This window comes from Shewanella sp. Isolate11, from assembly GCF_022398315.1.
In the GTDB taxonomy this organism is placed as follows: domain Bacteria; phylum Pseudomonadota; class Gammaproteobacteria; order Enterobacterales; family Shewanellaceae; genus Shewanella.
In genome coordinates this window covers 114,810-172,480 of the sequence record NZ_JAKEVF010000002.1, presented here as the reverse complement: position 1 = coordinate 172,480, position 57,671 = coordinate 114,810, and the positions used below count along the sequence as shown (strand labels likewise).

Genomic DNA, 57,671 nt, shown 5'->3' with positions numbered 1-57,671 from the left:
GCTTCGCGGATCACCGCGCGACTAACACCATAAGTTGTCGACAATTCGGTTTCGCTCAACTTTGAGCCAGCTGCTACAACACCTTCGACAATGTCTTGCCTAAGCTTATAAAAGGTTTTATCTGCTGCCGTTACTGCGGTTTGAAGCTGTAAGACCATCGAATGTTTAAACTCTTCACTAACAAGGTTGTCGACAATATAGCGATAAAATTGCTCATCATCAATAAAACAACTTAATTTTGTCGACAATTTATAAAAATAATCACTAGCGCTAAAACTAAAGTTGAATTGAAATCTAGTGACTTTCTCAATAGGTAAACTAAATAAGTGCTAACCAGCCACAAGGGTCAGTGCAACACGAAACTTGATAGGGGCTTATGGAAATTGTGCTAACATCGGACAATGTTTAAATAAAGCTCGCAAATATGAACGCCAATTCAATCTCAACTGCTTTACTGACACCGAATTTTTCGATCCCTTCGATCACTGACATTAGCGCCGATATTCAATCGAGACTGCTAGGACAAACGAGAACGCTAGATGCTTTTACTCTTTTAACTATCGCTCAGGGACAGAATATGTTTCTGGCCGATCAGCATGGTATCGAACGCGGGCCTTTGCTTGAAGCTTTAGTCCAGAGCCAAGCTGAGCAGCCAAAATGCTACCTCAATAAACATCAAGCAGGTGAACAGATTCAGTATATTTGGCAATCCCAGTTAAATGACACTTGCATTGCACAAAAGCAGCACAAGTATCGTTACTTAAGCGGCCAGATAACCAAGCGTGACCTTATTGGTTATGTCGACAATGAAAATCAATACCACAGTGGCGCATTGGCCGATAGCCAATACCTGTTTATCTGCGCCGAATCCTTATGGAAACGAGAACCATTATGGGAACTCTTGTTTCACATTATCGATCAAACTCAATATCGAGTGCACTCCAACTGGCCGACACTGCCACTGCAGTGCAAAATTATCCTAGTAGGTAGCAGTGGCCTTTATAGCGTTTGCTATTTAGAAGAGCGTTTATTTGCACGCCATTTTCCGTTATTAGGTGAATTAGTCACTGAAATTCCCCTGAGTCAAAGTAGTGAACAAGCCTATGCTGTCTGGTTGTTAACGCTCGCTAAGCAACGTCATATACAGCTTGAGCAGTCTGCGATTGCACCGCTATTTAATTACAGTTCTCGATTGGCCGATCATCAAAAGCATCTTTCGTTACTTTCGGTACCATTAACTCAGCTTATCGAGCAAGCCAGCGTGTATAACAAGGGGGTTGCCGTTGACGCTCAGGCTATCAAACAAGCACTTAAACTACAGACACAACGCCATAACGCATCACAAGAATTGTCTGCACAAAGTTTTGATGACAACTTTATAAACCTCCCAACCCAAGGCACCATGGTCGGTCAAATTAATGGTCTTACCGTATTAGATACCGCAGAATACACTTATGGGGAACCCGCACGGATCACTGCTTCCGTTCATTATGGTGATGGCGAAGTGGCCGATATCGAACGTAAATCAGAGTTGGGCGGTAATATTCACGCCAAAGGATTAATGATCCTCTCCTCTTGCTTGTACCGTATCTTCGGTAAAGATGCCCCACTTCACCTTAACGCAAACATTGTATTTGAACAGTCATATCAAGAGATTGACGGCGATAGCGCCTCATTAGCTGAGTATTGCGCTTTAGTGTCAGCCATTGCAGAACAAGCTATCGACCAAGGCATTGCTGCCACAGGAGCCATTGATCAGTTTGGTCAAGTTCAGGCCATTGGCGGCGTTAATGAGAAAATCGAAGGCTTCTTCCAGTTATGTCAACGCCGTGGACTTACTGGTGAACAAGGGGTGATTTTACCTAAATCGAATGTACAGCAACTCAATCTACATCCAGATGTTATTCAAGCCGTTGCCGATAAAAAGTTTCACCTGTACCAAGTAGAACACATGGATCAAGCGGTAGAAATTTTGATGAAACAGCCTGCGGGTGTACGCAATGAACAAGGTCAATTTGGAGAAAATAGCTTATATGGCTTAGTACAAGCTAGACTTGAAGGGTTGGCTGGCTATCCTGACGAAGAAAGTTCTTTTTTTGCCAAGTTGCTCGCTAAATTTAAACTTTCTAGCTGATCGGAGTTGTTTAGCGTACACGTGTTCGCTAATCTTGGCGGCTCTTATTGCAGAGTGAAGTAGATAATGAATAAAGCAAACAGTTTCAGCAAAGAAGAATTAGTCGCATGTGGCCATGGCAAGCTATTTGGACCAAACTCACCTCGCCTTCCTATCGACAATATGTTGATGATCGACCGCATCGTTAAAATTAACGACGATGGTGGAGAATTTGGTAAAGGGGAAATTGTCGCCGAATTGGATATCGACCCTTCACTATGGTTCTTTGATTGTCACTTCGAAACTGATCCGGTTATGCCTGGTTGCTTAGGTTTAGATGCCATGTGGCAACTAGTGGGCTTCTTCCTCGGTTGGGAAGGCGCTGAGGGAAAAGGACGCGCGTTAGGCGTAGGTGAAGTTAAATTTACCGGTCAAGTATTACCCGATGCAAAAAAAGTAACCTACAAGCTTACCATTAAACGTAAAGTATACCGTAAGCTGGTTATGGGTATTGCTGATGCCGTAATGGAAGTGGATGGTAGAGAGATCTATTCAGCAACCGATCTTAAAGTGGGTATTTTCACTGATACTTCGACTTTCTAACTAACCTGAACTCGTGATACGAGTGTCGGAAAATCTAAATTTAACAAGCTAATTCAATGCTATAAAGGATTAGTTCGAAAAGGAAAGTCTATTTCCTGACTGAATGCGCAGATTTTTGAGCATATCAAGGCGCTCTGTCGTACACCATAGCGAGCTATGGTTAGGCTGAGCAACGCAGAAAGGCACGCAAAGATGCCTATTCAGCGGCTCTGCTTATCCAGAGCTCAGGTTAACTAAAACCTCAGCGGTAAAATAACCAAAATTAAAGTTAGCAACAACCCTGAATTTCAGACCTAAAAATGCCCTCATAAAAGAGGGCTTTTTTATATCATTTATTGAACAATCCGCTGAGGCGACCTTCTACGCCTTCCCGCCAGCCCCCTAACCAATGTGACTTAGAGTCTAATGTTGAATAAGGACAAATCTCCTTAGATCGGCCACCTATCCCGGCCTGAAAACCTTTCGAAAAAGCTCTATCTAAACGATCTCTTTTTTGTCTTTTCATGCACGCAATCCTCTGTTCAAAAGTTCAAGAGGCCAAAGCCCCATCAATAGGAATAGAACTTTTTTTCACCGAGATCAATCTCAAAATGACGTTTTTAGGGTGACTGTTTTTTAAGCTGCTGAGTTCGTTATTTAAAAAAAATCGAGGACATTGCCTCGATTTTTATTTCTATTTGTTCTAACAAAAATTAACCCTGACGACGTCTTAACCAGACTAATGGTAAGAGAAATAACCATGCAAAACTGGCGGCGCCTTTGCGAACATAGTCTGCATCAACAGTATTATTATCATCCGTTGTCACAGAACAAGCTGCACCAGAAGTTGTTGGTTTAAGCACGACCATACGTGGTACATATGCAGTTACTGGTTGCCCGTTCGCATTTAGCGAGAATAATGGGCTACCGTTACTGCCTAAAACTAACTCACCGTCATCGTCATATTGATAGGAAGGCTTACGAATAAAGGCGGTCCCCACAATGGTGCCAGCATCATTAATCGCATTGGCTTCTACGATACGGATATCGGTCTCATAAGACAGTACATCTCCATTACCGTCGGTCACTTGTACTTCATTACGATTCCAGTCACCATTAGCATCTTGTACATAGCCTTTTGACTCACAGACTAACAGGTCGTTGATATCGTTAAACTCATCGGCACTCTTATCAAACAGGAAGCCGGCTTTAATACGCGGTTTTTCTTTTTCACTAGACACTTCAACATAACCTACAACTTGGCCATTGTTATTAATGTCTCTTGGGCGAGAACTACGATCGGATAACTCATCGTAAAAGTCGTTTGGAGTAACTACAGTCGGTTCTGCAGCCTTAGTATCGTAATAGAAGAACTTATCGCGTAGATAACCTTCAATATAACGTCTGTAGCTACCGACTAAGATACCATTATCGTTAATATCATAGGCGATCGAAGAGAGTTCATCATTAGTCATCTCAATCCAGTGATATTGATAATCGCCAGCGGTATCTTTTTCCCAATAAGCGGCGTCATAAGCAAACTTATCTTTATTATCTTTACGGTTAATATGTGAACGACCAACGACGGTTCCGTCACTGTTAACCCCTAAACCTTGAGCGGTATATACACGCGTACCCGTGGTATCTAGATTATCTGGCAATGCAAGTTCTGTGGCAACAACCTGATCGGTCGCAGCATCAAGTTGCCAAACCATGGCGCGCGTTTGATATAAGATACGACGATAGCCATTACTATTAGGGTATTGATCGGCCTGCACGCAAACATCGACTGGTACCGAAGTATCCGCTTCATCTTCGATACAGTTATCGATTCGGTCAGCACTAGAACTAGCAATATCTGTTGTAGCGTAACCTGCAACGAGGTTAGTGGCATTAATCGCGGTAGCAACAGACACACCACCCACAGTTACATTGTTACTACCTTCGGTATAAACCGTATAAGGGGGTACTAAGGCGACGTCGGTACCGTCTGCTTTCTTAACAAAACCACGTTGTTCGAACTCACGGTAATACCAAAAATCATAATCATCGCTATCACCTGTGTAAGCGACTTTTAACTCAGGCGCACTATAAGACCCCACAGCCAAACCAGCATCGTTGATACTGTAAAAATAGGCATTGATCGAATTGACTGTGCTTGGCACATTTTCATCGGTGTCTTTTGGATCTGTGGTACCAAAAACGGAAGAAAAAGTCGGTAACCAGCTACCAGTGGCACCATTTCCGTCGGATGTGAAAGTAAAGTTGTTGGCTAGGATCGGGCTTAAAATCGAATAGGTCACCAGCTGCTCAGGTGGAATACCATCTTCAATATCGATAACACCGCCGGTATCTTCATCAACTTCGAGTTTCTTTTTACCCTTTGAAATGCCGACAGCCTGATCGTTTTGGTTAACCCCCATACCATAACCGTTGATAGTCGATTCAATGGTGCCATTAAGCTCATAATTTTCAATATTTTGAATTTCATATACTGGCGCTGCATAAGCAGTTTGTAACGCACCGATGACCCCTACAGCCACTAACGACAAGGCTCTATCAAACTTCAACTTCATTAATTCATTCCTATTATTTTTATCGCCTACTTAAGGGCTTCTAGCTCTTCCCAACGTTCGAAGCAAACTTCTAGTTGTTGTTCTAACTCGGCAAGTTCACTTAAACGATGACTCACTTCTTGTTGCTCTTGAGCATAAAAATCGGGTTCACTGATCACTTTTTGCAAGGTTTCAATGTCCGCTTCGAGTTGCTCCATTTTTGCTGGGAGCCCATCTAGTTCTCGTTGTAATTTATAAGATAATTTCTTTTCTGGCTTAGCTGCAGCCTTAGTGAGCGGTTTAGATTCAGCCTTAACCTGCTGCTCAACTTTGGGTTGGACAGCACTAGTGGCTACTGGTTCCTCAGAATAAAATTTTGCACCTTGTGACACCGCATCTTGATAGCCACCGACGTATTCACTCCAGCCACCATTACCGGTAAACCACCATGAACTCGTCACGGTATTATCGATAAACGCCCTGTCATGACTAACCAATAACAAGGTTCCCTGATAATCGGTCAACAGGGACTCTAACAACTCTAAGGTCTCAATATCAAGATCGTTTGTTGGCTCATCGAGAATAATTAGGTTTGCCGGACGCAGCAGCAACCTAGCTAACAGCAATCGGTTCTTTTCCCCCCCCGAAAGCGCCTTCACCGGAGTGCGCGCACGCATAGGAGAGAACAAGAAATCTTGTAGATAACTTAAAATATGACGATCCTGACCATTAATGGTGACGGTTTTCTTACCTTCACCGACGTTATCTTCAACAGTTTTCTCAGGATCTAAAGCTTCACGGTACTGGTCAAAATAAGCCACTTCAAGTTTAGTACCCACTTTCACTTCACCCGATTGTGGTTGCAGTTGATCGATCAACAACTTAATCAGGGTTGATTTACCACAGCCATTAGGACCGATAAGAGCAATACGATCACCGCGCATTACGGTACTGGTGAAGTTTTTAACTAAATTCTTATCGGACAAGTTATAGTTCAATTGTTTAATATCAAACACCAACTTACCTGAGCGCTCAGTATCGGCCACCGCCATTTTGGCGCCGCCTTGACGATTAATGCGCTCCATACGCTCCATGCGTAATGCTTTTAATGCGCGCACTCGGCCTTCATTACGGGTACGACGCGCCTTAATACCTTGTCGAATCCATACTTCTTCTTCGGCAAGCTTCTTATCAAACTGGGCATTTTTTTCGGTTTCGACGCGCAGCCACTCTGCTTTGCCATCGAGATATGTCTGATAATCACCAGGCCAAGAAGTTACAACACCACGGTCTAAATCAACAATGCGCGTGGCCATCCGTTGAATAAAGCCACGGTCATGACTGATAAATACAATGGCGCCGCGATAGCTCAATAGAAACTCTTCTAGCCATTCAATGGTATCGATATCGAGATGGTTAGTTGGTTCATCGAGCAGTAATAAATCAGGCTCACTCACCAAAGCTCTTGCCAGTGCCACCTTACGCTGCCAACCGCCAGAAAGGGTCGTCAAACTAGCATCGGCATCTAGGCCAAGTAGATCGCAGGTTTGATTAATACGTGTATCTAATTGCCAACCATTGAGATGATCGATATCTTCTTGCAAACGCTCCATCTGCTTGAGCATTTTTTCCATCTGCTCAGGCGAAGCACTACCGACATCGTGTGACAGCTGATGATAGCGTTCTAATTTCTCACCGACTTCTTGTAAGCCCGCAGAAATATAAGCATAAACACTCCCCTGCTCGGCCTTTGGTGGATCTTGCTGCAAACGGCTAACCTTGATATCGGTGGCGATATTAAACTCGCCATCGTCGAGTAGGACTTCACCACACAACACCTTCATTAAACTCGATTTACCAGCGCCATTGCGGCCGACGATACAGACGCGTTCGCCAGGTTCAATCGTGAAATCGGCATGCTGTAATAGCGGAGTATAGCCGTAGGCTAACGAGCCATTGTTTATCCGAACCAGACTCAAGTTAAGCTCCCATAAATTGTGTTAATTGCTCGATATCGAACGGCCAGCCAAGTTCACTGTTATCTTGCTGGCGAAGTAAAACCGGAATACGAATACCGTACTGCTCGGCTAAAGATTCAATATCGCAAATATCTTGTGTTGTATATTCCATGGCCAAACTATCGATTAAGGCTTGTGCCTGTTCACACAAATGACAGCCCTCGGTGTGAAACAAGATAAACGCCTTATCGTGCTGAGTACTTAGCTTAGGCATGAGTGATTAGCCAAGTATTATGGATCTGTGGATTACGCTTGTAATCCAGCGGCAAAGTTTGATCATCAATGTTAGTCACTTTAAAGCCTAACGCCGTGATCGCCTCGCTATCCATCTTAAACTTACGCTTATTGTTAGAGAAAATGATTTCACCATTAGGGTTAAGCAGTTTAACTAATCCCGTTAGCAGGTCGACATGATCACGCTGAACATCAAACGAATCTTCCATGCGCTTAGAGTTAGAAAAAGTCGGTGGATCGATAAAAATCAGATCGTATTTTTCTTGGCAATCGGCAATCCACTGTAAACAGTCACTCTGAATAAACTGATATTGACGTCCAGATAAGCCATTTAGGGCAAAGTTATCTTGTGCCCAATTAAGATAGGTATTGGACATATCAACCGTCGTCACCGATTTAGCCCCACCCAATGCCGCATGAACTGACGCCGTACCAGTATAAGCAAACAAGTTAAGAACCGAACGGCCCTTAGCTTTTTCACCAACCAGTTTGCGAGTTAAACGGTGATCGAGGAACAAGCCTGTATCGAGGTAATCTTGCAAATTCAGTTTAAACTTAGCGCCATATTCTATGGTGTTAAGTTCAAGTTTTTTTGCATCTAACTTCTGATATTGATTACTGCCCTTTTGACGCTCTCGCGTCTTAAGAATAATTTTATCTGGCTCGACACCAATGGCATTAGGCAATACCAATAAAATATCGGTTAAACGGCGTTTAGTGACAGCTTCAGGAATGGCTTTAGGTGCCGAATACTCTTGAATAACCAAGTAATCAAGATACTTATCTACCGCGACATTGTATTCAGGGATATCCGCATCATAAAGACGATAGCTATCAATGCCTTCACGTTTTGCCCATTTACTTAGCTGCTTGTAGTTCTTTTTAATTCGGTTAGCAAAAGACGCCGCAACCTCGCTGATCTCACCACCTTGAGCCAATACTTGGCTTGGTTCAATACGACGGGTACTCTGGGCATGCAAAGTATAAAGATTAAAAGCACACTCAAGTGCACCATTAAACATCTTCATCTGCTTATCGGCTTTTAGTTTTAATGCAGACAATAATTCGATATCACTGTTGAGCACAGCAATTTTCCAGCCACCAAACTCACTCTTAAACTTATCACCCAATTGATAATAAAGCTGCAGCAGTTCAGTCACAGTCCCCAAACGCTCACCATAAGGTGGGTTGGTGATTAAGACCCCTTGCTCCACGGGTGGATTAACATTTAGTGCATTTGAAACAGAAAACTCAATCAGCTCAGCAACGCCGGCATTTTGTGCATTACGTTTGGCCAAAGCCACTAAACGTGAATCGATATCTGAGCCAAAGAACTTAACTTCACAGCGTTTTACGCCTAATGAAGCCCGCGCTTTTGCTTCTGCCAGCAACTCTTGCCACACACTTTCTTGATGACGTAACCACTTTTGGAAACCAAATTTTGTACGATAAAGTGCAGGAGCGATATCACAGGCCATCATAGCCGCTTCAATCAAAATAGTTCCGCTACCACAAAATGGGTCGAGCAGATCTTGCGGCTCTTGTTTCCAACCGCTGCGTACCAGCATATTGGCCGCTAAATTTTCTTTGAGCGGCGCTTCACCGGTTGTGGCGCGATAGCCACGTTGATGTAATGCAGGGCCAGAGAAATTAACCCCTAAAGTGATTTGTCCGCGACGATAATGCGCATCAATTTTAAAATCTGCGTCGACGCGAGCTACATTGGGACGTTCGCAGCCATCGTCACGAAAACGGTCTACGACGGCATCTTTAACTTTTAACGCACCAAATTGAGAATTTTTAATAAAGCCACCGACACCATGAAAATCGATGCTGAAACTACTCTTATTTGAGAAGTGAGTCTGCCAATCAATACAATAGGCTGCATTATAGAGCTGCTCTGGTGATTCGCAGGGGCCTTTATAGATCACCATGATGATGCGACTTGCAAGGCGAGACCATAAGGTGATGCGATAAGCTAATTCAAGCGGCGCAGAAAAATAAACACCCGCTACGCTCTCTTTAACTTCACTGGCACCAAGCTCGGCTAATTCCAGCGATAACGCGTATTCATAGCCTCGAGGGGCCGCAGCAAAAAAATTCAACATGGGAAATAACACACTTCAAAAATCAATCCGGCATTATACCTTGTCCTCGTTATAAAACATAAAAAGTTCTAGCCATTAGCCGTTATATATTTCCCTATACGCTTAATAAGCCGACATTTTGCCGGATTAATGAACGAACAGTCGCATAATATCGAGACTTGCTTGCATTGCAGGGATCAACTAGATATAGTTCGCCCCGCTTTGAAGGAGATTGATTAACAACTCATTCAAATGCACGGACGCGGGATGGAGCAGTTTGGTAGCTCGTCGGGCTCATAACCCGAAGGTCGTCGGTTCAAATCCGGCTCCCGCAACCAATTCTTTGGTAGACAGAATCAAATAACTACAGCGTACAAAATGAGTACATTAGTATTCAATTCGGACGCGGGATGGAGCAGTTTGGTAGCTCGTCGGGCTCATAACCCGAAGGTCGTCGGTTCAAATCCGGCTCCCGCAACCAATTCTTTTGTAGACAGAATCAAATAACTACAGCGCATACAAAGGGTACATAGGTACTCAGTTCAATTCGGACGCGGGATGGAGCAGTTTGGTAGCTCGTCGGGCTCATAACCCGAAGGTCGTCGGTTCAAATCCGGCTCCCGCAACCAATTCTTTTTAGTAATTCCAATCGAAACCCTCAAACATTTTAGTACGTTCCATAATTCAGTTTGATAATACGTCGAAAAAGACACCATCCCTCTTCTCTTTACTAATGATCACTAAACAAATTTCAGGCAACAAAAAAGGAGCCTAAGCTCCTTTTAGATACAATTACCCTTGCGACTAAGCCGCAGCAATCTGTCGACTGACTTTTCTTGGATGCAATCTATCATTCATCACTTTAATACATTCAAATTGATGCAGCAGCTTACTGTCATTAAGCGCTAACTGTGGTGACAGCAACATCACTAAAGAAGCTTGGATATTGCTTTCAATCACCATGACATCAACATCAACGCCTTGGCAGCGTAATTGAAACACTTTAGCTAACTCGGAATAAACACAAATTGCCGAAGTATCAAAAAACCAAGACTTAGGCATTTGAGGCTTTAATAGGAAGTAAGCAGCAGTAGCGTTGAGTGCCAACTGGACTTTTACAGCATCAGCAACATTAACAGACTTACCGAGGCGCTCGATAAAACTGATATAGAATTTGGCGTGATCGACGCTAAACTCCGTCACTTGCAGTGCATCCGGAATGAGCGCTTTAATTTTGTAGGGAGTCAGAAATTCCATATCCGAACCTAACGAAACGCTTAATACACCATACGCGTCGTTATATATCCATTGCCAATCCCTTTGTGGCATTAATAACATAACGTGTACCTATTACTGTAAATACAGCTCGATAATAGATGATATTTCAACCAATATCAAAATATTTTTAAAAATTATCTTATAGATAACAGTATGTTAAGTGGATCATGCGCGATCTAAGTGCGATCGCGCGATCGGATAAGTCGATCGTTTTAGATCAAATAGATTATCTCACCCGGTAAGCGTCAACGATCTCTTTGATCAATTCTGGACCACGATAAATAAAACCAGAATAAATTTGTACCATAGTCGCGCCGGCATCCAATTTATCCAATGCATCGGCGGCACTATTAATTCCGCCTACTCCTAAGATTGGTATTTGACCCTTTAAACAATCTGCAAGTTGCTTAATGACTTTTGTTGACAATGAATTCAATGGCTTACCACTTAGCCCACCAGCTTCATTGGAATTTAGTAATCCGCTAACACCATCACGAGTCAAAGTCGTATTGGTCGCAATAGCACCATCAAACTCATTACGGATCAACGAATCGGCAATCTTCTCAATCTCTTCAGCTGATAGATCTGGTGCAATTTTCAACGCGATCGGCACATACTTTCCATGTTTCTTAGCAAGATCTTTTTGCTTGGCTTTAAGTGATCCTAATAGATCATCTAACAGATCGCCATACTGTAAAGAGCGTAAACCAGGTGTGTTTGGCGAAGAGATATTTACCGCAATATAAGCGGCATAAGGATACACTTTATCCATACAGATAAGATAATCTTCCTTACCCTCTTCTACTGGCGTGTCTTTATTCTTGCCAATATTGACGCCGACCATTGCCCCCGATTTTGCCGCTTTGAGGTGAGCAACTAGACTATCGACACCTTTATTGTTAAAGCCCATGCGATTAATAATCGCTTTAGCGGGTTTTAATCTAAATAGTCGTGGCTTGTCATTACCAGGTTGTGGTCTTGGAGTTACTGTACCGACTTCGATGTGACCAAAACCCATGGCATGAAAAGCATCAATACATTCACCATCTTTATCCATCCCGGCCGCTAAACCCACAGGGTTTGGAAAGGTCAGCCCCATAAACTCTACCGGTGCAGGATCAAACTTTTGCGCATAAAAGCAGTCCAGAGGTGAATTAGAGGTAGATTTCAGACTGCTGATAGCCAAATTATGGGCCTTCTCAGGATCCATCTGAAACATGACTTTTTGTGCGATTTTATAAAACATGCTCTCTCCTAGACCGAAAAAAAGCCCCGGCAATTGCCAGGGCTTTTAATATTATAAATTTTACGATTGACCTTCACAATGAAGAATCAATAAATTCAGCTCACGTAATGCGACTGAGAACTTAGCAAACTCATGAGTTTGCGAGGTCTTAAAGTCTGCAAGCATATGGAACCACCTCTCCAATAAGCCCTGATTGGATTCGATCCACTGTGCGATGATAGTTTCTGCATCGCAACTTGATGTGCAAGTACGCAATACCACTGAACTCAGTGAGCGTTGTTGCCAATCAAGCTCTTCTCTAAATGCGGCTCTTGCCAATGCTTGCCAGTGGTTAGCAACAGGTTGTGCGCTGATTTGTTCAAGGAACCAATGCAAATCAACCTTTGCGCCTAACTTGTAATAAGTTTCAGCAACCAAAGCTACTGGCTTATCTTCAAGTTGAGCAATTTGCGAGATATCTAATGCTGAGAACAGCGTGCTCATGTTGGCTACGTCGGTAGCAACCTCTTGAGGAACACCCTCTTTTATTAACGCATCGATTTCAACTTTAATACCATTAACTTCGTCTTCAACCAGATACTGATGTACATTCTGACGAAGTGCATTAAATACTGGGCTGAAGAAAGCAACGGTTTGCTCAATGCCTTGGTTGCGATTACGGTGACGTAAGAACCAACGACAAGCACGGCGAAGATTGCGGCGCAACTGATGTAACATCTCACCTTGAACCACAGCAGGAATAATACCGTTAAGTGCGGTGATTGAATGTGTTAAATCAGCTAAACCAAACACTTCGCGAGCCATAGTGTAGCAGATGGCTGCTTCGGCAACTGAGGCACCTGTCTCATCTTGCATACGCTGAACAAAATTAAGACCCATATCATTAACCAATTCATTAGCTAACGACGTGGCAATGATCTCGGCACGCAGTGGATGGTTCACCATACGCTCAGTGTATTTCTGCTGTAATTGACGAGGGAAATACTCAATCAGTAGTTGACTCAAGAAGGGGTCATCGGTAATTTCCGGCGTTAATAGCTGCTCTTTAAGCACCATCTTGGCATAAGCGACCAACACAGATAACTCTGGTCGTGTTAGCGGCTTGCCGTTCGCTAAACGTTCAGCTAATTCATCATCGGTTGGCAAGAATTCTAACGCTCTATCTAGCTTATCCTCTTTCTCAAGGTAGTGAATAAAACGGATCTGCTCTTTGAGTTGCTCCGCTCCACCAACTTGAGTCACAGAAATAGTGCGAGTTTGATCCTTACAATCTTGTAGTACGATACGACTCACTTCGTCAGTCATATCCACTAATAGGCGGTTACGTTGCTTGATGGTCATCTCACCTTCTGCCACTAACGCATTGAGCAAGATTTTGATATTTACTTCATTATCTGAACAGTCAACACCACCCACGTTATCGACAAAGTCGGTATTCATGCGGCCGCCATTGGCCGCATATTCGATACGACCCAGTTGAGTACAGCCTAAGTTACCGCCCTCTCCTATGATACGCGCCTGCACTTCATTACCATTAACACGCAGCACGTCGTTAGCACGGTCGCCAACTTCAGCATGGGTTTCGCGGCTTGCTTTAACATAAGTACCAATACCACCGTTCCAAAGCAGATCAACCTTCATTTTAAGCAGCTCTTTAAGCAGCTCATTGGGTGTCATTGATGCTTTCTTGGTATCAAGCATCTTCTTGATTTCTGGAGTTAAGGTGATTGATTTCGCCGAGCGAGAGAAGATTCCACCGCCCTTAGAAATTAGATCTTTATTGTAATCTTCCCAGCTTGAACGTGGTAATTCGAACAAACGCGCTCGCTCTTTATAACTTGTCGCTGCATCAGGCGTTGGGTCAATAAAAATATGAAGATGGTTGAAAGCTGTTACCAGACGAGTGTGTTCAGACAGCAACATACCATTACCGAATACATCGCCCGCCATATCACCGATAGCTAGACAGGTGAAATCTGTGGTTTGGCAATCGATACCAATTTCACGGAAATGACGCTTAACCGACTCCCACGCACCACGCGCCGTGATGCCCATCTTCTTATGGTCATAACCGTTACTGCCACCAGAAGCAAAAGCATCGCCCAACCAGAATCCATACTCTTCAGAAATCGCGTTGGCGATATCAGAGAAGGTCGCGGTGCCTTTATCGGCAGCAACCACCAAATAAGGATCATCTTCATCATGGCGAACCACGTTCACTGGCGGTACCACTTCGCCTTCGATGATGTTATCTGAAATATCTAACAGACCACGGATAAACAGACGGTAACATTCCTGACCTTCGGTGAAGAACGCATCGCGGCCACCTTCTGTCGGTAGTTGTTTACAAACAAAACCACCTTTTGCACCCACTGGCACAATGACAGTATTTTTAACTTGTTGCGCTTTAACTAAGCCCAATACTTCAGTACGGAAATCTTCACGACGATCAGACCAGCGCAAGCCACCACGAGCGACTTTACCGCCACGAAGATGAACCCCTTCCACACGCGGAGAGTAAACAAAAATCTCAAACTTAGGCAACGGGCGTGGCATCTCTGGAATATCAGAGGGCAGGAACTTGAATGAGATATACGGCTTGTTGCGACCCACTTCTAGCGTTTGGTAGAAGTTGGTTCGTAATGTCGCGTTTATCAAATCTAAATAGCGGCGAATAATACGGTCATCATCGAGACTAGACACCTCGTCAAGACGCAGTTCAATCTGTTCAACAAACTTCACTAAAGTACGTGTCTTCAGCTTAGGGTTGAACTTACGAATAAACATCTTCACCAATAAGTCGGCGATCTGAGGATAGCTGCTGAAGGTTTCTTCAATATATGCTTGGCTGAAAGTCGCATCAATTTGACGCATATACTTGGCATAAGCACGCAGCACAGACACCTCACGGCCTGATAGCCCAGTTGCTAGAACTAGACGGTTAAAGCCATCATCTTCCAGCTCTTTATTCCACACTTGTGACAATGCCGTCTGGAAACGATCTTGGCTATCAGCCAGATTATCCACCGCAGCACCTTGGACTGTCATTAAGAAATCAAGGATCCAGAACGTTGCACCATCGGCGGTTTTAACTTCGTATGGACGCTCGTTAATCACGCGTAAACCGAAGTTTTCCAACATAGGTAAAACATCAGATAGATGAATAGGCTCATCTTTATGGAATAACTTCAGTCTAACTTTATTGTCTTTTAGCGCAGTTTCTTGCGGTTGATAGAACAACATCCCAAGTTTGTGGGCATCATCTAAGGCTTCAAGATGTTCAACATCGACCACGGCAGAACTGGGTAATACATCTTCTTTGTAGCTACGTGGGAAAGCATTAACAAAACGTTTAACCAGGTGATTGCCCGTCTCTTCGCCTTGCGCTGAAATCAATGCGCTGCTGAGTTTATCTTCCCATGAACGCGCCGCTTCAATAAGATTATTTTCGATCGCTGCCACATCGACATCCGTATTATTATTATCAACTTTAACAATGTAATGAGTACGCGCTAGTGTCGACTCAGAGAAATAAGTAGTGAACTCAACATCGGCAGTACTGTTAAAGTGCTGCGCCAAAATACGCTGAGTATCTTCACGTAACTTGGTGTTATATCTATCTTTAGATACATACACTAGGCAAGAGATGAAACGGCCAAACCCATCTTTACGGACAAACAGCTTAAGTTTGTCGCGTTCTTGCATTTCAAGCACACCGCGAGCCATACTAGCAAGCTCTGCTTCACGAGCCTGAATGATTTCATCACGTGGTAAGGTTTCAAGAATGTGCAATAAGGCTTTGTAATCGTGCGAACGCGGCGTTAATCCAGAATCATCTAATACACGCTGAATTTTTTCCGCCAATAATGGAATTTCACGTGGGCTACGATTATAGAGGTTTGACGCATACAGGCCGATAAAGCGGTCTTCGCCAATCACATTACCTTTCTTATCGAAACGCTTAATACCAATATAATCCACATAAGCAGGACGATGTACTCGACTCTTTTCGCTGCTCTTAGTGAGAATCAATAAGCTCTTATCTAATGCTTCTTTACGGGCACTTTGTGACAGAGTCGATAACATCAATCCTTTATCAGACTTTGGCTTACCCGGCACATTCATTAAACCTAGGCTAGTGTCATTATCTGGCACTAACTCTAAATCGCCCTCAACCTTGTTAAGGTGATAACGGCGATAGCCCAATAAGGTAAAATGATGATTATTAAGATAAGTTAGGAAGTTAATCGCTTCTTCTAACTCGGACCTTTCACCAGGGAATGGACGCTTATCTAACTCTTTAATGGTCGCTTTTAACTTGTCAGACATTGCCTGCCAGTCATGAACTGAGGCTGAAACATCTCCCAAAACTGAAGCAATCTCTTTCTCTAAACTCTTGATATCCGCTTCACTGCTAAGACGGTCTATCTCAATTAAAAATACTGCCACTTTATCTGAAGATTCATCTTTGTCATCACCATAACTGACATAAACGATTTCATCCTTTTCACGTTTCACCGTCAGTGGAGTGTGTAGCATCATATGGGTCGTAATACCCATACGATTTAACGCCATGCCTAAAGAATCTACAAGGAAAGGCATGTCAGGACTAATCACTTCAATAATTGAGTGTGATGACTTCCAGCCATGCTTAGATTGGCTTGGGTTAAATACGCGAATATGAGTCTCGCCTACTGGAGTCTTGTTAGCCACATTCCAAAGACTTAAAACCGCACCATACAGGTCACTATCATTGCGTGCGTGTAAATCGTCCTTTGACATATGGGCATAAATGCTCGTTGCGAACTGCTCAACTTGCTTTGCTTGTGAATTGGGGACTTTGGAATGGATCAGGTTGACTACATTTTCAAGTAGTACTGAAGGCATTGCATCTTTCAAGGCCATGTTGCAGTTTCCTTTAGGTCTATGGCAGCACTTTATTTTTTATTTTTGGATGCTTAAGTGATATCTCGGTCGATAAAGTCCGACCGAGTTCATGCGCGAAGTTTATTACTAAATCTGCCATATTTCGAGAAATATTTTAGTGGTAGATCCTCCTGAATCTCAGTTCTGACGCAGCATTTTCAGCAATGATGAAAAAACAATCGTTAAGATAGCTTTTTTATGCAAAAAAAAGGAGAGCCTTAGCTCTCCAGTTGTATTACTACCTTGCGTTTCGCCAAAAAAGAGCCCCTAACGCAGGCAAAATAATTATTGCCCCTAACATATTCACTAAAAACATAAAGGTCAGCAAAATCCCCATATCCATTTGGAACTTAAGGGCCGAAAAGAACCAGGTACTGACACCAATAGCTAAGGTTAATCCAGTAAAGATCACCGCGCTACCACGCTCAATCAAAGCTTGATGGTAGGCTTGTTGAACAGGCATACCGCTACGAAGTTTAAGCGCCATAGTCGATAAGATATAGATACCATAATCGACACCAATACCTACACCTAACGCGATCACAGGCAAAGTGCTAACCGCGAGGCCAATATCGAGCTGAGTCATTAATGCTTGAGCCAGCGTAGAAACCACGTATAAAGGGAGTATTACGGCGACGGTAGCTCTGATTGAGCGGAAGCTGACCAAACAAAGCACAAATACGGCACCATAAACATACAACATCATAGGTAACTGAGCCGACTCAACCGCTTCGTTCGTTGCTGCCATAACCCCAACCGGACCCGATGCCAACTTAAAGGTCATCTTGTCGGTATCCATTGTTGCTGCCAGCGACTTAACCTTAGCGATCACCAGCTCTATGGTTTCGGCCTTATGATCTTTCAAAAACAGATAGACAGGCATCACAGAGCAATCGCTGTTAAGTAAGCCAGAAGTGGTTGGTATTTGACCAACTGCTTGCACTAAACTCGCAGTAGTTCGCGGTAAAATCTGCCACTTAGGATTGCCTTCGTTGAATCCGGCATTAACTCGTTTAGCTACCGAAGCTAGACTGGCTGTCGACTCAACACCCGGCGTATTTGACACCTGCCACTCAAACTCATCCACTTTCATCAAAACATCATGATAAGTACAAGCCTCAGGGAACGCCTCGACAATAATGGTCATCACATCTGTGGTCACAGAGAAGTGGTCAGTAATAAAGAAAGTATCTTGGTTGTAACGACTATCGAAATGCAACGCTGGCGCCCCGCCTTGCAGATCACCTATTTGCATCTTATTCGCTTGTTGAAGCCCTAGCCCATAAAGCATTACAGTCACCACCACCACAACGACAGCATATTTTGGCGTGGCAAACGAAGATAAAACTAACCACAACTTATCAATCTTACTGTCTTTTTTAGCTGTCAGCGGTTTCACTTGGGTATAGGAGATAAGCAGTGGCAGCAACACCAAATTGGTTAAGATGATCACCGCAACCCCCAGAGAAGCCGAAATAGCTAGCTCTCTGATAATGCCAATATCGATAGCGAGTAAGGTTAAAAAACCGACCGTATCGGATAATAAAGCGATGCCACCAGGGATTAACAGACTACGAAAAGCTAACGCGGCTGCCGATTTTGTGGTCTCGCCCTCTCCGACTCTACGACGCACGGCATTGATCACCTGCACGCCATGACTCACACCGATAGCAAAGACCAAAAAAGGGATCAGAATCGACATGGGATCTAAACCAAATCCCACGACTGTCAACAAGCCGAGTTGCCAGATTACCGCCACCAAACTACAACTCAATAGCAGTGCCGTTAACATGATGGATTTAGAAAAAAGATAAACCATCACGGCGGTGATCACTATGGCTATCAGGAAAAATAGCACCACGCCTTTCGCGCCTTCGGCGACATCACCGGCCATCTTCGCAAAGCCAATAATATGAATTTTGATATTATCGTTTTCATATTGTTCGCGGAGCTCTTTTTCAAGTTGCTCAGCGAAGGCTAAGGTATCTAATGACTCTCCGGTTTGCGGATCAAAATCCATCAGTTGCGCCGAAACCATTGCAGCAGAGTAATCTTCAGCAATTAATCGACCAACGATCCCCGCCTTTTCGATATTACTGCGAACCACCTCTAATCCTTCGGGGGTCGTGGTGAAGTTCGCCGGAATGACTGGGCCACCGGCAAAGCCGTCTTCTACCACTTCAGTGAATCGAGTAGATGGTGAATACAGAGACTTAACCTGCGCCCTATCAACACCCGGAATAAAAAACAGTTGATCATGAACCTGCTTTAAAGTGTCGAAAAAGTTAGCGTTAAAAATATTACCACTGGTGTCTTCAACGGCCACCATAATGCTATTTGCCCCACCAAATTGCTTTTGATGCTTCAAATAGGTTTTCATATAACTGTGATTTAGCGGAATATTTTTAACAAACGCCGCATCCATCTTTAACTGACTGGCTTGAAACGCTAAAAATATTGTCGTAACAACAAAAGCAAAGATGACCAAGCCACGCTGCCTGAAAAGAAACGACTCGATTCCATTGACTAATCTATCTAACATGTATGGGCCTTATTGATCTTGTTTTAGTTTTTGTTGTTGATTTAGTTCGATAAAACCTTTGCTACCCACAAGCCATTGCTTGCCATCACTAGTTTGGTTGATTGCCACCAGGTTTTCCCCTTGACGCTGCTCAACCATCTTGACTGAATCGTCGGCATAAACATCAATAACGACACCCGCGTTACCCACTAATCTGATCCGCTCATCATCAAGTACCAATCCGCCATTCAGACTAGACTCGATAGGCAATTCAATAGTCTGCCAGTCATCGAGATCGCCTTCACTCTTGAACAAGTGACCTCTAAGCCCCATGACATAAATGCCTTGTTTTGCGACTAAGATATTGAAAAGAGAGCCATCATAAGGAAACTCAATGCGTTGCCATGTCTTCCCCAAATCCTCAGACATTGCAGCTAACCCGAGTTCGCCAACCATCAATAAACGCTGCTCATTGAGTTGAACAACGCGGTTGAAATGCGGCAGTAACATGCTGCGTTCACTCAGATATAACTGCTCATCTTCGGCCTTTAACTCTTCAAGGTAAGCAATATCTTCTTCATAGAGCAGTTCGCCATGAAACTCTTGCTGCCAGCTTTGTCCGCCATTTAACGTCCGATAAAACAAACCATAAGCACCGATAGCAATACCTTGCTGTTGATCGAAAAACAGCACATCCATCAATGGTTTTTCCATTTCGGCAGAGCTCATTTGTGTTTGCCAACTCTCACCAGCATCTTGAGTATGCAAAATTGTTGAGTCATGACCCACAGCCCAGCCTAACTGCTCATTGAATAGGCTCACCTTAGTTAATAAGGCTTTTGTTGGAGATGGCTTTTGTTGCCAGCCTTGATGAAATACAAACAGGTGACCACGTTCACCCACGGCAACTGCTGTTGACCCTTTATTTGCCATATCGAGCACTAACGCACTCGTTGCTAATGGCTGCAATTGCGTGTCATTATTTGCAGCATTTACTGAAAAGGCACAAGAAGAAAATAGAAGAGATACAGGCAATAACCGAAGCATGCTAAACGACATACAAACTTCCTTTATAGAAATGAGGGGCAAAGTTGCCCCTCGGCAAGTAGTGATTAACGAATACCCGCACGTCTCAATGCGGCCGGAGTAAAGTTAGCCTCACTCAGTTTTGCATCGAAATCGTACATACGGCCTTCATTGTCTAAGCCCATCGCCAAATAACGACGCGATTGAAGATCATGAATCACTTCTAAGGTTGTCCAATGCGTTGGCACTTCGTAGTAGTTAATGCCATGAGCTACCGCCACACGATATAGCTCATCACGATTGTCATAGATATCGGTCAACGAAACCTGCCATGAGTCTTCATCGAGATAGAACACACGTGTCTTATAGATATGACGCATCCCCTCTTTTAGCTGAGCTTTAACCACCCATACGCGGTGTTTTTCCCAACGAACATAATCAGGATTAACATGACCAGGTTTGAGGATTTGTTCATACTTCAGCTTATCTGAATGCAATTTGTAGTCATTATAAGGAATGTAAATTTCCTTCTTACCGACCAGCTCCCAGTTATAACGAACTGGCGAGCCATTAAACATATCAAAATCATCCGTGGTACGCAGACCGTCAGACACTGTACCTGGCGTATCAAACGCAACATTTGGCGCCTTACGAACACGTCGCTGACCTGTATTATAGGTCCATGCCTGACGTGGTAACGCCTCCTGATCCATGGTTTCCTTCACTAACAGTGCCGTACCTGCAAGTCGTGCAGGCTGGGTCACAACCTGTTTGAAATAGAACAAGGTATTTGACTCTTTTAGCTTATCTAAAGTCATTTCAGGACGAGCGTATTCGAAACGGATCTCTTCGGAGGTTTCAACTAAGGTGTAACTACCACTGGCCGTGGGTGCCGCCTGGCTACGAGAAGTTTCAACGTCTATACCACGAAAACGTAAGATGTGATTCCAAATAGCCTCTAAACCGTTTTGTGGGATAGGAAACGGAATGCCGATAGATGCACCAGATAAACCATTACCATCGGCTATCAACTCGGCACGAGTCGCATTAGCTTTGGTCGCATCATAGACAAACTGTGGCACTGACGCACTACGACGAGTTTGATAGATATTCATCTTGAATGTATCAGGGTAAAGCTCAAATAACTTACGCTGACCATCCGTAAGATTATCTTTATACTGATCCTTATTGGCATTAGTAATGGTAAATTCAATCTTATCGTTCGGGAACGGATCCGGATGATGCATTCCCTTCTTGTAACCAGCGACAGCCTCAGTGATCCCACCATCCCACGCGGGGATAGAACCGTCGGCATTGGCCGATTTCTCAGCCCCAATTGGCGTTAATGTTGTGCCTAACTTTGCTGCTTCTTCAGGTGAAACTTTTGCCAGTGCTGCTGGCGCAGTCAACGCAACAATCACAGCGGCCGACAATATTGTTAAATTCTTCATTTGTTATTGTCCTTGTGAATTAGATTGAATATTTGACGTTAAATGACACGTAATCACGATCAGACATCTGATTAGTTGTGCCTACGCCACCGAAGAAAGAGTTATAGGAGATATCGGCTCCCCAACGGCTCTGATAATCAAAGTTCACTCCAACCGCGACAGACTTCTTACCTTCTGTAAACAGGAACATAGGATCAGGTGTGATGCCGTCAACATCATGCGAAAAAATGATACGCGGTGACATGTTTACACCGGCAAATAAATTGTTGTAGTCGGCTTTAGCCACTAGACGATATCCCCAAGCAAAATCCGTTGGGAAAGGATTGGTCTCAAGCCCATTATGGATCCCCTGGATAATCCCCGGCATAGCTGGGTTTCCACCTGAGCGGCCAGTACCAGGACCATTGAGTCTTAGCTCATCAAAGTCTGGCATGTCATGGATCCATACCCCACCGACTTCTGCCAACATCACTAGGTTACTCATGCCCCAGGTTGGGCCAAATAGATGAGTGAATGTCACCTGTGCTTGAGTGGTATCAAGGCGAATATAACCTTCAGCAGCATCACCAGACCCAATACCTTTAACCTGAGATATGCCATCCAAATCAGGACGTAAGCCGGCATTCGCTAACTGTTGTGGCATCGCTGCGAAAAGCAATTCAACATCATCAATTTGCAAAGGTTCATCTTGACGATGAGCAATCTCACCCGCCACAGAAGTATCACCAATTAATGTATTGAAACTGAAGCCATAAAGCTTGATATCTTCAGGGTATTCAATTTGGGCTTTAGAGAAAGTTTCTAATCCAAGTAAGGTTTCACGGTCAATAGTGCCACCTGTAGCGCCAATCATGCCGAGCGTAGCAAGATCGTTACCGATAGCTTGTGCAGTAAAATTAGAGGCCGTACCACTGATCAACGGACGACGGCTATGATAATTCATGTAGTACAAACCAAATTCGGTTTCACCTAGCTCAGGCGCGTAATAACCTAACTTGATACCGTATTGACCCGAATTACTGGCACTGGCTTGATCTTCAACCAAGGTTGCCTTTGTAGGATAAGCTAAAGCCAATGACCCCAAGGTCGCAGCATCATATTGCCCCGAAGCCACCATGGCAGCCAGGTTCTGATATTCAGAAATTAAGAAATCTAAATTGATGTCCGGGTTAGCATTAAAACCTAGCTGAGCATTTTGGTTGTAACCGCCATAACCGGCAAAATCATTAGTAGAAAAGTAAGAACCCGGAGTCGGGATCCAGATTGGCTCCCAATCATATTGGTAAAAAGCTTCCACAGACAAAGAATCGGTGACTCCCAAAGAAGCCCACACCATACCCTGAGGTCTAAATGCTTCTTTTAACTCAGCACCCGGTGCATTGAGAATATTCAAATCTACAGGATTAATCACGCCAATACCGTGAGGGATCAAGGTACTTTCGCCCCAAGAAACCACTTGATTACCTACGCGAATACTGAAGGGATTAGCCCCATCATTAAAATCAAAGTCACCATAAACAAAGGCATCTAACAGTCTCACATCTTTACACTGAACTTTAGAAGCATCGGAATCCTCACAAGGATCGTACTCTTTACCAGTGATAGGGTCGCTGTAACCATAACTGCCGTTATTGGCTTTTTGATCATAAAAATACATGCCGCGGGCAAATAGACCAAAGTTTTCATATTTTAACGACAATTCATGTAACCCTTTAAACACCATGGAAGTTACATCACCTTGAGAATACAACATGTTACTCAAGTCACCGTTACTCGAATAAGATCCAGGCTGTGCCCAAATTTCTGTCGAGGTATATTTAGTGTTGTTAAATGCTGAATAGTTTGACCAGTCGAAGCGCGGATTATTCACTTTCCCTATGTGATCATCCCAGTTACGTTCCTCAACTCGCCAGCTTGCACCAGCACTCCATGTTGAATCAAACGAACCTTGCACTTCTCCCCAATCGAATGACACGGCTTTTACCGTTGTAGAGCTTCCAACACTCAACGCTGCAACTATCCCCAAAGCAAGCGCTGACTTGTTAAAGCCATTTTTTAGGTTTTTCATTTTAGCTCTTCTCCGTAACCTGCTGGATTCTTTGTTATTGGAATGATAGCCAACATCTTGTTAGCGTACAGGTAACACCATTGTTACAGGATTTATCTTTAATGAGCAAGGCAAATGGAGAGAAAATTTTCTTGTTATTTGAGCACTTAAGTAAAAATTGATGCACTTTTTCAAACGATCGATTTAAATTATCTTCAACATCTTTTTAACGACTTAAAAGGAGGATAAAAAAATCAATAATAAACAGCAGATTATATTTTAGGCGCACAAAATTAATAACGGCAGAAAGACAATCAACCGTTTGAAGTATTAACTCTAATTAAGCCAGTCGGACTAAGGATTGAAATTGACCAGAAGTGTCGAGGGTTAATTGAAATTGCCCCGATAAACCAGCCGAAGTTAAAAAAGGTCTAAAATGACGTGCATGGATCAACAAGGTTTTTCCACCCTGTTCTACCACTTCCACTTTATTAGCATGGCCTTGGTAATAATCGAGAAATTGCTGATAGTTTATATGAAGATAGAATTTAAAAATCATAATATTATCAAATAATAATGGCGCTAAACTTTAATTGCTCAACGCCATTATACGCATTTATCCTTTAGGCTAAAGCACTGCTATTGCGCTAACGCTTTAGTCACTTTCTCATACAGGTCTTTTGACAGATCCGGTAAAGCTAAAATCCGCTGCAGTGAGGCCTGCATCAGTTGTTGTCTCCCTTGGTCAAACTTCTTAAATTGAATCAAAGGCGTGATGATTCTAGCCGCCACTTGAGGGTTAAGCTGATTCAGTTTAATGATCACTTCAGTCAAAAGCTGATAACCTTCACCATCCTGGCGATGGAACACGCAGGTATTTAATGCAGCAAATGCACCAAACAGTGAACGTACGCGGTTAGGATTCGAGTAACTAAATGCGGGATGCTCAGCTAATTCACGTAAGGCATCAATTCTGTCATCACCAGGACAGGTTGCTTGTAAACTTAACCATTTGTCCATCACCAAAGGTGTACTGGCCCAGCGCTGTTGGAAACTATCAAGCAATGCTTGTCTCATTGGGCTTTGCTCACCATTTAGCGCAGACAATGCCCCTAAACTGTTAGTCATATTGGCCGCACTATCATACTGAGACTGAGCTAAATGCTGATATTCGTCAGATATTTTCAATAACAGATTCAATAATGTATTTTTCAAAGCTCTGGCATCGGCTTCATCTAAGCTCATCAACTCTCGATAGCGTGCCAGCAACTCATCTTCACAACCTGTCGCTATGGTTTCTAACGCGAAACTGCGTGCCATGATTAAACTATCGAGATCGACTTGATTTGCCTGTTCGACCAGCGTAGCGACATTAGGGAATTTTAGAATTTCGGCCAATAAGGCTTTATCTAAGTTTTCATCCAGCAATAAGCCTTTAATAGCATCGACTAAACGGGTGTCGATATGCATCGCCTTCTGTTGTTGTAACAATGACACATTCTGCCAAACAGCTTGACTAAATAACCCTTGTGCCGCTTCCCATTTAGCCACCTCACTGGAAGCAAAACGGATCAAGTGAATTAATTGCTCGACATTGTACTCATAAATTAGCTTCACTGGTGCGGAGAAATCTTGCAGTAACGAAGGCGTTGGTTGAGAGGCAATCTCATCAAAAGTGAAAGTCTGTTTTGCCTCGGTTACATCTAGCACTCGATTGAGCAGCGAATGACCTTCGGCACTCAGCAGCTCGAGATCAAACGGAATATGAAGTGGTAACTTCTCAGCCTGTTCTGCAGTAGCGAATGTCTGCTGCGAAATCGTTAAACTGTACTGCTTTAGTACAGGGTCATAGCTTTCTTCCACACTTACCTGCGGTGTGCCCGACTGACTATACCAACGTCTGAACTGAGTCAAATCAACACCACTAGCATTTTCCATGGCCGCAACAAAATCATCGCAAGTCACCGCTTGACCATCATGTCGCTCGAAGTAACATTTCATCCCTTTCTGGAAATCTGCTTCACCCAGTAAAGTGTGCATCATACGGATAACTTCAGCACCCTTGTTGTATACCGTCACGGTATAAAAGTTGTTCATCTCAATCACAGACTCAGGACGTATCGCGTGTGCCATCGGGCCACTGTCTTCTGCAAACTGCTGATTTTTTATGACTTTAATCGCATGAATACGATTAACCGCACGGGAACCAATATCCGAACTAAACTCCTGATCTCTAAATACCGTCAAACCTTCCTTCAAACTCAATTGGAACCAGTCGCGACAAGTCACACGGTTACCAGTCCAGTTATGAAAATATTCGTGACCCACAACCGATTCAATTCCGTGATAATCATCATCGGTGGCCGAGTCTTTATCGGCAAGCACGTATTTAGTGTTAAATACGTTTAAGCCCTTGTTTTCCATTGCCCCCATATTGAAAAAATCAACGGCAACAATCATATAGATATCGAGGTCATATTCTAAATCGAAACGTTGTTCATCCCATTGCATCGATTTTTTCAGTGACGCCATAGCATGGTGCGCTTTGTGTAAGTTGCCTTTATCGACAAAGACCTGTAGCTCTACTTCACGGCCACTCTTGGTGATATAAGTGTCATTAAGCAGATCAAAGTCGCCTGCCACTAAGGCAAACAGATAACTCGGTTTAGGGAATGGGTCCTGCCAGCAGACAAAGTGACGTCCATTTTCAAGCTCACCACTGTCAACTTTATTACCGTTACTCAGCAAATAAGGGAACGCCTGTTTATCGGCTTCAACGCGCACATCGTAAATCGCTAGCACATCTGGTCTATCGAGGAAGTATGTAATACGTCTAAAACCTTCCGCTTCACATTGAGTACAGTAGGCGCCATCAGACATATACAAGCCTTCTAAGGCTGAATTGGCTTCAGGGTCTAGCAACGTGACTATGGTTAATTCAAATTCATCATCGAGATCTTTAAGGGTTAACTGGCCATTATCAACCTGATACACATGGGGCTGCCCATTAACCAATAAAGAGGCTAGTTGTAGTGCCTCACCATCGAGCAGTAGGCTTTGTGCTTCTGGATTGAGCTTTTTGACCTGACTTACCGCGGTGACTTGGGTCTCTTTACCCGCAAGGTTAACATCGAGGCTAACATGGGTAATGGTAAAATCTGGGCTCTGGTAATCTTTTAAATATTTAGCCTGAACTTGGGTCATTACAGTGTCTCTTTCATTTCTAATGCTATAAAAAAACGCGCCATGAGCGCGTTTTTCAAATGAGCTAAAACATTATTTAGCCTGATTATTTGCCACTTTATCCATATCCGCCATATCGAGTGTGATATAAACGGTTTCATCTAAAAATGCATCCGGTGCTTTCACATCATCATCTGCATCATCAAGATCTTTAAGTGGTTCAAGCCCCTCTGTCGCACGACGATCATTTAAACGTGCAAGTTGCTTACTATCATTTTTCTCACGCTCAGCAAGACGCTCTTTTTCAACTAAAGAAACGCTAGTATCTTTATGTGTTTTCTTGAACTCGGCAATGTCTTGCGCAAGATAACCAAACTCAACATCTTGTTGAATACGTTTTTTATGTAAACCGTCTAGGGTGTTAACCAGATTAGGTGTGATATCACCTAAGGTACTGTATTGAGCAACAGGCACTTTATCCCATGGTAAGGCATTCTTTTGCTCTGCTTCACCATACTCACCAGGCTCCAGTGCACTCGGGAATGAGATATCTGGAGTAACACCTTTAAGCTGAGTACTACCACCATTAATACGGTAGAACTTGGCAATTGTATACTGTACATGCCCGATAGGTTTGTCGTACATGTCATAGATTCGACCTAAGCTCTTATGCTGCTGCACCGTCCCTTTACCAAAGGTCGACTCACCCACAATCAGAGCGCGATCGTAATCTTGTAATGCCGCCGCAAAAATTTCTGATGCAGAGGCACTGTAACGATCAACCATCACTGTTAACGGGCCAGAGTAGTAAACTTTGCCATCGTTATCGCGGTTTTGTGACACTTTTCCATTCGCATCACGGATTTGAACCACTGGACCACGGTCAATAAACAAACCTGTCAGTAGTGTCGCTTCTGTGAGTGCACCGCCACCGTTACCACGAAGGTCAATAACCACCCCTTCAACTTTAGCTTCTTTAAGTTTAACCAGTTCTTTAGCTACATCTTGCGACAGGTTCATGTAAAAACCAGGCACTTTTATCACGCCAACTTTACGACCTGCATAGTCGCCAGTTTCAGGTTCGATAACTTCTGAAGTAGCCGCTCTATCTTCGAGGCGGATTTTGTCGCGCACTATGGTCACTTCAAAAGGTTTAGCCGATGAGCCACCTTTCTTTGGTAACACTTGCAGTATTACTTTACTGCCTTTAGGGCCCTTGATCAGCTCGACAACATCATCGAGGCGCCAACCAATAACGTCGACAACCTCTTTACCTTCCTGCCCTACACCAACAATACGATCTTCAGGAGACAGTTTTTCGCTACTCGCAGCGGGGCCGCCAGCGACTAAACTTTTGATCACTGTGTAATCTTCATCCATCTGTAATACAGCTCCTATGCCTTCGAGGCTTAGGTTCATTTCCATTTGGAAACGTTCGGCATTACGGGGAGACAGATAGCTAGTATGAGGTTCTACGGTATGAGAAAAGGCATTCATCACACCTTGGAAAACATCTTCACTCTTGGTCTGACTTAGACGTTTGATGGCATTGTTATAGCGCTTTTCAAGCACTTTAACGATTTCATCCCAATCTTTGCCTGTCAGTTTTAGATTTAACGCATCGTATTTAACACGCTGACGCCAAAGCTCATTAAGCTCGGCTTCATTTTTTGGCCAAGCCGCTTCTTCTCTATCGTATTGATAGCTATCGCCAGCAGCGTCAAAATCAAACTCTTTATCCAGTAGTTTTAACGCATAAGAAAATCGCTCATAGCGACGCTTTTCAACCAGATCAAACATCTTATATGCCACGCTTAAATCGCCGCTTTTAAGCATGTCATCAAATTCTGTTGAATAGGGCTTAAAGCTGTCGATATCGCTTTGCATCAAAACATTGCGGCTATAGTCCAGCTGTTGTAGATAGCGATCGAATACTTTGACCGAAAAAGCGTCGTCAAGATCGAATCTATGATAGTGAGCGCGAGTGAACAAACCTGTCACTCGCTTACTGGCGACCTTATGCTGCGGCTCTTGAGTAAGAGAAGGCAACTCGCTAGATGGAATGGTAGGCGTCAATGCCCAAGCTGAGAATCCTACAAAGATGCTGGCAACAGAGGCCGCCAGAGTTAGTTTTCGCATCAACAAGTTACTCCTTTTACAATGAGACAGTTATAACAGGATATGTTCAACCTTTACTTTTACGGTCAATCCAGAATCTAACTGCACTTGTACATCTTCTTTTTTGATGTCCAGTACGACACCAGAGACAGGTGATTTACCTAGTTTGACATTGACTCTTTGATTTGGTTTCAATTCAGTCAATACTGCAGGCGTTAATGACTCAACTTCAACCTGAGGCTTAGCCACCTTCGGAGCGGCAGGTTTACGTTTAGTTGCCAGCTTCTTAAATGGCTTTTTATCCGCTTTAGCTGCTTTAGCTTCGGTTTTGTTTGCCTCTGCTTTAGCAATGCGTTTGGCTTTAGCCTTATCCTGACTCTCTTTCAGTGTAGCTTGTGCATGATCAACATGCTCTTGCTCTAGCTCACCACATTCGTTGCCATCAAGATCGACACGCTGCGCCCCTGCTTTTACACTTTTAAGGTAACGCCAGCTACTGGTATAACGACGTAAGGCGATTCTTAATTGCGTTTTACTGACTTTAGAATCATCAGCTAACCTTTCAGCCAAGTCCTGAAACAATCCAATCTTTAGCGGTTTAGTTTCACCTTCAGCGATAAAGCACAAAGGAAATGTTTCATATAAATACGCAAGAATTGCGTTGGTGTCGGTCAACTTTTCTGTTGATTCCATCATTACTTCCACAGTTTAAAAGGGACTACCGCCTCACCTTTACAGCGATGACTGGCGTGTCGTTCATATTTGTTAAATTGAGTTAAGCCACTATTTCAGTTAATAGAAATAGCTGAACTTTACTAGACAATCCAACATACCTTATCAATTACATTTAACAAACGCCAAGTATTCATTTCAACTAATGAAATGTAACCAAGCATTTAATTTTCAAGCCGCCTATTATAAGCGTGCCTGAGACATTTGCGACCACCAATTGTGAGAAATTGGTCGTAGTTTAAGCAAATAACGCGTTTTCTAAGGTTTTAAGCACTAACTCTAGGCCATTTTGATCTGCTTGATCGAATCTATTCAGCAGTGGACTGTCGATATCCAGTACCGCTATCACCTTACCATCACGTCGCATCGGGATCACAATTTCAGAGTTACTGGCACTGTCACAAGCAATATGGCCTTCAAATTGGTGCACATCGGCAACACGTTGAGTGGTATTGGTGTGCGCAGCAGTACCGCAAACGCCTTTACCCATAGGGATACGAGTACAAGCCACTTTTCCTTGAAATGGCCCCAAGATCAACTGCTCGTGTTCAACCAAATAAAATCCAGCCCAGTTAAGATTTTCAAGGTTTTCATTAATTAAGGCTGAGAAGTTCGCCATGGCGGCAATCAGATTATCTTCGCCAGCAAATAACGCTTCAGTTTGGCGGGCCAGAGTGTCGTAACACACAGATGTCATATACGGTATCCTAACGATTTACGATTTCGGTTCAGTTTTTTTAGTGGTTTTTTTTGCGGCTGGCTGTTTTTCCGCGCTACCGCCTTTTAATAGATTCATTAGCTGATTTTTATTTTCGGCTAAATAGAAACAAAGTTTCTCTGTTGCGTTGTCATCAAGCTCAAGCTCAGATTGCTCAATAAAAGGAAGCAGGTTGTCCGCGATATCGAGCATCTTATCGTAGGCATCGGCCTCCTTTTTAGATGTGAATGTCATCTTCTCAACCCCTTCTCTGACAACGACAAATTTTGTTATAACTGCCATGTCCATCCTCGCACTGTTTTTTTATACAGTTGTAGAGTCTCATAAATACAACTTCTTATGCAAGTATTGAAGGTTATCTGGTACTATCTTGTGCTATAACAGAATTACGCCTCAGTTCTTCATAGCACCTTGATTGTAATAAGATAGTGACTAACAGACTGAGTTCTAGCCGCGTTAGCAATATCGATACTGCTTTAGCTAACCATCTAACAGTAAAGGAATATCCCAACACACTATGGATACAGAAGTGTTAGATAAAAGTATTGTCCTTTGCCACTCATGTGACTTAGTGGTTAGAAAGCGCGCGCTTCCATCAGGCGTTCGAGCCCTGTGTCCTCGCTGTCACAGCAACCTCTATGATACTCCTTATTGTTCGATAAACGGCATGTTAGCCTTGTGTCTGAGCGCATTAATTTTGTATTTTCCTGCCAATTTTTTTCCCGTACTTGAATTGCATTTTCTTGGTAGTATCCGAACGACAACCATTTTTGAAGGCGCCATGTCTGTCGCCAATCAGGGCTACTGGGTAGTAGGTGCTGCAGTACTGATAGCCGCCGTCGTGGCGCCCGGCTTACTTATTTTGTCTGTGCTGATGCAGATATTGATCGTTAAATATCTGCTACATAATCCTTTTTTTAGACGAATATATAAGTTGCTACTTTGTCAGCAACCCTTGCTGAGCCAGCTCACCATGCTGGAGATCTATATGATCAGTATTTTCGTATCTGTTTTTCAGTTATCCGATTATACCGACCTCTATTTTGGAATCGGCACTTTCTGCTTTACCATGTTGTTTATCATGGTGATTTTCTTGCAGCGTGAATATCACATAGAACATATGTGGAGCCTACTCGATGAAAAACCTTAATAAGGCGGTTCAAGGTGAGCAACTCGGCCTCACTAATTGTGCAAGCTGCACCAACTTATGCAAAATAGATCAACAAGTGTGTCCTCGTTGTGGTCAGCCAATAAGTAGTCGCGACCATAGCAGCATTCAAAAAAGTTGGGCGTTACTTCTCACTGCGGCCATTTTACTTTTTCCGGCGAATCTCTACCCAATTACGACCATGACCAGTCAGGGCCAGATACGACAAGACACTATTTTCACCGGCATTAAGCATTTAATTCACTTGGACTTATTACCTATTGCAATTATTTTATTTGTCGCCAGTATTCTTGTTCCTATGCTCAAAATTTTTGGACTAGCCACTTATCTGCTGGCAATCAGTTTTAAATTACCTATTCCTAAAAGACTTTTAATGGCGGGTTACCACATCATCGAATGGATTGGTCGATGGTCAATGTTAGATTTGTTTGTTATCTCCATCACGGCTGCTCTGGTCAATATGGGTCAATTACTCGATGCAAAACCCGCCCCAGCGGCTACCGCATTTGCATTGGTGATTTTACTGACTCAACTGGCAGCAAAAGTATTAGATACACGTTTACTCTGGGACCAATTGGAATCGCAAGATGACAGAAATTGAAACACCTAAAGTTGTAAAGAAAAAGCTGTTCTCTCCTATTTGGCTATTGCCAATTGTGGCACTGGTGCTCGGTGCTTGGTTAGGTATTAAAAGCATCCGAGAGTCAGGTATCGAAGTGCGCATCCATTTCCCCAGCGCCACCGGTATCGATGTTGGTAAAACCTTAGTGCGCTATCAAGGCCTCACCGTCGGTAAAGTGGTCGATATTAGTATCGATGAAACCTTGCAAGGGGTGAATGTTGATCTACTAATGGATTACCGCTCTACTCCTTTTTTACGAGACGAAACTAAATTCTGGTTGGTTACTCCTAAAGCCTCGATCACTGGTGTCGAAGGCTTAGATGCCCTGTTTTCTGGTAACTATATTGCAATTCAGCCCGGCGATGGCGAATCAAGGAAAGAGTTTGTCGCCGAAGATCAGGCGCCGCCCGTCGCCCCAGGTAGTGATGGCTTGATGATTGAACTAACCAGTGCCAACTTAGGTTCTCTCGATGTGGGCTCACAGGTTTTTTATCGTCAAATCCCCGTAGGTAAAATCGTCAGTTATCGTCTTGTGGATAACGAAACGATTTTACTCAATGCCTATATTCAGAAGCAATACGCGTACCTAGTTAAACAAAACTCCAGCTTTTGGAACGTCTCAGGGTTAAGTCTGGATGCCTCATTAAGCGGCGTAAAAATCAAGACCGAAAGCCTTGCAGCAATTTTAGCCGGCGGAGTGACATTCACATCGGATCCGAACGCCAAGAATGCCGAGCCTAATCAAAAATTTCCATTACATGAAAATGAAGAAAGCGCGACGACAGGACACCAGTTTGGTCTCATTGCCGATAACGCCGACAGTATTCAAACCGGTAGCAGTATTGTATTCAGAGGGATTGAAATAGGACATATCAGCCAAACCCATTTACTGGACAATGGCGTCAAATTTGAAGCCATCCTCGACAATCAATATGCCGACTTGCTCAGTGGCAGTGCGCAATTTTGGCGAGAAGGTGCCGATATATCACTGGATGGGATCAAACATGCCAAACGGATGGTCACCGGCGATGTGATCAACTTTATGCCTGGTATTGGTGATGCTAAAGACGAATATCGTCTGCTCGATAGCGCCCCCGACATGAATGCTAAACCTTTGCTACTTAAGCTCAGCGCCGATGAAAATCCGGGGATAACCACGGGTGCTGAGGTGCGCTATAAACAGCTTCCCATAGGTCGAGTGAATCAAGTCAATTTCAAGTCGGACTACAGTGGCATCGAATATCACATAGAGATTTGGGCAGAGTTTAAGCCACTACTTACCCAAACAAGTTACTTTATCCCAGAGGCCGCATTAGCCATCGATGCCTCATTAGATGGCGTGTCAGTTAAGACTCGCGATCTCAATACCCTGACTAAAGGCGCCATCAGCCTCTTCCAAGGAACAGGCACTCAAGCCGTCACTGAAAACTCGACACTATCACTTTATACTTCAACCACTCAAGCCGATGAGCGTTTAGCTCGGCGCAATATGCAGCACATCACCCTGTCTAGCCCAGATGGAGCCGATCTCAGTGCTAACTCGCCGGTCTATTTCAAAAAGATGCAGATAGGGAAAGTGATCGGTGTTAACTGGCAGAGCGCAACAGAGGACTTTGCCATTACCCTTGGCATAGAAAATACTTTCGCCAGTTTGATCAAACCTAACAGCGTGTTTTGGCGTAATGATGCCTTGGCTATCGATGCCAGTCTTAGCGGTGTAAAAGTCAATATCGCCCCACTGGCCGGAGCGATAAAAGGGAGCGTGACACTCGGACTACTTGATGACACAAAACAAGGCGATCAACAGCACCTTTACGGCTCTAAAACCTTAGCCTTAACTAAAGCCGTACCTGTGCAGCTAAGCTTTCCCGCGTCCAGTAAGCTCGCTGCTCACGCCCCAATTAGATACCTTGGGCATCAAGTGGGTGAAATAGATAACGTCAGCCTAGATAGCAACTTGAAAACCATTAGCGCCAATGCGTATCTATATGGTGATTATGCCGCACTATTTAGCCGTGAAGATTCACGCTATTTCTTAGTCGACGCGCAAATCTCGCTCTCTGGTATTAGTGCGGCAGAAACGCTATTAACAGGCCCTTATGTCTCTGTAATACCGGGGGTAAGCCAGCAAACTACTAGCCATTTTGTTGGTGTCGAACAGGCTCCGGTACAATTAGCCGAAGATGCACAGAGCTTTACTTTAGTCGATAATGATTTGGGCTCAATAAAAGTAGGCACTCCCATAATATTTCGCGGAATCAAAATTGGTGAGATTAAACATTACCAGCTAGCTGAAAATGGTACTCAAGTTTTGATGCAGGCAGAAGTCGCGGCCGATTATCGCCACTTGGTTAATCAAACCAGTCAGTTCTGGGATCTGTCAGGGATTAAGGTGGATGTTGGTTTATTCTCTGGCGCCCAGATTGAAACAGGCTCTTTGGAAAGCATTTTAGCCGGCGGCATTGGCGTTGCCACCGAGAAAGTCAGTAATGCTCAAAATCAAATCCAAGCCAATACACAATTTATGTTGCAATCAAAATCGCAAGATGAGTGGTTAAAGTGGGCGCCTAACCAGCCCGTTAATGACTAACACTCTGCATTGACAACAATAACCAACACTCGGCCATCAAACGCTTGACGAGCAATCGTTGATAATAACGGCGAACTTACATACTCAGATCTAGAGGTAAGTTCGCCGTTTGCTTAACACCCTCAATTGGCGGATCATATTCCGGCGTTGCAATGACCACAAAGCGCCATTGACTGTGGCCAGCCAAACCATCGAATGGATAACATGTCACCAAAGTCAATTGCAAACCCTCCCCCATCTGCATCAGGCTAATATCATCTTCGGCCACTATTGCTACTTGGGTAACTCTATAGAGAACCTCATTGGCAGAGCTATCTTGCAGGCGTAGCAACTGGCCGTATGCTATGCCTTTTAATCGAGCGAAATGGGTGTCTCGATGACCTGCAATAATCGTGTTTCCCCATTGATTAATTTGATTATTGGCCAGCATTGCCGCCGGAGCGAAGGCTAAGTTGCGCCCCGATGTGCCAGCCAGTACATATAATTCGGCTTGATTGTTATCATCAGCACCAATAAAGGCCAGCTTAGCCACAGGAAAGGTATCCGCCCAACTCCAAGGTTTATGTTGTAGTCCATCGGCTAAGGTTTGCTGCCACGCTTGTTCAATTAAATACTGAGCAAAATGAGCTTTAGCCTGCATATAACCTCCTTTTAATATCAGTGATAAACCTAAAATGGCCACCACAACCACTACACTCCTGGCTACAGACTTACGTGTAGGCCGAATCAATCGCCTAGTTCTGATTTGCTTAGGTGCTAATGCCTTAGCTGTTAATGGCTTCATAACGCCTCAATCTCTTGCTTACTAACACGCAGAAAGCTCAGCCAATAAATCAATAGCAAGAGCAGTAACACTCCCCCAATAGCGATATAAAGACGACTGCCGCTAGCCGTTTTAGGCCAGCCTGAGCCATTGATTGGCAGCAAACTATGGGCATGGATATCGATAGCTTGCTCACCCACTGGCCGAGCCAGCGTTTTATCGACTGCAATCAGGCTGGTGTAAGGACTAACCAGATGATATTGAAGTGCAACTTGCGTAACTTGTTTCTTAATACTTTGATGGTTATAGCGACTCTTACTGGCAAGTAACGCTGCAATTTTGTTACTTGCCCACAGCAGATCTAACCCCATCATCTTTGATTGGCGCTGAATAACAATCTGTTGCTGCCAGAACTGACCTCCTAACTCCCCTGACACTAACAATTCATTGCTGGAGCCATGATGATTTTTAGGCATTAGCCTGATGGCAACCATTAGTGGCTCACCGGCATACAGATCGCTGATATTGGCAGGCCAATAATCGGGAATTGTGCCATCGGCAAGGCTTAGCTCGATATTACTTACCACAGGCTGAGCAATCTTTAACATCAACTGATTAATCTTGTCATTGACCTCGGCTAATTTTCCTACATAGGTATAAGTGCCCCGCCCGGCTGCAGCGGCTCTTTGCATAAAGTAGCCATTGGGGGCAGCGCCGATCCCCACAGTAAATAAACGCGCATTGCCCAAATTCATTTCTATTAACTCAAACAGTTGCTGCTCATTATTCACGGCACCATCTGTGATAAACACCACTTGCTTTAACTGCGATAGGCCTTGCTGGGGGGAACCAGTTTGCAGCGCACGTAGGAATGCAGGCGCCATTTCAGTACCGCCATTAGCCTTAAGCCCATTAACAAATTGCATTGCCAACTTGAGGTTTTGTGAATTAACAGTCATCGATTGCGCTGACAATGAAGTTAGGTCTGAATTAAAAGCAATAATATTAAAACTGTCTTGATTGGTTAATCCGCTTAACGCCTGCTTTAAGGCTTGTTTGGCCTGAACAATAGCACGACCCTCCATCGAGCCTGAGGTGTCTATCACTAAGATCAATTCTCGCGGTAGCGCCACCCGCACCTTGTCTTGCGGCGGCATCAACATCACCATTCCGTAATCACTGGCTGTCGCAGATCCCGCAATCCCATGGGTGCGCCCCTGTTGTGTAAAGGCAACCGCGGTGGGAGCCAAACCTAATTCGGGTCGCCAGTTCAATACAAAATCACGCTCAGGCTTAACAATTTCAGCCAAGGCCAGTTGAATCACATCCCCCTGCTCGGAGCGCACTAAGGTATGATACGGCGAATCAATCTCGCTAATCGGCAGTCCTGCATTAAGCTCAATACGCAGATCGACTTGACCTAGCTCTGTCATCAATTGGTTATGTTTTTCCTGCTTGAGTTCGCTATCGACTTGCAATACCTGAGCATCACTCTCTGGCTGATATCTTGGCGTGATCGCCATAGGAAAACGCAGACTATACAGCCCTGACCGATAATCAACTTGCTGCTGATAAGCAATATCGACGATTAAGGTTTCCCCGGGCGCCAAGTTCGCCACTTGAGTCACAAACATATTCGGTTTTTGCTGCTCTACTAAACTGGCTTTTTTGCCCATTTTTTTAGCTTGCTCAAACTGTTTTTTTGCCTCGGCTTTGGTTTGAATTTCACCCTCAATAATTCTTTGCCCAATCTGCAATGTCATCGCATCGATAGCGGCATTATGAGGCAGTGGGAACTGATAATTGCCGTTTAACCATTGCTGACTATTATTACGAAAACGCTGTTTAACATGGACACGGTTTATCCAGCCGGAAATCTGCATCTGCACCTGAGTCTCAATCGGCAAGGCAACAAACTGACTTATCTCACCGGTACTCAACACCGAGCTATAAACCAATTTAGCGCTGCCCAAAGTGGCAACCGACTCTTGAGCCGAAAGCGAGCACAAGGGCAAACATAAACCACAAAACAACCACATGAACCAGCGACTAAGATTGAAAAAAAACGCCCCCCTCAGGGGGCTAAGTTGGGTGAAGTACAAGTGTTGAATCGCCATCAAAAACTCCTTTTCGCTCAGACTTAACGCACAGGTTTATTCACCGCAACAGCAGTATCGACAGGCATAAGCTTTAAAGTAACGCGGCGGTCAAAGAAATCGTTTTCAAAACTCGACTCTGGTTTCACCGGCGCCGTGGCGCCAAAAGCTTTTGCTTGTAAACGTGATGATTCAATGCCTTGCTTAACCAAGTAACTGCGCACCTCTGCAACACGCTGCTCCGATAACGCCTGGTTATAACTGGACTCGCCACGTCGGTCGGCATAACCTGTTAAATCGAGTGTTAATTCAGGCTGCATCGCCATCACATCTGCAATTTCATCCAGTTGCGCCTGAAAATGTGGCTCAATCGTTGATGAACCGGTTTTAAACTGCACATTAAGCCCAAGGGCTAACTCCTCAATCTGTCCGCCTTGACGTTGTTTAAGTATTTCAAGCTCTTCTCTGGCGGCAGCGTATTGCTCACTCACTCTCTGAAGATCATGTTTTTGTTCGTTTAACATGGCTATTTGCTGCTCTTTTTGTGCAAGTTTCGCCTGTTGAGTTTCAAGTTCACTCTCATCGGCAACCGATTTTCCAATAATGCCACCGGTAAAAGCGCCGATAATCGCGCCAACTGGCCCCGCAACAACTGCCCCTAATACCAATCCTGAACCCAAACCAATCAAGGGTTGGTGATCATTATTCGGCGTTTCCTGCTGCTCGCTGGCATGGCTCATTGAACTGGTCAAAAGAGTGGTTGAAATCAGTGCGGCAATAAGTTGTTTTTTCATCATGGATCCCTTTTAGATTAATGGCTGTTGCAATTGTGTTGATTCATCACTGCGGTGATTGATGGGATCATTAAAACGTAAATTAATGGCTAATAGGGGGAGTAAAAATGGCATTGCAGCTATCAATTGTGGCAACAAAATGGCAATCGCTACCGAGCACTTTTTTCGGCCTCATTTTACTGTATAGTCTCAGCTAATGAGTCAGTTAAGGATCTTGATACGACGATGAAACGAATCGCCATTGTGGAAGATGAAGCCGCTATCCGCGAAAATTATAAAGAGGTATTACAGCAGCAAGGTTACAGCGTTCAAGCCTATGCCAATCGACCCGATGCGATGCAGGCTTTCAATCTTCGTTTACCCGATTTGGCGATTATTGATATCGGACTCGAAGATGAAATTGATGGTGGCTTCACCTTGTGTCAATCCCTCAGAGCCATGTCTAGCAGCTTACCGATCATTTTTCTTACCGCCAGAGATAGCGACTTTGATACTGTTTGCGGCTTACGACTCGGCGCCGATGACTATCTTACTAAAGGGGTCAGTTTTCCTCACTTAATCGCACGCTTAGCGGCCTTATTTAGACGTTCTGAATTACAGAACAGCAATGAGCAGCAATCCCAGTTGATAGAACACGGCGACCTGACTATCGATGTCAATCGCATCTTGGTGTATTGGAAACATCAGCCAGTAGAATTAACGGTGACCGAATTTTGGATGGTGCATGCACTGGCCAAACAACCCGGCCATGTGCGTAGCCGTCAAGCCTTGATGCAGGATGCAAAAATTTATGTCGATGACAGTACCATCACCTCGCATGTAAAACGCATTCGTAAGAAGTTTATTGCACAAGATGCTAATTTCGATTGTATCGATACCGTCTACGGCATGGGTTATCGCTGGGATAATCAAGGCTAGCCATGTTCAGTATCCCCTTAGGGCTACGTGCCAAAGTCGCCATATTATCCTTATTCCTACTATGTCTGCCCTGGCTGGGTTATCAATATGTGTGGGAGATGGAAAAATACCTTAGACACGGTCAAGAAAAAACCCTCGAAGGTACCACCCAAGCGCTGGCAACAGCGCTGCATGAAAGGCCAAAACTATTTGATAAACAAGCGAGTTTCCTATCGCAGGTAAAACAGGGACGCGACCTTTATGCTTATCCATTATCTGGGCCTATTCAGCTCGATGGCAAATTGGCTGATTGGAGCCAGTACCGCCAAAGCAGCATCAATTATGGCAGTGAACACTTGTTGTTTAACGCCAATGAACCTCAACCGGCTCAGCTCAACTTTACTCACATGGTCGGCAAATATGCCGGCTACCTTTACGGTTTTTTCGAAGTCAATGACGCTAATGTGGTGTATCGTGGCAGCAATAGCCTTAGTATCGACAACAACGATCACCTCGCTATTGCGACCTTAGCACCCGATGGCCAGTTTCGCCGCTACATTGTCGCCACCACCAAAGATGGCTGGATCAGTGCTTTCGAGCTTCCTGAAGATCCCAAGCTAAAAAAACCTGTCACTCCAGAAGTTAAGATCCAAGGTAAATGGCTTAAAACCGCCCAAGGTTACACTATTGAACTGAGGATCCCCCTCGATATGGTGGGTAGCAAACTAGGTTTCGCCATTGTCGATGTCAATAACAGTACTAGCCGTACTGTCGATGCCATCATAGGTACCTCGGGAACAGATGATGTCAACCAATTGGGTACCGTACTGGTTCCCTCTCCCGAAATCGAAAGTATTATCAAAGGTATGAGCCATAACAGTTCACGCATTTGGGTGGTCGATAAACATGGCCGTGTTCTGGCAAAATCTGGCGATATTCATAACAGCAATAATGTATGGGCTCAAGCGAGTAAAGAAGCAGAAGACAGTGGTTATTGGGGCCAATTTAAGAGCCATTATCTAATGCCGCTCTATTACCGCATTCTCACCAAGCCGCCCAAGGACTTTGTCGACTCACTCAAAAACTCAACGGTTTTACAGGGAAGTCATATTGAGAAGGCACTCGATGGCAAACTTGGCTCAACCTGGCGACTGACACCCGATGGTAAGGCGGTGATATTAACCGCTGCCAGCCCTATCTGGATTGACGATAAGGTGATGGGTGTGGTGATTGCCGAAGAAACCACCCACGGCATACGAACCTTACGTAATCGCGCCTTAGAAAAGCTATTTAACGTGATCATCACCATCATGAGCATGGGTACATTAGCGCTGTTTTTCTTTGCTTCGAGCATCTCTAGCCGTATTCGTAAACTCAGGGATGAAGCCGAACGCGCTATTGATAGTCAGGGTCGAATTAAACAAGGCATTAGTGGCTCAAAAGTACGCGATGAGATTGGCGATCTGTCTCGCAGCTTTGCCAATATTGTCAGTCGATTAAGCCAATACACTCACTATTTAGAAAATATGTCATCGCGGCTGTCACACGAACTGCGAACCCCGGTTGCCGTGGTGCGATCTTCCCTTGAACACTTGAATGCCCAAGATTTACCAGCTCAACATCAAAAGTATGTCGATCGTGCTCAAGAAGGCGTCAGCCGCCTCAACATGATCTTAAATAGCATGGGGGAAGCAACTCGGTTAGAGGAAGCACTAACCCATGCCGAGGTGAGTCAATTTTCACTTTCTAAGGTGATCTCAGGTTGTATGCAGGGCTATCAACTTACCTATCCCAAGCAAAAGTTTGACATCGATATCAGTGATGACAACTTAAATACTGAGGGCGTACCAGAATATATCGCTCAGCTAATGGATAAGTTAATCGCCAACGCCATCGAATTTAGCCAACCAGACAGCGCTATAGAGGTGAACTTAACCAGTAAGAATCGAAGCGCCACCCTAACCGTTTATAACCAAGGTGTGGGTTTACCGGAAAATATGAGCGAGCAGATTTTTGAATCTATGGTCTCGGTAAGAAAACAAAAAGCTCAGAATAAACCACACCTTGGACTAGGACTCTATATCGCCAGATTAATCACTCACTTCCACCGAGGCCAGATCAGCGCCAGCAACCGCTGGGAAGACAATCAGCTTAAAGGGGTTGAGTTCCGTATTAACTTGCCCATCATTACAGGGTAACTATTTAAGAATTCAGTTGCCCTAGCCACTTTAATTTAGCCATTTAGATGTTAAGATGGCTAAAATCGTTAATAAGCCGTGGGATACACTCGATGAAAAAAGAGACTCAAATCGTCAGCGTTGGAAGAGATAAAAAGTGGAGCAAAGGCGTGATTAATCCGCCGGTATTTCGTGCCTCTACCGTTGTATTCGAAACCATTGAAGAGATGCGTTTCGCCACTAAAAATCGCACTAATGGTGAGATGTTTTATGGTCGTCGCGGTACCCCTACCCACTTTGCATTTCAAGCCGCCATCGCTGAGCTTGAAGGTGGAGTTGGCACAGCACTTTATCCTTCTGGTTCTGCCGCGATATCGGGGGCCTTGCTCTCTTTCCTCAAGGCGGGCGACCACTTATTGATGGTCGATAGTGCCTATGAACCAACTCGCGACTTGTGTGACAAAATGCTCAAAGGTTTTGGCATCGAAACCACCTATTACGACCCTATGATAGGCGCAGGGATCAGTAAGTTAATTCAGCCCAACACTAAAGTGTTATTCCTTGAGTCTCCTGGTTCTATCACCATGGAAGTCCAAGATGTGCCAACCCTAAGCCGCATTGCTCATCAGCACAATATCACGGTAATGTTGGATAACACTTGGGCGTCTCCTATCAATTCTCGTCCGTTCGAGATGGGAGTCGATATCTCGATCCAAGCAGCGACTAAATATATTGTTGGCCACTCAGATGTGATGTTGGGGACTGCCACGGCAAACGAAGCCCATTGGGATCAATTGCGTGAAAACAGTTATCTCATGGGGCAATGCACCTCGGCCGATGATGTCTATCTTGCAAGCCGAGGCCTGCGCACATTAAGCGTCAGAATGGCTCAACACGAGCAAAATGCACTCAAAGTGGCTAACTGGCTCGCCACTCGCCCAGAGGTGGATCATATCCGTCATCCGGCGTTTGATACCTGCCCTGGCCATGAGTTTTTCGAACGTGACTTTAGTGCCTCAAATGGTTTGTTTTCGTTTGTGCTAAAAAAAGGCAACATCAAGTCGATTACCGCCTTCGTCGAGAATATGGCTCACTTTAAAATGGGCTTCTCTTGGGGGGGGTATGAAAGCCTGATTTTAGGGGTGTTTGGCATAGACAAATTGCGCACCGCGACCCAGTGGGATAGTAGTAAACCACTCATTCGATTACATATTGGTTTAGAAAACCCTGACGACTTAATTGAAGATTTAAGCCACGCCTTCGATCGTTACAATCAAGAGTTAGCAGACTAACTCGGCCCAACAAGACAAAACAAAAAAGGCTTAGCATCTGCTAAGCCTTTTTATATAACATCACCTCAGCAGAAAGCTAATTCGCAGCTTGTGCTGGCTGTTGCCATACTTGAGTACCATATAAAGGCACTGTCGATATTGCATGTTTATGGCTGCCATTCGACTCTTTGGTCGAATAAGAAAGGTAGATTAAGGTCTGATTTTCTGCATCATAAATACGTCTTACTTTTAATACCTTAAACAGCACACTCAGCGATGCTTTAAACACAACTTCACCATTTTTACTCTTATCGATAGCGGCAATGTCGGCTACAGAAATTGCACCGGTTTGCCTACAGGCGATACTCATATCCGATGGATCGGCAAAATCTAAGTTTGCTTCGATACGACTGATATGACAGGTCACACCGGGAATTTTGGGATCTTGCTGAGCGTCAATAATCACATCTTTAGTGGTGAATAACCCAAGGCTCACCTTAGCCACGTCATCTCCGCAACCACTCAGCAATACGGTAATCATTATCATAATAAATAAGTATATTTTCTTCATAGATGCCTAATACTAGTCAGTATAAAAGATGTGCTCGCTGAGCGAGCATTTAACGCTTCTTAGACAAGACACGAGTGAAGAGCATAATTGTGCTGCGATCTTACTCGTTTACATGTTTGAAGTGCTAAACCTCCCCCTGTGAGGCGTTTTTTTTGGCTTCCTATTTCTGCGTTGAATGACCTCACAAGGGAATAACCATTCCAACATTCACAGCCTTGAATGAGTTACCAAAAACACGCTAAGTCGATCACTTTCTTATACTGATTTGTATAAACTCCTTAATTTAAGTTTAATATCATTACCGAAATTTAAGCGAATAGCTTTTGTGACCAACGAGTTAGGCCTGCAGCAACACTGGCAAAGTGGTCACCTACCACAATTTCAATATCTGGATAAGCGGCGGAAATGCTCTGGTAAACCGCCGGACTTTTAGCCGTACCACCAGTGACATAAATAATATCAGGCATGACATTGGCTTGTTTAATTGCACTCGCCATCAAGTTTTTTATCTGCCTAACAGGCTCGGACACCGAGTGGGTAAACAGCGACTCATCCACGTTAGCATTGAGTTCAACATTAATATAGTCCAGCGCGACTTGGGTCTGCTCCACATCAGAAAGCGCAATTTTAGCGGCTTCAGCGCTACGAACCAGACGATAACCTAAGTGATCCTGTTGCACTTTCAACAAATGTTGCAGTAAATCGGCACGCTCGGCATCTTTAATCAACTCTTTGATCATAGTGCGGCAACTTAAACTGGCAAAATCTCGCTGAGCACTAATATCATTGACCGCCACTGCATTCCAAAACGGTTTACTCGGTACGGGTAAGCCGTTATCCATCTTACTGTCTAAGCCCAGATGCGGCATAAATGCCTTCATGGCCAAGGCGATATCAAGATCGTTACCCCCTATTCGCTGACCACTATGACCAAGAAAATCTTCGCTGCGATCGGCTTTAATAATATGAGATGGCCCCATTTTCACGACTGAACAATCTGAAGTACCGCCGCCGATATCCACAACTAAAGTAGTTAAATCACGGCTTAAACTGGCTTCAAAATCCATTCCGGCTGCAATGGGTTCAAACAGGAAAGCGACTTCTTCGAATCCGGCTCTAGCGGCAGCCAGACTTAAGATCTGCTCAGCTTGGCGGTTACTCTCTTCACCGCCTATGCCTTGAAAGTTAACTGGACGACCAATCACCGCATGAGTGATCAATTGCCCACTATCGGCTAACAGTGCATCGGCGCGTTGTTTGATATGCAACATCATCATGGTGACAATATCTTCAAATAACGCCACTTGATCGGCTCGTAAACCTGTTGCACCTAAAAACGATTTAGGTGATCGGACATAAAAGCCCTCTTCGGGCATTTCAAGATAATGCTGTACCGCTGCTTCACCCACAAATACCGCAGGTTCATCGACGTCTAAATCTAACTCTTGGCGAGCAAATCGGGCTCGGCTGAGCTGCGCGGCTCGCAACTTAGCGTATTGTGCTTGCTGATCAACAGGCAAGGCTTTGTGTACGGCTTCACAGATCAAGTCACGGTCGAAGGCATATAAGGTTGATACTAAATAATTGCTGTCACCGGCCAAGGGCAGCAAACGGATCTCGCCTTGCTGCATCACACCAATAGCACAGTTAGCACTACCGTAATCGAATCCAACAAACATCAATAAAGCTCCAACGACTCCAAAAGGCCGTGAAAAATAGCACACTGAGATCAAAAGGCAAACTAAGGAAATCGATTAAGGTGAAGCGTGATAGCTATTCACCAAATCGTGTCGATTCAAAGCGGTTTAATAGTGAATGCACCAAATAACAGGCAATTAAAGTGCCTATTGTTGCCACTAAAATACTACTAACTCGGTAGAGCCCACTATAAATTAAATCATTATTTGGCGTTAAATATTGGCCATAAAGGATACCCATAGTCGTCATTCCACCAAATCCGACACCTGAGCCCAGTGCCTCGGTGATGTGTGCCTGACTGAATAACAAACTAAATATCCAAAATAGCGGTAATATCAATAATAATTCATGTGACCAACGATATAGAAGTAACTGAATTAACAAGCCACAACTCACTCCAAGCACAGTGCCAAATGCACGCAGACGAGCATAGCTTAATGCGCCGTTCCAATGCATTGGGAACAGTAAAAGTAATGTGGTCGCTTGCGCCGATAGTGAATCTCGCAGGTCGAAAATTTGGAAAACTGCAAATGATAAGCTAGCAACCGTCGCGCCTAATAAAGCCTCATGACGCATACGGTGAGGCGCCTTAGTAACACCTTCTGGTGCGGCTCGCTCCTCAACGTCGGGGAAAACCACCATCATTAAAAACGCGATGCCAATAGAGGTAATATGTCCCCAGAAATTACAGAAGATCAGGTCATTTAGATCTGTATCGGGATAACTTGCAAAATGCAGCATAATACTGAGGCTAATCACCCCATTAGCACCAAATAAAAACAGCGGACCACGGGACATAGCTGCAAATCGATACAGAAACAACACAAAGGCAATCATAGTCATCACCACAGGCTTGCCAGCAAACAGCGCAGCAATAACGCCCACTTCAACAATTGAGAGCACCGATGCGACCACAACTTGTCGACTAACACGCATATTCATTACCGGCACTAATCCAAGCAGTAGCATAGGGGTGACGGTAAAAAACACGGTGTTGTTGAATTCAAATACTTTGGCAATCAAAAAACCTAAAGTCGCCCCAGTGGCAATACGTAAACATTGTCTTAGGCCGTTATCACTCAAAGGGTGATGACGAATCAATAACATAATGGCCTCAGTAGATAAAATGTAGCAGGCTGATTAACTTGATCTGCAGCTTAGCAAAAAACTGTAATAGCGTGCCTTGAGGTTGTAACTGTACTGTCGCTTTAGCACCCGCTGGTAGCTGAGCAATCAGCTGCGGATCGAGGTTTAAATGCAAACGAAACCGTTGTGCATCCCTCACCCAACGAGTCGATTCAGTTGGCGTAGCCAAACTACCATCGGCAGCAAACTGCGCCGTACTGACACCTGCATCTATACTGTTCACTTCTGCTTGATATAAATTGCCAGGCTGACCATCGAACGCAACTAAGGCTATTGAGCCGGGAATGACATGACGCAGGCTTTTCTCACGAAAATCGGCAATCACATCCACATCGTTCAGTACCAATGCCATGACAGCAGTACCATTATTTACCATATTGCCCGAAGCGAGCTGTAAATTAGTCACAATGCCATCTTGCTCGGCGCGAACTTGGGTATAGCTTAGGTTAAGTTTGGCTTTATCGAGATTATTCTTTGCTTGGCGTAATCGTAAATTATCTTGGCCTAACTCGCCTCTTAAGGTTTGTGATTTTGCCAGCTGTGCTTTGGCGGCAAGCAGTTGCGATAAACTCGATTTAACTTCGGTTTGAGCTTGATCGATCGCTTGCTGAGAAACACTGTGATTATCATATAGTGATTGTAAGCGTTTCGCTTCACGCTGCTTTAGTTGATAAGTGGTGGTTTTGGTATTCACATCGGCGCGAGCCACTTCGATTGCGGCATCGAGCTCGGCATTATCTTGTTTAGCCTGTTCCAGCGATAAATTGGCTTGTTCTAGTGCCAACTGATATGGCTTAGGATCTAAATTAAACAGTAATTGTCCCTGTTTAACTTGTTGGTTATTTGTCACTGCAACGCCCACAACACGACCACTGATCTGCGGCGCTACTTGGGTGATCATACGAGTTGCCATCGCTTCTGTGGTGATAGGCATCTTCAAATCGGCAAAAATAAAATAGCCAAACAGCAACATAAAACCGACGATGGAGAGTTTAACCAAACGGGTAAATTGTTGATCGGGTGTCATACTGACTCGGTATCCTTTTCTGATGTAGATGGGTGTAACTTATTCAATGCATTATCGGTTATCTGCTGCATGACGGACTCAAACAAAGCCATGTTTTCAGCGCTGATCCCGGCAAATAATTGTTGACGAATATTGAAAATTTTCAGCTTGATAGACTCAATCACGTCAAAGCCCTGGGCTGTAAGTGAGACGCGGCGAACGCGTTTATCGTGAGGACAACAGTGGCGCTCAATAAGTTCTTGTTCTTCTAACTGTCCAAGAGTTCGCATCAAAGACGCCAATTCAATCTCTAATGAGTCTGCGAGATCTTTTTGACTAACATCCTGTCCCATTCGGTACAGCTTCCATAATGCGGTCCACCTTGAATAGGTAAACGCCAATGGAGCTAACTCTTCATCAGCCACCGTACGGCACAAGCGTGACAATCGAGCTAATCGTTCTGCTACTGATGTTTGTTCATGCAGGTCATGTTTATTCATCACTTTCCCTATATACTTAGCTTGCTAACTATTATATTTGTTTAGCAGGCTAAGTAAATAGCGAATGTTAAATTAGATAAAATAAAAATAGGCTGATTGGTATAAGTTCAAGGGACGTTGCCAGAAAAATAGACAAAAAAAGCGAGTCTTGCTTAACGCAACACTCGCTCTTTTTATTTGGAGAGCTGATAAAGTTAAAAACCAACGCTAATCTTATCTTTATCAACACTGCAGGAGAAACTGACTTGTCACCCGATGCAACTCATCAGTAGCAGTAATTTAAGTATAGTCAGAAATGGCAAAAGTACAGTATTTCGCCAATAATAATTTCACTTTCTAACTTAGTTAATTTCATCCTGTTGATTTTGCTTTAGTTCAAGCTTGCGCTGACGGCGCTGTTCAATAACAGAATTGACATCACTACCAATATGCGACTCACCACGAGCCTTAGCCAACTGAACTTGACGCTCACGCTCGGCAAAACGCTGACGCTGCTTGTCTGATACCTTATCGATACAATGTGGGCAGCTAATGCCTTTGACAAAATGCTCACTGGCTTTATCTTCTTCAGTAATGGGTAGACGGCAAGCATTACATTGGTCGTATTCGCCTTTCTCTAACTGATGGTTAACCGACACACGATTATCGAATACGAAACATTCACCCTGCCACATACTCTTCTCTGGCTCGACCTCTTCCAAATATTTAAGTACGCCACCTTCTAAGTGATATACCTCATCAAACCCCTGCTCTTTTAAATAAGCAGTCGATTTTTCACAACGAATACCACCAGTGCAGAACATAGCAACTTTCTTGTGTTTATTGGGATCGAGATTTTGTTTTACATATTCAGGAAACTCTCTGAAGGTTTGTGTCTTGGGATCAACCGCATTTTGAAAGGTACCGATACTGACTTCGTAGTCGTTACGGGTATCGATAAGCAAGACCTCAGGGTCAGAAATCAGCTGATTCCAATCTTGAGGCTTAACATAAGTTCCCACTACTTTGCGTGGGTCTATGCCTTCAACACCCATGGTGACGATCTCTTTCTTGAGCTTCACCTTGGTACGGTAAAACGGCATTTCATCATCGAATGAAACTTTATGAACAATATTATCCAGACCGGGCTGCTTATCTAGCCAAATAAGTAATTCATCAATAGCCGATTGGGTTCCAGCAACGGTTCCGTTAATCCCTTCACTGGCAAGCAGTAGGGTTCCTTTGATACCCGCTTGCTCCATAAACGCCAATAGTGGCTTCTGTATCGCGGCATAATCGGGTAAAGCAACAAACTTATATAACGCACAAACAACGACTTGAGACATAACTTCCTCTTTCTGCTGGCTGAGGCTTAATCCCCAGTGCATAAACACGCGACCAAAAGTGACCTAGACCGCAAAACTGGCGCGAATTCTACCTAAATCACATTCATATAAACAGGTATAAAAAGTAAGGTTATTAAGCCATAGCTGGACTAACTTGCGATTTACGCCAAAGCAGGGAAAAATAGTCGCTCACCTACAGGAGCCTCTATGTCCCACCCTACTCTGTATTCTTTTCGCCGTTGCCCCTATGCCATGCGAGCCAGACTCGGCTTATTAGCAGCTCATCAAATTGTGATGTTGCGTGAAATCGTGTTGAAACATAAACCTGAGCCCATGCTACAAGCCAGCCCTAAAGGCACTGTTCCCGTATTGATTCTAGCCAGTGGTCAAGTTATCGATGAAAGTCTCGACATCATACTTTGGGCACTGAGAAACAATGATCCACAAGATTTGTTGCTGAAAAATAGTCCCACGCAACAGCAAGCAGCGATGGCGTTGATTAAACACAATGATCTTCAATTCAAACCTTGGCTCGACAAATACAAATATGCCGATAGACATCCACAGCATAGCGAAGACTATTATCGTCAGCAGGGTGAGCAGTTCATCGATATGCTAGAACAAGCATTATCGAAACAGGCTAATCTCATGGGCAGCAAGCTGTCTATCGCTGATATTGGGATTTTTCCCTTTATCCGTCAGTTCGCCCATGTGAATTTAGCTTGGTGGCAGAGTGCCCCCTATCCCAATGTACAAGCCTGGCTGGAACGCCAACTTAATAGTGAACTATTTATCAATATCATGAAAAAATACCCGACTTGGTTAGCCTCTGGTGATGAGTTCGTTTTCGCAAGCAAGGGGAATAGCGACCAGTAAATTATTAACTCCTGCTATTGATACTTGTAGTCACCTTTCTTTCCTCAACCAACAGGCGCTGATGTTTATCCTGCGATAAAGACCTAAAAAAGCGAAACTTAAGTCACAAATTTTGTGATAATAAAACATTAGCCAAACTAAATGCCGATGTCTTACAATTAAACTCTCTCAGATAACATTCAATTCTTCTGTTATCACATCTTATTTTTCAACTATCACAGATAGAGGTGTGCGTGAATCAAGCGTCTGATCCGCAAACGAGTAAACCAGCAATTCTTATCCCTAACCTTGCATTACTAATCCCAATGCTTTCGGCCATTGTTGCCATCACACCACTAGCTATCGATATGTATCTGCCAGCCATGACCACGCTCGCCGATAGTTTCAACACCAGCGTCACAACAGTACAGCAATCTTTGAGTATTTACTTAGCAGGCTATGGCTTAGGCATGCTCACTTTTGGGCCAATAGCCGACAGAATAGGCCGTCGTCCGCTGGTTATCTTAGGCTTAAGCGGATTTATGTTAGTCAGCTTAGCCATTGGCTTTGTGACTAAGGTAGAACTGTTTTTGGGCTTACGTTTTGTGCAGGCATTTATTGGCGCAGCAGCAACAGTTGTTGTACCTAGTTACATCAAAGAAGTTTACGGCCAAAATACCGCTAAAGGCATGTCTTACGTCAGCTTAATCATGATGTTAGCTCCACTTATTGCCCCGTCATTAGGCAGTTTGATTCTAGAATTAGGTGAGTGGCACCTGATCTTTTTCATCTTGGCTAGCTACGCCTTTATCTTACTGATTTTGGTGATTTATAGACTCAAAATGCCTTCCGACAGCCAAAGTGAACAGCGCAGTAAAAAATCCTTTTTTGGCGCTTACGCCGTTGTCTTTACCAAACCTGGGGTAAAGCTACATATTGCTAGCGGCATGATGACCTCTTTTGCCTTTTTCTGTTATTTAACCGCATCGCCCTTCGTGTATATGGAAGTCTTTGGCTTGGATAAGTCACTGTTTGCAATTCTATTTAGTACCAATGTCGGCGCCTTAATGCTGGCCAATATCATTAATAGTCGTATCGTCACACGTTTTGGCTCGCGTCGAATGCTCAAGGTTGCCACCTTCTTGGCGGCAATTGCGGGGATGGGTTTGCTATTAGTGAACTTAATGGGGCTTGACTACCACTTTACTGTAGCCGCTCTTATTCCACTCATGGGTTTCTTAGGCATCATGTCGGTTAACGCCGATGCGATTGTGTTAATGAAATTTCAGCAAGAAACTGGCACAGCTACCGCCGTTATTGGCACTTTGCGCTTTGGTTTTGGCGCCTTAGCTGGACCGCTACTTGCGCTGTTTTATACCGGCACTGCTGTCCCCTTCTCTGCTTTGATGCTAGGTGCTATCTGCTTAGTGGGTCTGTTTCAGTTTTTAGCACACCGAGCTAAACCGATTCTTATTGATGAATAAAACCTATAGATCCCGTCGTTTACCTCAAATGATGGGTTCGTTATCAAACGGGTTAAGTCTACAGCTTAACCCGTTTTGTTGTGCGCTATAGCTTTAGCTCTCAATGCAAACAGCATACTGCACTACTTTAGTCTTATAAACTGCCTCTAAAACAGTGCATTCTGTATTGTTTTGCTATAAAAAACTTGATTATCATCCATCTTATTAACGAAATTCGAGAAAATGCTTGTATTCGTTTAGTTTTTTTATATGATGAATTTCTGCTCGATTTCGAGTGTTCACCCAAGCTTACAAGCTAAACATCATGTTGCGGGTGATTTAAGGAGTTTGAACTACCGTTCAAACCTATTTTTCTAGCGATTACCGTCGCTGTATCAAGATACTGCATACCGTAGCGGTAACTTATGAGGGATCAAAAATGGAGAAGTTATGCGGCGCCAGTATGATCGTTCGATCATTAATCGACGAAGGCGTTAAACATATTTTCGGCTACCCCGGTGGCTCAGTGCTCGACATCTACGATGCACTTCATCAAAAATCAGACATAGACCATATCCTAGTTAGACACGAACAAGCCGCCGTACACATGGCCGATGGCTATGCCCGTGCCACTGGCAAAGTCGGTGTAGTACTGGTGACGTCAGGCCCAGGTGCCACCAATGCCATTACCGGTATCGCAACAGCTTACATGGACTCTATTCCACTGGTGGTGTTATCGGGACAAGTGCCCAGCAACCTGATTGGTAATGACGCTTTCCAAGAATGTGACATGATAGGGATCTCCCGCCCTGTAGTGAAACACAGTTTCTTGGTCAAAGATGCCAGAGATATTCCAGAGATCATCAAAAAAGCTTTCTATATTGCCTCAACAGGCCGGCCTGGGCCTGTGGTTGTCGATATTCCAAAAGATTGCTTGAATCCTCAAGTTTTACATGATTATCAGTACCCTGAAGCGATTAATATGCGCTCATATAATCCGACAACGACCGGGCATAAAGGTCAGATCCGTCGAGGATTAAAAGCCCTGTTGGCGGCTAAAAAGCCCGTTCTTTATGTCGGCGGTGGTGCTGTTATTTCAGGTTGTGATCAACAAATTCTCGACTTAGCTGAGAAACTTAATATCCCAGTGGTCAGCACTCTTATGGGATTAGGTGCATTTCCAGGCACACACACAAACAGCTTAGGCATGTTGGGGATGCACGGTTGTTATGAAGCTAATATGGCAATGCACAACAGTGACCTTATTTTCGGAATTGGCGTACGTTTCGATGACCGCACCACCAACAATGTGGAAAAATATTGTCCTAACGCCACAATCTTACATATCGATATAGACCCCTCTTCTATCTCAAAAACCGTACGAGTCGATATTCCGATTGTGGGCTCAGCCGATAATGTTTTGGATAATATGTTGGCATTACTGGCTGAAAATAACAGTATGTCTAATGACAGTGCCGCTATCGAAACATGGTGGAGTGAAATCAATCAATGGCGCGCCAAAGACAGCTTGGCCTATGACAGAAAAAGTGACCGCATCAAACCACAACAAGTGATTGAAACCTTGCACAAGCTGACCAATGGCGATGCTTATGTGGCCTCGGATGTGGGTCAACACCAAATGTTTGCCGCGCTTTATTATCCCTTTAACAAGCCGCGCCGCTGGATCAATTCTGGCGGTCTAGGCACCATGGGCTTCGGCCTACCCGCGGCGATGGGTGTGAAAATGGCAATGCCAGATGAGACGGTAATTTGTGTTACCGGCGATGGCTCGATTCAGATGAATATTCAAGAGTTATCAACAGCGCTGCAATATGATACGCCAGTAAAAATCATCAACTTAAATAACCGCTTCCTTGGGATGGTTAAGCAGTGGCAGGATATGATCTATTCTGGTCGTCACTCCCACTCCTACATGGACTCGGTACCTAATTTTGCCAAAATTGCCGAAGCTTACGGACATGTTGGCATGACCATTAGCGATCCCGCCGAATTGGAGTCTGGCCTAGCTAAAGCACTGGCAATGAAAGATAAGCTAGTGTTCGTCGATATCAGCGTCGATGAAACCGAGCACGTTTATCCCATGCTCATTCGAGGTGGTGCGATGAATGAGATGTGGCTCAGCAAAACGGAGAAAAGCTAATGCGTCGAATTATTTCTGTATTACTCGAAAACCAACCGGGTGCATTATCGCGTGTTGTAGGCTTGTTCTCCCAACGAGGTTACAACATCGAAAGTTTAACCGTTGCGCCCACTGACGATATCACCCTGTCACGGCTTAATATTACAGTGGTCGCCGATGAAGCGATTTTGGAACAAATAGAGAAACAGCTGCATAAGCTGATTGATATTCTCAAGGTATCCAATATCACTGAATCGAATCACATCGAGCGTGAACTGGCCTTAGTTAAAGTCAAAGCCAAAGGGACCGGACGTGAAGAAGTTAAACGCACTGCCGATATTTTCCGCGGTCAGATTGTCGATGTCACTTCTGAGCTTTATACCATTCAAATGACTGGCACCAGTGACAAGCTCGATGCCTTTATCACCGCCATAGGTGAAGTCACTAAGGTCGTTGAGGTCTCTCGCTCTGGCGTGGTAGGTCTCAGCCGCGGCGACAAGGCCATGCGTGCCTAATCGCCGGCATTGAACAATAAAACGCCAGCATCAAGCTGGCGTTTTTTTAATCTCAACTTAAGATGGGTCACATGTTCTAACCTTGTTTAGTGAGCCATCTGAGACAATTTAATAACCTTAACGATAAGCTCTAGCCCAACATTTTCACTCACCATCAAGACGAATGGATGATGAAATTAGAAGCCTTCGACCCCTTTCATATCAGGTAAGTGATGAGCAATACCCTTATGACAATCTATACAGGTCTTCTCACCACTTGCCAATGAGGTGGAATGCATATTGGAAGCACGTGTCGATTGACGAGTAAAGTCCATGTAGTCGAAATTGTGGCAGTTACGACATTCAAGCGAGTCATTGGCCTTCAGTCGAGCCCATTCGTGCTCAGCAAGTTCGCGGCGCTTGGCCTCAAACTTATCACGCGTATTAATGGTACCGAATATCTTACCCCACACCTCTTTCGAGGCTTGCATCTTGCGGGCTATCTTATCTGTCCAGTTATGAGGAACGTGACAATCTGGGCAGGTCGCACGCACACCACTTCGGTTAGTAAAGTGTATGGTAGTCTTTAATTCCTCATACACGTTATTTTCCATTTCGTGACAACTGATACAGAAAGCCTCCTGGTTTGTCGCTTCAAGTGCAGTGTTAAATCCCCCCCAAAAAATCACCCCTGCGACGAACCCACCTAAGGTAAGAAAACCTAAGCTAAAATGCACGCTGGGTTTTCTTAGTACCTGCCAGATTTTTTTTAACTTATCTAACATAGGTTAACTCCTAGTGCTTAGTAGCTTCAGCTTTAATGAGGTGATCAATATCAATGAAGTCATTTTCAACTAACATCTTCGCATCTAGCTGTGGAACATGGCACTGGGTACAGAAATAACGTCTGGGTGACAAATCGGCTAAAAAGTTATTCTCTCTATCCATATAGTGAGTCACACTGACCATAGGCGCTTGCGAGTCGCCGACACGCTTTCTAGCATGGCAAGACATACACTTATTTACTTTTAAATCAATTTGATAGCCATCAATTTTATGAGGAATAACCGGCGGCTGCATCGGATAGTTACGTACCTCTTTTACATCTGTGTTACGCACTTTTTGCATCACTGGTGGCGTAGGGTTCGTTGATATCGGCGCTTGCCTTAAGGTCGCTATTTTATCCTCTGGCACACTTGCCGCATCGCTAGAAAAAGCCGCAAAAGCGCTTGCAGTCATCATCACGGCTAAAGTCACATTTATTATTAGTTTCATGGTCATGCTCCTTATGCCTTAACCACTTTTACCGCACATTTTTTAAAGTCTGTTTGTTTTGACAATGGATCTGTCGCATCAAGCGTGACTTTATTGATAAGCTGGCTTGCATCAAACCAAGGCACAAAAACAAGTCCTACCGGAGGCTTATTTCGACCACGAGTTTCAACTCGAGTCTTAATCTCACCACGACGTGAAATGACTTTGACTTCATCACCGCGACGTAATCCGCGCTTTTTAGCATCATCAGGATGCATAAAACAAACGGCATCAGGGAAAGCGCGATAAAGTTCAGGAACCCGCTGTGTCATTGAGCCTGAATGCCAATGCTCTAATACGCGACCAGTCGATAACCAGATGTCGTACTCTTCATCGGGTGACTCCGCAGCAGGCTCATAAGGTAAGGCGAAGATAACGGCTTTACCGTCAGGCTTACCGTAAAATTCAAATCCTGAGCCAGGCTTAACATAAGGATCACTGCCTTCACGGAAACGCCATTTAGTCTCTTTGCCGTTAACTACAGGCCAACGGAGGCCATGTACTTGATGATAAGTATCAAATGGTGCTAAATCATGCCCATGACCACGGCCAAAGGTTGCGTACTCTTCAAACAGACCTTTTTGGACATAGAACCCAAAATGATGAGCCTCCTCATTCATGTACTTAGGATCGGTCTGCTCTAATGGAAATTTATCAACATTGCCATTTTGATAGAGCACTTCAAACAGGGTTTTCCCTTTATATTGAGGGTTGGCCGCTAAAACGGCTTTTGGCCACACTTCATCGGTGATAAAGCGCTTAGAAAACTCCATTAATTGCCACAAATCTGAGCGAGATTCACCCGGAGCTTTGACCATCTGATGCCAGAACTGGGTACGACGCTCGGCATTACCATAGGCACCCTCTTTTTCCACCCACATTGCAGTTGGTAAAATAAGGTCGGCAGCCTGCGTGGTCACCGTAGGATAAGCATCCGACACTACGATAAAGTTTTCTGGGTTGCGGTAACCAGGTAAGCCTTCCTCGTTGATATTCGGGGCTGCCTGCATGTTGTTATTCACCTGTACCCAGTAAGCATTAAGGTCGCCATCTTTAAGACGGCGATTCTGTTCTACCGCATGATAGCCAGGCTTAGGTGGAATAATGCCATCAGGGATGTTCCAAATTTTCTCGGCAATCTTTCTGTGCTCAGGGTTATTAACCACTAAATCTGCAGGCAAACGATGTGAGAAGGTCCCCACTTCACGTGCTGTGCCACAGGCAGAAGGTTGACCTGTCAACGAAAAAGGACTGTTGCCGGGAGTAGAAATCTTACCTGTTAGCAGGTGAATGTTATAAATCAGGTTGTTACACCACACACCACGAGTATGCTGGTTAAAACCCATAGTCCAGAATGAGGTCACCTTAGTATTTGGATCGGCATAAATCTTTGCCAGCTCAATCAGTTTGTCTTCTGGAACGCCAGAAAGTTTACTCACCGATGTAACATCATAGTCGGCGACGAAAGCTTTGAAGGCCTCGAAATCAATTGGGGTCGACTCACCCGCAGTTTTCACATTCTTGGCCTTTTGCTGCAAAGGATGCGTTGGACGAAGTCCATAGCCAATATCGGTTTCGCCTTTACGGAAGGTGGTATGTTTGTTAACAAAATCCCAGTTAACAGCATCATTTTGAATGATGTAATTGGCAATAAAATTAAGCATCGCCAAATCAGTTTGAGGTGTAAAGACGATTCCCAAATCAGCTAAATCAAATGAGCGGTGGGTAAAGGTAGATAATACTGACACTTTAACATGAGGGGCACTTAAACGGCGATCCGTTACTCGGCTCCATAAAATGGGATGCATCTCTGCCATATTAGAACCCCAAAGCACAAAGGCATCGGCATGTTCCATATCATCATAACATCCCATGGGTTCATCGATACCAAAGGTACGCATAAAACCTCCCACGGCGGATGCCATGCAGTGACGTGCATTAGGATC

The 57,671-nt window shown here is 44.1% G+C and carries 43 protein-coding genes and 3 tRNA genes (2 of these 46 cut by a window edge); 15 read left to right on the top strand and 31 right to left on the bottom strand.

What is annotated here, in order from left to right; genetic code table 11:
• Positions 1 to 158 carry the start of a GntR family transcriptional regulator gene (locus tag L1D21_RS06005; protein WP_239844920.1) on the bottom strand. The gene continues 499 nt to the left of window position 1, outside the view, so only the first 158 of its 657 coding nucleotides appear in the window; its start codon is at positions 156 to 158; the stop codon falls past the left edge of the window.
• Positions 159 to 424: 266 nt separating this feature from the next.
• Between L1D21_RS06005 and L1D21_RS06000 the strand changes: the two genes are divergently transcribed.
• On the top strand, positions 425 to 2,134 hold the full coding sequence (locus L1D21_RS06000; protein ID WP_239844353.1) for a S16 family serine protease: 1,710 nt from the start codon (positions 425 to 427) through the stop codon (positions 2,132 to 2,134).
• Between the two features lie 66 nt (positions 2,135 to 2,200).
• Positions 2,201 to 2,716 (top strand): bifunctional 3-hydroxydecanoyl-ACP dehydratase/trans-2-decenoyl-ACP isomerase, encoded by a 516-nt coding sequence (gene fabA, locus L1D21_RS05995; protein WP_239844352.1) that lies wholly within the window; start codon positions 2,201 to 2,203, stop codon positions 2,714 to 2,716.
• A gap of 328 nt (positions 2,717 to 3,044) precedes the next feature.
• On the opposite strand, the gene rmf is transcribed toward fabA, so the two are convergent.
• The 5 genes from rmf to rlmKL form a co-directional block, all read right to left on the bottom strand.
• Positions 3,045 to 3,221, bottom strand: coding sequence for a ribosome modulation factor (gene rmf, locus L1D21_RS05990; RefSeq protein WP_239844351.1), 177 nt, complete (start codon positions 3,219 to 3,221; stop codon positions 3,045 to 3,047).
• 187 nt (positions 3,222 to 3,408) lie between these two features.
• Entirely contained in the window at positions 3,409 to 5,271 is a 1,863-nt protein-coding gene (locus L1D21_RS05985) for a DUF3466 family protein (protein ID WP_239844350.1), read from the bottom strand.
• A gap of 26 nt (positions 5,272 to 5,297) precedes the next feature.
• Complete coding sequence (locus L1D21_RS05980) at positions 5,298 to 7,229, bottom strand: ABC transporter ATP-binding protein (protein ID WP_239844349.1); 1,932 nt, start codon at positions 7,227 to 7,229, stop codon at positions 5,298 to 5,300.
• Position 7,230: 1 nt separating this feature from the next.
• Positions 7,231 to 7,482 carry a glutaredoxin family protein gene (locus tag L1D21_RS05975; protein WP_239844348.1) on the bottom strand — a complete coding sequence of 84 codons (252 nt, stop codon included), beginning with the start codon at positions 7,480 to 7,482 and terminating at the stop codon, positions 7,231 to 7,233.
• A complete protein-coding gene (gene rlmKL / locus L1D21_RS05970) occupies positions 7,475 to 9,610 on the bottom strand; it encodes a bifunctional 23S rRNA (guanine(2069)-N(7))-methyltransferase RlmK/23S rRNA (guanine(2445)-N(2))-methyltransferase RlmL (RefSeq protein WP_239844347.1) in 2,136 nt (711 codons plus the stop codon). Before rlmKL ends, L1D21_RS05975 begins: the two co-directional genes overlap by 8 nt.
• Before the next feature lie 240 nt (positions 9,611 to 9,850).
• Between rlmKL and L1D21_RS05965 the strand changes: the two genes are divergently transcribed.
• From L1D21_RS05965 to L1D21_RS05955, 3 genes are all read left to right on the top strand, one after another.
• Positions 9,851 to 9,927 (top strand) — tRNA-Met (locus tag L1D21_RS05965).
• A 66-nt stretch (positions 9,928 to 9,993) separates the two neighbouring features.
• Positions 9,994 to 10,070 (top strand) — tRNA-Met (locus L1D21_RS05960).
• A 71-nt stretch (positions 10,071 to 10,141) separates the two neighbouring features.
• A tRNA-Met gene (locus tag L1D21_RS05955) sits at positions 10,142 to 10,218 on the top strand.
• A 175-nt stretch (positions 10,219 to 10,393) separates the two neighbouring features.
• Here L1D21_RS05955 and L1D21_RS05950 read toward each other — a convergent pair.
• From L1D21_RS05950 to L1D21_RS05890, 13 genes are all read right to left on the bottom strand, one after another.
• Positions 10,394 to 10,927, bottom strand: coding sequence for a cell division protein ZapC (locus L1D21_RS05950; protein ID WP_239844346.1), 534 nt, complete (start codon positions 10,925 to 10,927; stop codon positions 10,394 to 10,396).
• A gap of 166 nt (positions 10,928 to 11,093) precedes the next feature.
• Positions 11,094 to 12,113, bottom strand: a complete 1,020-nt coding sequence (gene pyrD, locus L1D21_RS05945; RefSeq protein WP_239844345.1) for a quinone-dependent dihydroorotate dehydrogenase — start codon at positions 12,111 to 12,113, stop codon at positions 11,094 to 11,096.
• 60 nt (positions 12,114 to 12,173) lie between these two features.
• On the bottom strand, positions 12,174 to 17,018 hold the full coding sequence (locus L1D21_RS05940) for an NAD-glutamate dehydrogenase (protein ID WP_239844344.1): 4,845 nt from the start codon (positions 17,016 to 17,018) through the stop codon (positions 12,174 to 12,176).
• 259 nt (positions 17,019 to 17,277) lie between these two features.
• Positions 17,278 to 19,581, bottom strand: a complete 2,304-nt coding sequence (locus L1D21_RS05935) for an MMPL family transporter (protein WP_239844343.1) — start codon at positions 19,579 to 19,581, stop codon at positions 17,278 to 17,280.
• 9 nt (positions 19,582 to 19,590) lie between these two features.
• Entirely contained in the window at positions 19,591 to 20,619 is a 1,029-nt protein-coding gene (locus L1D21_RS05930; RefSeq protein ID WP_239844342.1) for a YCF48-related protein, read from the bottom strand.
• Positions 20,620 to 20,672: 53 nt separating this feature from the next.
• On the bottom strand, positions 20,673 to 22,037 hold the full coding sequence (locus L1D21_RS05925) for a DUF1329 domain-containing protein (protein WP_239844341.1): 1,365 nt from the start codon (positions 22,035 to 22,037) through the stop codon (positions 20,673 to 20,675).
• 19 nt (positions 22,038 to 22,056) lie between these two features.
• On the bottom strand, positions 22,057 to 24,105 hold the full coding sequence (locus L1D21_RS05920) for a DUF1302 domain-containing protein (protein ID WP_239844340.1): 2,049 nt from the start codon (positions 24,103 to 24,105) through the stop codon (positions 22,057 to 22,059).
• Positions 24,106 to 24,424: 319 nt separating this feature from the next.
• On the bottom strand, positions 24,425 to 24,643 hold the full coding sequence (locus tag L1D21_RS05915; protein WP_239844339.1) for a DUF2835 domain-containing protein: 219 nt from the start codon (positions 24,641 to 24,643) through the stop codon (positions 24,425 to 24,427).
• An 80-nt stretch (positions 24,644 to 24,723) separates the two neighbouring features.
• Entirely contained in the window at positions 24,724 to 27,288 is a 2,565-nt protein-coding gene (gene pepN, locus L1D21_RS05910) for an aminopeptidase N (RefSeq protein ID WP_239844338.1), read from the bottom strand.
• 72 nt (positions 27,289 to 27,360) lie between these two features.
• Positions 27,361 to 29,406, bottom strand: a complete 2,046-nt coding sequence (gene prc / locus L1D21_RS05905) for a carboxy terminal-processing peptidase (protein WP_239844337.1) — start codon at positions 29,404 to 29,406, stop codon at positions 27,361 to 27,363.
• A 30-nt stretch (positions 29,407 to 29,436) separates the two neighbouring features.
• Positions 29,437 to 30,078: an RNA chaperone ProQ gene (gene proQ / locus L1D21_RS05900; RefSeq protein ID WP_239844336.1), complete on the bottom strand. Its 642-nt coding sequence runs from the start codon at positions 30,076 to 30,078 to the stop codon at positions 29,437 to 29,439.
• Positions 30,079 to 30,355: 277 nt separating this feature from the next.
• On the bottom strand, positions 30,356 to 30,814 hold the full coding sequence (locus L1D21_RS05895) for a GAF domain-containing protein (RefSeq protein ID WP_239844335.1): 459 nt from the start codon (positions 30,812 to 30,814) through the stop codon (positions 30,356 to 30,358).
• 18 nt (positions 30,815 to 30,832) lie between these two features.
• Positions 30,833 to 31,117, bottom strand: coding sequence for a YebG family protein (locus L1D21_RS05890; RefSeq protein WP_239844334.1), 285 nt, complete (start codon positions 31,115 to 31,117; stop codon positions 30,833 to 30,835).
• 235 nt (positions 31,118 to 31,352) lie between these two features.
• On the opposite strand from L1D21_RS05890, the gene L1D21_RS05885 reads away from it, so the two are divergent.
• The 3 genes from L1D21_RS05885 to L1D21_RS05875 are packed head-to-tail and all read left to right on the top strand — an operon-like array spanning position 31,353 to position 35,215.
• The gene (locus tag L1D21_RS05885) at positions 31,353 to 31,985 is read left to right on the top strand and encodes a paraquat-inducible protein A (protein ID WP_239844333.1); all 633 of its coding nucleotides are present in this window, start codon (positions 31,353 to 31,355) and stop codon (positions 31,983 to 31,985) included.
• Complete coding sequence (locus L1D21_RS05880) at positions 31,972 to 32,604, top strand: paraquat-inducible protein A (protein ID WP_239844332.1); 633 nt, start codon at positions 31,972 to 31,974, stop codon at positions 32,602 to 32,604. Before L1D21_RS05885 ends, L1D21_RS05880 begins: the two co-directional genes overlap by 14 nt.
• Entirely contained in the window at positions 32,591 to 35,215 is a 2,625-nt protein-coding gene (locus L1D21_RS05875) for an MlaD family protein (RefSeq protein ID WP_239844331.1), read from the top strand. Before L1D21_RS05880 ends, L1D21_RS05875 begins: the two co-directional genes overlap by 14 nt.
• 76 nt (positions 35,216 to 35,291) lie before the next feature.
• On the opposite strand, the gene L1D21_RS05870 is transcribed toward L1D21_RS05875, so the two are convergent.
• From L1D21_RS05870 to pdsO, 3 genes are all read right to left on the bottom strand, one after another.
• Positions 35,292 to 35,897, bottom strand: a complete 606-nt coding sequence (locus L1D21_RS05870; protein ID WP_345773511.1) for a class GN sortase — start codon at positions 35,895 to 35,897, stop codon at positions 35,292 to 35,294.
• 98 nt (positions 35,898 to 35,995) lie between these two features.
• Entirely contained in the window at positions 35,996 to 38,095 is a 2,100-nt protein-coding gene (locus L1D21_RS05865) for a marine proteobacterial sortase target protein (protein ID WP_239844329.1), read from the bottom strand.
• A 23-nt stretch (positions 38,096 to 38,118) separates the two neighbouring features.
• A complete protein-coding gene (pdsO, locus tag L1D21_RS05860) occupies positions 38,119 to 38,868 on the bottom strand; it encodes a sortase-associated OmpA-like protein PdsO (protein ID WP_239844328.1) in 750 nt (249 codons plus the stop codon).
• A gap of 225 nt (positions 38,869 to 39,093) precedes the next feature.
• Here pdsO and pdsR point away from each other — a divergent pair, with 225 nt between their 5' ends.
• From pdsR to L1D21_RS05845, 3 genes are all read left to right on the top strand, one after another.
• A complete protein-coding gene (gene pdsR / locus L1D21_RS05855) occupies positions 39,094 to 39,786 on the top strand; it encodes a proteobacterial dedicated sortase system response regulator (protein ID WP_239844327.1) in 693 nt (230 codons plus the stop codon).
• A 2-nt stretch (positions 39,787 to 39,788) separates the two neighbouring features.
• The gene (pdsS, locus tag L1D21_RS05850) at positions 39,789 to 41,963 is read left to right on the top strand and encodes a proteobacterial dedicated sortase system histidine kinase (protein WP_239844326.1); all 2,175 of its coding nucleotides are present in this window, start codon (positions 39,789 to 39,791) and stop codon (positions 41,961 to 41,963) included.
• Positions 41,964 to 42,055: 92 nt separating this feature from the next.
• Positions 42,056 to 43,234, top strand: a complete 1,179-nt coding sequence (locus L1D21_RS05845) for a cystathionine beta-lyase (protein WP_239844325.1) — start codon at positions 42,056 to 42,058, stop codon at positions 43,232 to 43,234.
• 76 nt (positions 43,235 to 43,310) lie between these two features.
• Here the strand turns inward: L1D21_RS05845 and L1D21_RS05840 are convergent, their stop codons facing one another.
• From L1D21_RS05840 to L1D21_RS05815, 6 genes are all read right to left on the bottom strand, one after another.
• Positions 43,311 to 43,784 carry a CreA family protein gene (locus tag L1D21_RS05840; RefSeq protein ID WP_239844324.1) on the bottom strand — a complete coding sequence of 158 codons (474 nt, stop codon included), beginning with the start codon at positions 43,782 to 43,784 and terminating at the stop codon, positions 43,311 to 43,313.
• A 308-nt stretch (positions 43,785 to 44,092) separates the two neighbouring features.
• Positions 44,093 to 45,463, bottom strand: coding sequence for a molecular chaperone (gene yegD / locus L1D21_RS05835; protein WP_239844323.1), 1,371 nt, complete (start codon positions 45,461 to 45,463; stop codon positions 44,093 to 44,095).
• A gap of 94 nt (positions 45,464 to 45,557) precedes the next feature.
• The gene (locus tag L1D21_RS05830; protein WP_239844322.1) at positions 45,558 to 46,589 is read right to left on the bottom strand and encodes a DUF2955 domain-containing protein; all 1,032 of its coding nucleotides are present in this window, start codon (positions 46,587 to 46,589) and stop codon (positions 45,558 to 45,560) included.
• A gap of 7 nt (positions 46,590 to 46,596) precedes the next feature.
• The gene (locus L1D21_RS05825) at positions 46,597 to 47,655 is read right to left on the bottom strand and encodes an HlyD family secretion protein (protein ID WP_239844321.1); all 1,059 of its coding nucleotides are present in this window, start codon (positions 47,653 to 47,655) and stop codon (positions 46,597 to 46,599) included.
• Entirely contained in the window at positions 47,652 to 48,134 is a 483-nt protein-coding gene (locus L1D21_RS05820; RefSeq protein ID WP_239844320.1) for a MarR family transcriptional regulator, read from the bottom strand. The genes L1D21_RS05825 and L1D21_RS05820 overlap by 4 nt, the downstream gene beginning before the upstream one ends.
• Positions 48,135 to 48,475: 341 nt before the next feature.
• Complete coding sequence (locus tag L1D21_RS05815; protein ID WP_239844319.1) at positions 48,476 to 49,459, bottom strand: rhodanese-related sulfurtransferase; 984 nt, start codon at positions 49,457 to 49,459, stop codon at positions 48,476 to 48,478.
• 207 nt (positions 49,460 to 49,666) lie between these two features.
• Here L1D21_RS05815 and L1D21_RS05810 point away from each other — a divergent pair, with 207 nt between their 5' ends.
• The 4 genes from L1D21_RS05810 (at position 49,667) to ilvN (ending at position 54,432) form a co-directional block, all read left to right on the top strand.
• The gene (locus tag L1D21_RS05810; RefSeq protein ID WP_239844318.1) at positions 49,667 to 50,335 is read left to right on the top strand and encodes a glutathione S-transferase; all 669 of its coding nucleotides are present in this window, start codon (positions 49,667 to 49,669) and stop codon (positions 50,333 to 50,335) included.
• Positions 50,336 to 50,568: 233 nt separating this feature from the next.
• Positions 50,569 to 51,798 (top strand): multidrug effflux MFS transporter, encoded by a 1,230-nt coding sequence (locus L1D21_RS05805; protein WP_239844317.1) that lies wholly within the window; start codon positions 50,569 to 50,571, stop codon positions 51,796 to 51,798.
• Positions 51,799 to 52,216: 418 nt separating this feature from the next.
• Positions 52,217 to 53,938, top strand: a complete 1,722-nt coding sequence (locus L1D21_RS05800; RefSeq protein WP_239844316.1) for an acetolactate synthase 3 large subunit — start codon at positions 52,217 to 52,219, stop codon at positions 53,936 to 53,938.
• Positions 53,938 to 54,432 (top strand): acetolactate synthase small subunit, encoded by a 495-nt coding sequence (gene ilvN, locus L1D21_RS05795; RefSeq protein ID WP_239844315.1) that lies wholly within the window; start codon positions 53,938 to 53,940, stop codon positions 54,430 to 54,432. Before L1D21_RS05800 ends, ilvN begins: the two co-directional genes overlap by 1 nt.
• Before the next feature lie 176 nt (positions 54,433 to 54,608).
• Here ilvN and L1D21_RS05790 read toward each other — a convergent pair whose 3' ends face one another.
• The 3 genes in view from L1D21_RS05790 to napA are tightly spaced (at most 44 nt apart) and all read right to left on the bottom strand, a layout consistent with a single transcriptional unit that may run on beyond the window.
• The gene (locus tag L1D21_RS05790; protein ID WP_239844314.1) at positions 54,609 to 55,196 is read right to left on the bottom strand and encodes a cytochrome c3 family protein; all 588 of its coding nucleotides are present in this window, start codon (positions 55,194 to 55,196) and stop codon (positions 54,609 to 54,611) included.
• Positions 55,197 to 55,206: 10 nt separating this feature from the next.
• Positions 55,207 to 55,653, bottom strand: coding sequence for a nitrate reductase cytochrome c-type subunit (locus tag L1D21_RS05785; RefSeq protein WP_239844919.1), 447 nt, complete (start codon positions 55,651 to 55,653; stop codon positions 55,207 to 55,209).
• A gap of 44 nt (positions 55,654 to 55,697) precedes the next feature.
• Positions 55,698 to 57,671, bottom strand: the 3' portion of a protein-coding gene (napA, locus tag L1D21_RS05780) for a nitrate reductase catalytic subunit NapA (protein ID WP_239844313.1). It continues 516 nt past the right edge of the window; 1,974 of the gene's 2,490 nt are visible here — the last part of the coding sequence; its start codon lies beyond the right edge, outside the window; the stop codon is at positions 55,698 to 55,700.

Bases quoted from the DNA above. Each gene is read 5' to 3' on its own strand.
- proQ (WP_239844336.1), bottom strand. From the start codon at position 30,078: ATGGAATCAACAGAAAAGTTGACCGACACCAACGCAATTCTTGCGTAT.
- L1D21_RS06000 (WP_239844353.1), top strand. From the start codon at position 425: ATGAACGCCAATTCAATCTCAACTGCTTTACTGACACCGAATTTTTCG.
- pdsR (WP_239844327.1), top strand. From the start codon at position 39,094: ATGAAACGAATCGCCATTGTGGAAGATGAAGCCGCTATCCGCGAAAAT.
- fabA (WP_239844352.1), top strand. From the start codon at position 2,201: ATGAATAAAGCAAACAGTTTCAGCAAAGAAGAATTAGTCGCATGTGGC.
- L1D21_RS05875 (WP_239844331.1), top strand. From the start codon at position 32,591: ATGACAGAAATTGAAACACCTAAAGTTGTAAAGAAAAAGCTGTTCTCT.
- L1D21_RS05950 (WP_239844346.1), bottom strand. From the start codon at position 10,927: ATGTTATTAATGCCACAAAGGGATTGGCAATGGATATATAACGACGCG.
- L1D21_RS05885 (WP_239844333.1), top strand. From the start codon at position 31,353: ATGGATACAGAAGTGTTAGATAAAAGTATTGTCCTTTGCCACTCATGT.
- pdsO (WP_239844328.1), bottom strand. From the start codon at position 38,868: ATGAAAAAACAACTTATTGCCGCACTGATTTCAACCACTCTTTTGACC.
- L1D21_RS05830 (WP_239844322.1), bottom strand. From the start codon at position 46,589: ATGTTATTGATTCGTCATCACCCTTTGAGTGATAACGGCCTAAGACAA.
- L1D21_RS05915 (WP_239844339.1), bottom strand. From the start codon at position 24,643: ATGATTTTTAAATTCTATCTTCATATAAACTATCAGCAATTTCTCGAT.
- L1D21_RS05865 (WP_239844329.1), bottom strand. From the start codon at position 38,095: ATGGCGATTCAACACTTGTACTTCACCCAACTTAGCCCCCTGAGGGGG.
- L1D21_RS05985 (WP_239844350.1), bottom strand. From the start codon at position 5,271: ATGAAGTTGAAGTTTGATAGAGCCTTGTCGTTAGTGGCTGTAGGGGTC.
- L1D21_RS05890 (WP_239844334.1), bottom strand. From the start codon at position 31,117: ATGGCAGTTATAACAAAATTTGTCGTTGTCAGAGAAGGGGTTGAGAAG.
- rmf (WP_239844351.1), bottom strand. From the start codon at position 3,221: ATGAAAAGACAAAAAAGAGATCGTTTAGATAGAGCTTTTTCGAAAGGT.
- pdsS (WP_239844326.1), top strand. From the start codon at position 39,789: ATGTTCAGTATCCCCTTAGGGCTACGTGCCAAAGTCGCCATATTATCC.
- L1D21_RS05840 (WP_239844324.1), bottom strand. From the start codon at position 43,784: ATGAAGAAAATATACTTATTTATTATGATAATGATTACCGTATTGCTG.
- L1D21_RS05895 (WP_239844335.1), bottom strand. From the start codon at position 30,814: ATGACATCTGTGTGTTACGACACTCTGGCCCGCCAAACTGAAGCGTTA.
- ilvN (WP_239844315.1), top strand. From the start codon at position 53,938: ATGCGTCGAATTATTTCTGTATTACTCGAAAACCAACCGGGTGCATTA.
- L1D21_RS05920 (WP_239844340.1), bottom strand. From the start codon at position 24,105: ATGAAAAACCTAAAAAATGGCTTTAACAAGTCAGCGCTTGCTTTGGGG.
- pepN (WP_239844338.1), bottom strand. From the start codon at position 27,288: ATGACCCAAGTTCAGGCTAAATATTTAAAAGATTACCAGAGCCCAGAT.
- L1D21_RS05935 (WP_239844343.1), bottom strand. From the start codon at position 19,581: ATGTTAGATAGATTAGTCAATGGAATCGAGTCGTTTCTTTTCAGGCAG.
- L1D21_RS05975 (WP_239844348.1), bottom strand. From the start codon at position 7,482: ATGCCTAAGCTAAGTACTCAGCACGATAAGGCGTTTATCTTGTTTCAC.
- L1D21_RS05815 (WP_239844319.1), bottom strand. From the start codon at position 49,459: ATGTCTCAAGTCGTTGTTTGTGCGTTATATAAGTTTGTTGCTTTACCC.
- L1D21_RS05820 (WP_239844320.1), bottom strand. From the start codon at position 48,134: ATGAATAAACATGACCTGCATGAACAAACATCAGTAGCAGAACGATTA.
- pyrD (WP_239844345.1), bottom strand. From the start codon at position 12,113: ATGTTTTATAAAATCGCACAAAAAGTCATGTTTCAGATGGATCCTGAG.
- L1D21_RS05925 (WP_239844341.1), bottom strand. From the start codon at position 22,037: ATGAAGAATTTAACAATATTGTCGGCCGCTGTGATTGTTGCGTTGACT.
- rlmKL (WP_239844347.1), bottom strand. From the start codon at position 9,610: ATGTTGAATTTTTTTGCTGCGGCCCCTCGAGGCTATGAATACGCGTTA.
- L1D21_RS05880 (WP_239844332.1), top strand. From the start codon at position 31,972: ATGAAAAACCTTAATAAGGCGGTTCAAGGTGAGCAACTCGGCCTCACT.
- L1D21_RS05800 (WP_239844316.1), top strand. From the start codon at position 52,217: ATGGAGAAGTTATGCGGCGCCAGTATGATCGTTCGATCATTAATCGAC.
- L1D21_RS05810 (WP_239844318.1), top strand. From the start codon at position 49,667: ATGTCCCACCCTACTCTGTATTCTTTTCGCCGTTGCCCCTATGCCATG.
- L1D21_RS05785 (WP_239844919.1), bottom strand. From the start codon at position 55,653: ATGATGACTGCAAGCGCTTTTGCGGCTTTTTCTAGCGATGCGGCAAGT.
- L1D21_RS05930 (WP_239844342.1), bottom strand. From the start codon at position 20,619: ATGTCGTTTAGCATGCTTCGGTTATTGCCTGTATCTCTTCTATTTTCT.
- L1D21_RS05845 (WP_239844325.1), top strand. From the start codon at position 42,056: ATGAAAAAAGAGACTCAAATCGTCAGCGTTGGAAGAGATAAAAAGTGG.
- L1D21_RS05790 (WP_239844314.1), bottom strand. From the start codon at position 55,196: ATGTTAGATAAGTTAAAAAAAATCTGGCAGGTACTAAGAAAACCCAGC.
- yegD (WP_239844323.1), bottom strand. From the start codon at position 45,463: ATGTTTGTTGGATTCGATTACGGTAGTGCTAACTGTGCTATTGGTGTG.
- L1D21_RS05940 (WP_239844344.1), bottom strand. From the start codon at position 17,018: ATGGCCTTGAAAGATGCAATGCCTTCAGTACTACTTGAAAATGTAGTC.
- L1D21_RS05825 (WP_239844321.1), bottom strand. From the start codon at position 47,655: ATGACACCCGATCAACAATTTACCCGTTTGGTTAAACTCTCCATCGTC.
- prc (WP_239844337.1), bottom strand. From the start codon at position 29,406: ATGCGAAAACTAACTCTGGCGGCCTCTGTTGCCAGCATCTTTGTAGGA.